Source organism: Corynebacterium striatum (assembly GCF_016728105.1).
In the GTDB taxonomy this organism is placed as follows: domain Bacteria; phylum Actinomycetota; class Actinomycetes; order Mycobacteriales; family Mycobacteriaceae; genus Corynebacterium; species Corynebacterium striatum.
The window spans coordinates 2,577,144-2,633,927 of sequence record NZ_CP068158.1; the positions used below are offsets into that span (position 1 = coordinate 2,577,144).

The 56,784-nt window shown below is 59.5% G+C and carries 54 protein-coding genes and 1 riboswitch (2 of these 55 running past the window's edge); of the genes, 38 read left to right on the plus strand and 16 right to left on the minus strand.

The window, feature by feature from the left end; all coding sequences use genetic code 11:
* The 8 genes from I6I72_RS12020 to I6I72_RS12055 form a co-directional block, all read left to right on the plus strand.
* Positions 1 to 198: the 3' end of a monovalent cation/H+ antiporter subunit E gene (locus tag I6I72_RS12020; RefSeq protein ID WP_005528845.1), read on the plus strand. The gene continues 333 nt to the left of window position 1, outside the view; only the last 198 of its 531 coding nucleotides appear in the window; the start codon falls outside the window, past its left edge; its stop codon occupies positions 196 to 198.
* Positions 198 to 488, plus strand: a complete 291-nt coding sequence (locus tag I6I72_RS12025) for a hypothetical protein (protein WP_005528847.1) — start codon at positions 198 to 200, stop codon at positions 486 to 488. The genes I6I72_RS12020 and I6I72_RS12025 overlap by 1 nt, the downstream gene beginning before the upstream one ends.
* Before the next feature lie 2 nt (positions 489 to 490).
* Positions 491 to 859, plus strand: coding sequence for a Na+/H+ antiporter subunit G (locus I6I72_RS12030; RefSeq protein ID WP_049062769.1), 369 nt, complete (start codon positions 491 to 493; stop codon positions 857 to 859).
* A gap of 77 nt (positions 860 to 936) precedes the next feature.
* Positions 937 to 2,349, plus strand: a complete 1,413-nt coding sequence (locus I6I72_RS12035; RefSeq protein ID WP_201806968.1) for an ammonium transporter — start codon at positions 937 to 939, stop codon at positions 2,347 to 2,349.
* A gap of 3 nt (positions 2,350 to 2,352) precedes the next feature.
* The gene (locus I6I72_RS12040) at positions 2,353 to 2,691 is read left to right on the plus strand and encodes a P-II family nitrogen regulator (protein WP_201806971.1); all 339 of its coding nucleotides are present in this window, start codon (positions 2,353 to 2,355) and stop codon (positions 2,689 to 2,691) included.
* A 1-nt stretch (position 2,692) separates the two neighbouring features.
* Positions 2,693 to 4,804 carry a [protein-PII] uridylyltransferase gene (locus tag I6I72_RS12045; RefSeq protein ID WP_201806973.1) on the plus strand — a complete coding sequence of 704 codons (2,112 nt, stop codon included), beginning with the start codon at positions 2,693 to 2,695 and terminating at the stop codon, positions 4,802 to 4,804.
* A gap of 47 nt (positions 4,805 to 4,851) precedes the next feature.
* Entirely contained in the window at positions 4,852 to 6,477 is a 1,626-nt protein-coding gene (ffh, locus tag I6I72_RS12050) for a signal recognition particle protein (RefSeq protein WP_201806975.1), read from the plus strand.
* Between the two features lie 137 nt (positions 6,478 to 6,614).
* The gene (locus I6I72_RS12055) at positions 6,615 to 7,799 is read left to right on the plus strand and encodes a TIGR04053 family radical SAM/SPASM domain-containing protein (protein ID WP_201806977.1); all 1,185 of its coding nucleotides are present in this window, start codon (positions 6,615 to 6,617) and stop codon (positions 7,797 to 7,799) included.
* A gap of 1 nt (position 7,800) precedes the next feature.
* Here the strand turns inward: I6I72_RS12055 and I6I72_RS12060 are convergent, their stop codons facing one another.
* On the minus strand, positions 7,801 to 10,071 hold the full coding sequence (locus I6I72_RS12060) for an acyltransferase family protein (protein WP_005528861.1): 2,271 nt from the start codon (positions 10,069 to 10,071) through the stop codon (positions 7,801 to 7,803).
* A gap of 442 nt (positions 10,072 to 10,513) precedes the next feature.
* On the opposite strand from I6I72_RS12060, the gene rpsP reads away from it, so the two are divergent.
* The gene (gene rpsP, locus I6I72_RS12065) at positions 10,514 to 11,011 is read left to right on the plus strand and encodes a 30S ribosomal protein S16 (RefSeq protein ID WP_201806986.1); all 498 of its coding nucleotides are present in this window, start codon (positions 10,514 to 10,516) and stop codon (positions 11,009 to 11,011) included.
* Positions 11,012 to 11,106: 95 nt separating this feature from the next.
* Here rpsP and I6I72_RS12070 read toward each other — a convergent pair whose 3' ends face one another.
* Entirely contained in the window at positions 11,107 to 11,517 is a 411-nt protein-coding gene (locus I6I72_RS12070; RefSeq protein ID WP_201806988.1) for a cupin domain-containing protein, read from the minus strand.
* 131 nt (positions 11,518 to 11,648) lie between these two features.
* Here I6I72_RS12070 and rimM point away from each other — a divergent pair, with 131 nt between their 5' ends.
* The 6 genes from rimM to I6I72_RS12100 all read left to right on the plus strand — a co-directional run bounded on the left by rimM (position 11,649) and on the right by I6I72_RS12100 (position 18,808).
* Positions 11,649 to 12,149: a ribosome maturation factor RimM gene (rimM, locus tag I6I72_RS12075; RefSeq protein ID WP_049192545.1), complete on the plus strand. Its 501-nt coding sequence runs from the start codon at positions 11,649 to 11,651 to the stop codon at positions 12,147 to 12,149.
* Positions 12,146 to 13,012 (plus strand): tRNA (guanosine(37)-N1)-methyltransferase TrmD, encoded by an 867-nt coding sequence (trmD, locus tag I6I72_RS12080; protein WP_201806999.1) that lies wholly within the window; start codon positions 12,146 to 12,148, stop codon positions 13,010 to 13,012. Before rimM ends, trmD begins: the two co-directional genes overlap by 4 nt.
* Positions 13,002 to 13,364, plus strand: a complete 363-nt coding sequence (locus I6I72_RS12085; protein WP_049192548.1) for a hypothetical protein — start codon at positions 13,002 to 13,004, stop codon at positions 13,362 to 13,364. The genes trmD and I6I72_RS12085 overlap by 11 nt, the downstream gene beginning before the upstream one ends.
* Before the next feature lie 151 nt (positions 13,365 to 13,515).
* Positions 13,516 to 14,094: a hypothetical protein gene (locus tag I6I72_RS12090; RefSeq protein ID WP_049192550.1), complete on the plus strand. Its 579-nt coding sequence runs from the start codon at positions 13,516 to 13,518 to the stop codon at positions 14,092 to 14,094.
* A gap of 182 nt (positions 14,095 to 14,276) precedes the next feature.
* Positions 14,277 to 16,583, plus strand: coding sequence for a Tex family protein (locus I6I72_RS12095; RefSeq protein WP_201807003.1), 2,307 nt, complete (start codon positions 14,277 to 14,279; stop codon positions 16,581 to 16,583).
* A 101-nt stretch (positions 16,584 to 16,684) separates the two neighbouring features.
* Positions 16,685 to 18,808 (plus strand): YhgE/Pip family protein, encoded by a 2,124-nt coding sequence (locus I6I72_RS12100; protein ID WP_129720825.1) that lies wholly within the window; start codon positions 16,685 to 16,687, stop codon positions 18,806 to 18,808.
* Between the two features lie 14 nt (positions 18,809 to 18,822).
* On the opposite strand, the gene I6I72_RS12105 is transcribed toward I6I72_RS12100, so the two are convergent.
* From I6I72_RS12105 to thiC, 6 genes are all read right to left on the minus strand, one after another.
* On the minus strand, positions 18,823 to 19,977 hold the full coding sequence (locus tag I6I72_RS12105; RefSeq protein ID WP_201807017.1) for a ThiF family adenylyltransferase: 1,155 nt from the start codon (positions 19,975 to 19,977) through the stop codon (positions 18,823 to 18,825).
* Positions 19,977 to 20,756, minus strand: coding sequence for a thiazole synthase (locus I6I72_RS12110; protein WP_049063504.1), 780 nt, complete (start codon positions 20,754 to 20,756; stop codon positions 19,977 to 19,979). The genes I6I72_RS12105 and I6I72_RS12110 overlap by 1 nt, the downstream gene beginning before the upstream one ends.
* A gap of 4 nt (positions 20,757 to 20,760) precedes the next feature.
* Positions 20,761 to 20,958, minus strand: coding sequence for a sulfur carrier protein ThiS (gene thiS / locus I6I72_RS12115; protein WP_005528881.1), 198 nt, complete (start codon positions 20,956 to 20,958; stop codon positions 20,761 to 20,763).
* 47 nt (positions 20,959 to 21,005) lie between these two features.
* On the minus strand, positions 21,006 to 22,121 hold the full coding sequence (gene thiO / locus I6I72_RS12120) for a glycine oxidase ThiO (protein ID WP_201807032.1): 1,116 nt from the start codon (positions 22,119 to 22,121) through the stop codon (positions 21,006 to 21,008).
* Positions 22,118 to 22,720, minus strand: coding sequence for a thiamine phosphate synthase (locus I6I72_RS12125; protein ID WP_236592702.1), 603 nt, complete (start codon positions 22,718 to 22,720; stop codon positions 22,118 to 22,120). Before I6I72_RS12125 ends, thiO begins: the two co-directional genes overlap by 4 nt.
* 31 nt (positions 22,721 to 22,751) lie before the next feature.
* Positions 22,752 to 24,509: a phosphomethylpyrimidine synthase ThiC gene (gene thiC, locus I6I72_RS12130; protein WP_046645279.1), complete on the minus strand. Its 1,758-nt coding sequence runs from the start codon at positions 24,507 to 24,509 to the stop codon at positions 22,752 to 22,754.
* A riboswitch (TPP riboswitch) is annotated at positions 24,506 to 24,621 on the minus strand. (Overlaps the previous gene by 4 nt.)
* 175 nt (positions 24,622 to 24,796) lie before the next feature.
* Between thiC and rplS the strand changes: the two genes are divergently transcribed.
* From rplS to I6I72_RS12175, 9 genes are all read left to right on the plus strand, one after another.
* On the plus strand, positions 24,797 to 25,141 hold the full coding sequence (gene rplS / locus I6I72_RS12135) for a 50S ribosomal protein L19 (protein ID WP_062038443.1): 345 nt from the start codon (positions 24,797 to 24,799) through the stop codon (positions 25,139 to 25,141).
* A 321-nt stretch (positions 25,142 to 25,462) separates the two neighbouring features.
* Positions 25,463 to 26,158, plus strand: a complete 696-nt coding sequence (gene lepB / locus I6I72_RS12140; RefSeq protein ID WP_046645404.1) for a signal peptidase I — start codon at positions 25,463 to 25,465, stop codon at positions 26,156 to 26,158.
* Between the two features lie 70 nt (positions 26,159 to 26,228).
* Positions 26,229 to 26,921 (plus strand): signal peptidase I, encoded by a 693-nt coding sequence (lepB, locus tag I6I72_RS12145; protein ID WP_100621956.1) that lies wholly within the window; start codon positions 26,229 to 26,231, stop codon positions 26,919 to 26,921.
* Positions 26,908 to 27,549: a ribonuclease HII gene (locus I6I72_RS12150; RefSeq protein ID WP_049063497.1), complete on the plus strand. Its 642-nt coding sequence runs from the start codon at positions 26,908 to 26,910 to the stop codon at positions 27,547 to 27,549. The genes lepB (I6I72_RS12145) and I6I72_RS12150 overlap by 14 nt, the downstream gene beginning before the upstream one ends.
* A 63-nt stretch (positions 27,550 to 27,612) precedes the next feature.
* Positions 27,613 to 27,918, plus strand: a complete 306-nt coding sequence (locus I6I72_RS12155) for a DUF2469 domain-containing protein (protein ID WP_005528899.1) — start codon at positions 27,613 to 27,615, stop codon at positions 27,916 to 27,918.
* Between the two features lie 197 nt (positions 27,919 to 28,115).
* On the plus strand, positions 28,116 to 28,484 hold the full coding sequence (locus I6I72_RS12160; protein WP_049151819.1) for a YraN family protein: 369 nt from the start codon (positions 28,116 to 28,118) through the stop codon (positions 28,482 to 28,484).
* Positions 28,471 to 29,991 carry a YifB family Mg chelatase-like AAA ATPase gene (locus I6I72_RS12165; protein ID WP_049151820.1) on the plus strand — a complete coding sequence of 507 codons (1,521 nt, stop codon included), beginning with the start codon at positions 28,471 to 28,473 and terminating at the stop codon, positions 29,989 to 29,991. Before I6I72_RS12160 ends, I6I72_RS12165 begins: the two co-directional genes overlap by 14 nt.
* Positions 29,988 to 31,166, plus strand: a complete 1,179-nt coding sequence (dprA, locus tag I6I72_RS12170; protein ID WP_201807042.1) for a DNA-processing protein DprA — start codon at positions 29,988 to 29,990, stop codon at positions 31,164 to 31,166. The genes I6I72_RS12165 and dprA overlap by 4 nt, the downstream gene beginning before the upstream one ends.
* A 22-nt stretch (positions 31,167 to 31,188) precedes the next feature.
* Entirely contained in the window at positions 31,189 to 32,088 is a 900-nt protein-coding gene (locus I6I72_RS12175) for a tyrosine recombinase XerC (RefSeq protein WP_201807045.1), read from the plus strand.
* On the opposite strand, the gene I6I72_RS12180 is transcribed toward I6I72_RS12175, so the two are convergent.
* The gene (locus tag I6I72_RS12180; RefSeq protein ID WP_201807050.1) at positions 32,051 to 32,578 is read right to left on the minus strand and encodes a M23 family metallopeptidase; all 528 of its coding nucleotides are present in this window, start codon (positions 32,576 to 32,578) and stop codon (positions 32,051 to 32,053) included. The two genes, I6I72_RS12175 and I6I72_RS12180, sit on opposite strands and share 38 nt — an antisense overlap.
* A gap of 382 nt (positions 32,579 to 32,960) precedes the next feature.
* Here I6I72_RS12180 and rpsB point away from each other — a divergent pair, with 382 nt between their 5' ends.
* The 5 genes from rpsB (at position 32,961) to I6I72_RS12205 (ending at position 37,238) form a co-directional block, all read left to right on the plus strand.
* Positions 32,961 to 33,767: a 30S ribosomal protein S2 gene (rpsB, locus tag I6I72_RS12185; RefSeq protein ID WP_049063486.1), complete on the plus strand. Its 807-nt coding sequence runs from the start codon at positions 32,961 to 32,963 to the stop codon at positions 33,765 to 33,767.
* A 152-nt stretch (positions 33,768 to 33,919) separates the two neighbouring features.
* Positions 33,920 to 34,732 (plus strand): translation elongation factor Ts, encoded by an 813-nt coding sequence (gene tsf / locus I6I72_RS12190; protein WP_201807053.1) that lies wholly within the window; start codon positions 33,920 to 33,922, stop codon positions 34,730 to 34,732.
* A gap of 140 nt (positions 34,733 to 34,872) precedes the next feature.
* On the plus strand, positions 34,873 to 35,613 hold the full coding sequence (gene pyrH, locus I6I72_RS12195) for a UMP kinase (protein WP_049063482.1): 741 nt from the start codon (positions 34,873 to 34,875) through the stop codon (positions 35,611 to 35,613).
* Between the two features lie 102 nt (positions 35,614 to 35,715).
* The gene (frr, locus tag I6I72_RS12200; RefSeq protein WP_005528913.1) at positions 35,716 to 36,273 is read left to right on the plus strand and encodes a ribosome recycling factor; all 558 of its coding nucleotides are present in this window, start codon (positions 35,716 to 35,718) and stop codon (positions 36,271 to 36,273) included.
* Between the two features lie 83 nt (positions 36,274 to 36,356).
* Positions 36,357 to 37,238: a phosphatidate cytidylyltransferase gene (locus I6I72_RS12205; RefSeq protein WP_172453512.1), complete on the plus strand. Its 882-nt coding sequence runs from the start codon at positions 36,357 to 36,359 to the stop codon at positions 37,236 to 37,238.
* 79 nt (positions 37,239 to 37,317) lie between these two features.
* Here I6I72_RS12205 and I6I72_RS12210 read toward each other — a convergent pair whose 3' ends face one another.
* Positions 37,318 to 37,701 carry a LapA family protein gene (locus I6I72_RS12210; protein WP_005528917.1) on the minus strand — a complete coding sequence of 128 codons (384 nt, stop codon included), beginning with the start codon at positions 37,699 to 37,701 and terminating at the stop codon, positions 37,318 to 37,320.
* 94 nt (positions 37,702 to 37,795) lie between these two features.
* On the opposite strand from I6I72_RS12210, the gene rlmN reads away from it, so the two are divergent.
* Positions 37,796 to 38,902 (plus strand): 23S rRNA (adenine(2503)-C(2))-methyltransferase RlmN, encoded by a 1,107-nt coding sequence (gene rlmN / locus I6I72_RS12215; RefSeq protein WP_034656963.1) that lies wholly within the window; start codon positions 37,796 to 37,798, stop codon positions 38,900 to 38,902.
* A gap of 111 nt (positions 38,903 to 39,013) precedes the next feature.
* Here rlmN and I6I72_RS12220 read toward each other — a convergent pair whose 3' ends face one another.
* Positions 39,014 to 39,454: a DUF2631 domain-containing protein gene (locus tag I6I72_RS12220; RefSeq protein ID WP_236592633.1), complete on the minus strand. Its 441-nt coding sequence runs from the start codon at positions 39,452 to 39,454 to the stop codon at positions 39,014 to 39,016.
* 157 nt (positions 39,455 to 39,611) lie between these two features.
* Between I6I72_RS12220 and dxr the strand changes: the two genes are divergently transcribed.
* From dxr to map, 5 genes are all read left to right on the plus strand, one after another.
* Positions 39,612 to 40,778 carry a 1-deoxy-D-xylulose-5-phosphate reductoisomerase gene (gene dxr / locus I6I72_RS12225; protein ID WP_201807059.1) on the plus strand — a complete coding sequence of 389 codons (1,167 nt, stop codon included), beginning with the start codon at positions 39,612 to 39,614 and terminating at the stop codon, positions 40,776 to 40,778.
* Positions 40,779 to 40,793: 15 nt separating this feature from the next.
* Positions 40,794 to 42,002: a M50 family metallopeptidase gene (locus tag I6I72_RS12230; protein WP_201807063.1), complete on the plus strand. Its 1,209-nt coding sequence runs from the start codon at positions 40,794 to 40,796 to the stop codon at positions 42,000 to 42,002.
* A gap of 87 nt (positions 42,003 to 42,089) precedes the next feature.
* The gene (gene ispG / locus I6I72_RS12235) at positions 42,090 to 43,253 is read left to right on the plus strand and encodes a flavodoxin-dependent (E)-4-hydroxy-3-methylbut-2-enyl-diphosphate synthase (protein ID WP_034656826.1); all 1,164 of its coding nucleotides are present in this window, start codon (positions 42,090 to 42,092) and stop codon (positions 43,251 to 43,253) included.
* 90 nt (positions 43,254 to 43,343) lie between these two features.
* A complete protein-coding gene (locus tag I6I72_RS12240; protein WP_201807066.1) occupies positions 43,344 to 45,194 on the plus strand; it encodes a penicillin-binding transpeptidase domain-containing protein in 1,851 nt (616 codons plus the stop codon).
* A gap of 59 nt (positions 45,195 to 45,253) precedes the next feature.
* A complete protein-coding gene (map, locus tag I6I72_RS12245) occupies positions 45,254 to 46,123 on the plus strand; it encodes a type I methionyl aminopeptidase (protein ID WP_005528933.1) in 870 nt (289 codons plus the stop codon).
* Positions 46,124 to 46,422: 299 nt separating this feature from the next.
* Here the strand turns inward: map and mtr are convergent, their stop codons facing one another.
* On the minus strand, positions 46,423 to 47,814 hold the full coding sequence (mtr, locus tag I6I72_RS12250) for a mycothione reductase (RefSeq protein WP_201807068.1): 1,392 nt from the start codon (positions 47,812 to 47,814) through the stop codon (positions 46,423 to 46,425).
* Between the two features lie 54 nt (positions 47,815 to 47,868).
* Positions 47,869 to 48,855 carry an alpha/beta hydrolase gene (locus I6I72_RS12255; protein WP_236592634.1) on the minus strand — a complete coding sequence of 329 codons (987 nt, stop codon included), beginning with the start codon at positions 48,853 to 48,855 and terminating at the stop codon, positions 47,869 to 47,871.
* A 359-nt stretch (positions 48,856 to 49,214) separates the two neighbouring features.
* Between I6I72_RS12255 and mqo the strand changes: the two genes are divergently transcribed.
* The gene (gene mqo / locus I6I72_RS12260; protein WP_049145698.1) at positions 49,215 to 50,717 is read left to right on the plus strand and encodes a malate dehydrogenase (quinone); all 1,503 of its coding nucleotides are present in this window, start codon (positions 49,215 to 49,217) and stop codon (positions 50,715 to 50,717) included.
* Between the two features lie 82 nt (positions 50,718 to 50,799).
* Here the strand turns inward: mqo and I6I72_RS12265 are convergent, their stop codons facing one another.
* Both I6I72_RS12265 and I6I72_RS12270 read right to left on the minus strand, forming a co-directional pair.
* Entirely contained in the window at positions 50,800 to 52,119 is a 1,320-nt protein-coding gene (locus I6I72_RS12265; RefSeq protein WP_201807072.1) for a protein adenylyltransferase SelO family protein, read from the minus strand.
* Positions 52,120 to 52,172: 53 nt separating this feature from the next.
* Positions 52,173 to 52,988, minus strand: a complete 816-nt coding sequence (locus tag I6I72_RS12270; RefSeq protein ID WP_201807074.1) for a PhzF family phenazine biosynthesis protein — start codon at positions 52,986 to 52,988, stop codon at positions 52,173 to 52,175.
* A 38-nt stretch (positions 52,989 to 53,026) separates the two neighbouring features.
* Here I6I72_RS12270 and I6I72_RS12275 point away from each other — a divergent pair, with 38 nt between their 5' ends.
* Positions 53,027 to 54,346 carry a DUF4921 family protein gene (locus I6I72_RS12275; RefSeq protein WP_193391037.1) on the plus strand — a complete coding sequence of 440 codons (1,320 nt, stop codon included), beginning with the start codon at positions 53,027 to 53,029 and terminating at the stop codon, positions 54,344 to 54,346.
* 15 nt (positions 54,347 to 54,361) lie between these two features.
* Here I6I72_RS12275 and yaaA read toward each other — a convergent pair whose 3' ends face one another.
* The gene (gene yaaA / locus I6I72_RS12280) at positions 54,362 to 55,108 is read right to left on the minus strand and encodes a peroxide stress protein YaaA (RefSeq protein ID WP_005528947.1); all 747 of its coding nucleotides are present in this window, start codon (positions 55,106 to 55,108) and stop codon (positions 54,362 to 54,364) included.
* A 31-nt stretch (positions 55,109 to 55,139) separates the two neighbouring features.
* On the opposite strand from yaaA, the gene I6I72_RS12285 reads away from it, so the two are divergent.
* Positions 55,140 to 56,784 carry the 5' portion of a proline--tRNA ligase gene (locus I6I72_RS12285; RefSeq protein WP_046645296.1) on the plus strand. It continues 131 nt past the right edge of the window, so the window shows 1,645 of its 1,776 coding nt (coding positions 1–1,645); it begins with the start codon at positions 55,140 to 55,142; its stop codon lies off the right edge, out of view.

Genomic DNA, 56,784 nt, shown 5'->3' on the forward strand with positions numbered 1-56,784 from the left:
AAAGAGCTGGACTACGGCGTTCCCGGCCAGAGTGACACCAAGGTACTCGACCCGGCTTTCTACGAGTACCCACTCGAGACGCTCGGTCGCCACATGCGCGCGCCGGACATTGCGCAGGTTGAGGACACTCCGCTTCCTGCCGACGAGACTGAGAAGTATTCCGTGTGGCCATTGCGCCCTGAAAGGAAAGGCGAATAATGCTGGATTTCGCGCATTTTAGTGCTTTCGAATGGGTCATTTTCGTCTGCATCTTCATCATGGGCGGCGCCCTTGCTTCCGCGTTGCTTCTAGCTCTGCGCTCCCGCGACGAGCTGACCCGCACGGTCATGTCAGACATGGCCTTCTACGGCATGCTTTGCATGTACATCACGTGGACGTTCACGAACCACGCGTCGATTCTCTACGACATCGCCATGCTGGCGGCAATCGCGGCCGGCGTGCTCCCGACGCTGTCGATGGCGCGCATCATCTCGAAGGGACGTCGATAAGCATGGCGATTTATGAGATTGTCGCATCCATCCTGCTCATCGTGGCCACCATCCTCGTGGTCGCCACCGCAATTGCACTCTGGCGCGCTCCTGACGCCTTGACCCGAGTCAATCTGCTTGGGCCCACCGTCGGTCTGGCTGTGCCGCTTTTGCTCGTGGCGAAACTCATCGTGGACTTCTCGGAAAACGGCTTTTCGCTGTGGTCGCTGGTGCGCGTGCTCATCGCGTGCTTCGGTGTCTGGATTATCGGCTCCGTGGGCTCGTTCTACATGGGCCGTTCGATTTATGGAGTCACCGTCACGGACGTGAAGTACGCTCGCCGTGTCCATAAAGAACTGCGCACTGTCGAGGCCGACGAAGACGAGTTCTAACTGACCTCTTGCCTTTTCTATAGATCGATAGGTAACCTCATTTGGGTAACTATCGATCTATAGAAAAGGTGTGGAAGATGACGACAGATCAAGTAATTGCCGCTTCCGGCAACTCCTCGTGGATGCTGGTCAGTGCCTCCCTGGTTCTCCTTATGACCCCAGGCTTGGCGCTCTTCTACGGCGGAATGTCGGGGCGTCGCCAAGTGCTCAACATGATGATGATGTCTTTCGGAGTCATGGCCGTGGTCCCCGTCATCTACGTCTTGTGGGGCTGGTCCATGTCCTACGGCTCCCAGTCCGTCGCTGGACTCTTCGGCAGCCCTTTCCAATTCTTCGGTCTCAGCGGCCAAATCGTAGACGACGCGGGCAACTACGTCGAGGGCGCCTCTGGCTACCCGAACGTCATCGACATTGCCTTCCAAGTCACCTTCGCCATCATCTCCACCGCTCTCATCTCTGGCGCGCTGGCTGGCCGTGTGAAGTTCTCCGCGTGGCTCTTGTTTGCTGGCCTGTGGACCACCATCGTCTACTTCCCGCTGGCACACATGGTCTGGGGCGGCGGCATCCTGTCCCACGCCGAGGCTTCCGTTTCCTCGTGGATCTTCGGCACCACCGACGGTCGAGCCACCGTTGCGCCGATTGACTTCGCAGGCGGCACCGTGGTCCATATCTCCGCTGGCACGGCTGCATTGGTCCTAGCGCTGGTCGTCGGCAAGCGTGCGGGCTTCCCAGGCAAGCTCGCGCGTCCGCACAGCCTGCCCATGGTGATGCTCGGCGCCGCGCTCCTGTGGTTCGGATGGTTCGGCTTCAACGGTGGATCCGCCTTCGCCGCTGACGGTGTGGCGGGCCTGGCGTGGCTCAACACCACCGTGGCCGCCGCGGCCGCGATGCTCGGTTGGATGGCTACGGAAGCAGTTCGCTACAAAGCCGCCACCTCTCTCGGTGCGGCGTCGGGCGTCGTCGCCGGGCTCGTGGCCATCACTCCGGCCGCTGGAGCGCTGACCCCATTGACCTCGATTTTCCTCGGTGCTGTCGGCGGAGTCCTAGCGTGCCTCGGCGTGAGCCTGAAATACAAGTTTGGCTACGACGACTCCCTCGACGTTGTCGGCGTGCACCTCATTGCTGGCCTGTGGGGAACCGTAGGCTTGGCGCTGGTTGCTGACGGATCTGGCGTCTTTACCGGCGACGTCGTCTACGGCCTCAAGTTGTTGGCTGTCCAGGCTGTCATCGCGGTGGTAGCCATGGCTGTCTCTGCTATTGGCACCTATCTCATTGCCTTGCTTATCAAGACGACCATTGGTTGGCGAATTGATGCAGAAGACGAGTCTGGCGGAATCGATGTTGCGCAGCACCGTGAGTCCGCTTATGACCTAAGCAGTGGTGCTGACTCCTCCCGTGGGCGCATGGGCGCTACTATTAACGGGCAGGGAAACACTTCCACGTTGGGCACTGCGCCCGTTATCCCGCCGCGTACCGAAGTCAAGGAGTAAGACATGAAACTCATTACCGCTGTTGTTAAGCCTTTTACGCTGCCCGATATCCGTGAAGCACTGGAGCAGCTCGAGGTTCATGGCCTTACCGTTACCGAGACCCAGGGCTTTGGCCAGCAGCGCGGCCACAGCGAGGTCTACCGCGGCGCCGAATACGCTACCGACTTCGTTCCGAAGGTCAAGCTGGAGATCGTGGTCTCCGATGAGTCCGTCGACGAGATTATTAACGCCGTCGTGGAGGCCGCCTACACCGGCAAGATTGGGGACGGCAAGATCTGGGTAACCCCAGTCGAGGACGTCATCCGAGTCCGTACCGGCGAGCGCAACGAAGCTGCTGTTTAAGATGCACAAGGCCGCCCAGCTTCGCGCACAAGCGTACGAAGCGGCGCTCGCATTAACCAAGACCCTGGAGTTGCCAGAGGGGACCGCCCTCGCAGCTACAGGGTCTTTTGCGCGCCGCGAGATGACGCCGTATTCCGACCTCGACTTCCTCCTCATTCACGCGGATGGCACGGAGGTTGATGAGGACGCGGTGGCAGATATTTGGTACCCCATTTGGGAGGCCAAATACCACTTGGATTATGCCCTGCGCACCCCCACCGAGTGTGCGGAAATCGCTGGGGCCGATCCCGCGGCAGGTTTCGCGCAACTGGATCTGTCCTACGTGGCGGGGAACAAGGCGCTTGTCGACGAAGCGCGCGCCAAGATTATTTCCCAGTGGCGGATTTTGCTGCAGAAGCACTTTGACTCTTTTCTCAACACTGCCATCGCGAGGTGGCGGCGGTCCGGAACGCTGGCAACGATGACCAACCCGGATATCAAGAACGGCCGCGGTGGCTTGCGCGATATTCAGTTCATCAGGGCCTTGGCATTGGGCAACTTGGCAGATACCCCGCGTTTGGAATCTGAGCGCGACCTGCTGCTGGATGTTCGCGCTCTGCTGCATGTTCACGCCCACCGGCACCGCGACCTGCTCGACCCTGAGTTTGCGGCCGAAATTGCGGAGGAGCTGGGCTTTGTAGATCGCTACGAGCTTTCGGCTGCGGTGGTCAAGGCGGCGTCGACAGTGGATAAGGCCATGGAGAGGGCATTGGCCACTGCACGGGGCGTCGTGCGCAGGCGCCAGCGCCTCGGTAGCCGCAAACCACTCGATGTCGGTGTTGTGGATAGTGGCGGTTACGTCACATTGGCCCGTAATGCAGATCTCGATGATCCGGGCCTCGGGCTGCGCGTGGCCGCGGCATCAGCGCGGACCAACCGCCCTATCGAACCAGGTGTATGGAAGTTGTTGCCTGCATCGCCTGAGCTACCGCAGAGGTGGAAAGCTGCCACTACCGACGCCTTTTTTACCATCTTGTCTTCCCCCACAGACACACCTCGTCTGATTCAGGAATTAGATCGGGTAGGGATGTGGGAGAAGCTCGTTCCCGAATGGGCTCATATTCGTGGCATGCTGCCCCGCGAGCGTAGCCACGCACACACGGTGGACTACCACACGATGCTGACGGTGGCGCGGTGCGCCGAGGTGCGTACCACTGTCGCCCGCCCAGACCTTCTCCTGCTCGCGGCGCTCTACCACGACATTGGCAAGGGCTACGACCGCCCCCATGCCGCCGTCGGAGCGGAGATGGTGGCCAAAGCTGCCGCTAAGATGCGATTAAACTTGGCGGATCGCTCTCGAGTGCAAACCCTAGTAGCTGAGCACACGACGCTAGCCAAACTGGTTTCTCGAATGGATCCTTGCTCAGATGAGGCGCGCGATAAGCTGCTCGCGGCAGTCCATTATGACTACCTCACGCTGTCCCTGCTCCTCGTCTTGACCAAAGCCGATGCCGAATCTACAGGGCCTAATGTATGGAACCCGCGTTTAGAGTCCGGAATAAAGGTCTTGAGCGAGCGTGCTTTTGACCAGTTGGAAGCGCTCACACCCACTAAACCGGTGGTTTACGCCGACGAGGAAATAGCTTTGAGCACTGACTATGAAGAGCGCACGCTCACCGTGACGTGGCGGGGCAAATACCAGCGCGAAGTCGTTCGTCCTTTGGCGCTCATCGCGGCGCTGGGCTGGACCATTGTGTCTTCGCGGATGGCGCGCGTTTCGGATGCGCAAGGGGAGGGGTTTGCCGCGGAGTTCGATGTGCGCACCGTGGCGGAGAGCTTCGATGCCGCGGCGGACGAGGCGCGGTTTATCCAGTCTTATAAATCAGGCGTATTCACGGTACTACCGGAGATTGACGGGGCGCCGACCACTGCGATGTGGACCGGCGGGGTGTTCGAGGTTCGCACAGTGGAGCGCACCGGTGTGCTGGGACACGTGCTGGCGAAGCTACCGGACTGTGAGTGGATCACCAGCTATGTTCCGGGCGCCACGATGGTCCTGCACGCGAAGCCGCTTGGCGACGTCCCCCGCGCGACATTGGTCAGGAATGTGACCCAAGCGCTTGTGAGCGGCTAAGCTGGGGGAGTTAAAAATTACCCGAGATTCTGAGGGAGCACTCACTCGTGTTTGAGTCACTGTCCGATCGCTTGCAAACAGCCTTGTCAGGTCTGCGTGGCAAGGGCAAGCTGACCGAGGCCGACATCAATGCCACCGCCCGCGAGATTCGTCTCGCGCTGCTGGAGGCCGACGTCTCGCTCACCGTCGTCCGTGCCTTCATCAAGCGCATCAAGGAGCGCGCCGCTGGCGCAGAGGTCTCCGAGGCGCTGAACCCGGCGCAGCAGGTCATCAAGATCGTCAACGAGGAGCTCGTTGACATCCTCGGTGGCGAGACCCGCCGCTTGCAGTTTGCCAAGAACCCACCTACGGTCATCATGCTGGCCGGTCTGCAGGGTGCTGGTAAGACCACCCTCGCCGGCAAGCTGGCCAAGCACCTGTCCAAGCAGGGGCACACCCCAATGCTGGTGGCTTGTGACTTGCAGCGTCCAGGCGCGGTCCAGCAGCTGCAGATCGTCGGCGAGCGCGCGGAGGTCGCAGTCTTTGCTCCGGACCCGGGTACCTCCATCGATTCCCATGAGCACGAGATGGGCACCTCCCACGGTGACCCAGTCGCCGTCGCCCAGGCGGGTATTGAGGAAGCCAAGCGCTCCCAGCACGACATCGTGATCATCGATACCGCGGGCCGCCTCGGTATTGATGAGACCCTGATGACTCAGGCACGCAACATTCGCGACGCTGTGAACCCAGATGAAGTCCTCTTCGTCATCGACTCCATGATTGGTCAGGACGCAGTCCAGACCGCCGAGGCCTTCCGCGACGAAGTCGACTTCACCGGCGTGGTCCTGACCAAGCTCGACGGTGACGCCCGCGGTGGTGCGGCGCTGTCTATCCGTGAGGTCACGGGTAAGCCCATCATGTTCGCCTCCACGGGCGAGAAACTCCAGGACTTTGACATCTTCCACCCTGAGCGCATGGCTTCGCGCATCCTGGGTATGGGTGACTTGCTCTCGCTCATCGAGCAGGCTGAGGCCACCCTCGACCACCAGAAGGCCGAAGAAGCTGCCGCCAAGCTTGGCACCGGTGAGCTTACCCTGAATGACTTCCTGGATCAGATGCTGATGATCCGCCGCATGGGCCCAATCGGCAACCTGTTGAAGATGATGCCGGGCGGCAAGCAGATGAACCAGATGGCAGAGATGGTCGATGAGAAGCAACTCGACCGCATCCAGGCCATCATTCGCGGTATGACCCCGCAAGAGCGTGAGAATCCGAAGATCCTCAACGCCTCCCGCCGCAAGCGTATTGCGAACGGTTCCGGCGTTTCGGTCTCTGAGGTCAACCAGCTCATCGAGCGCTTCAACGAAGCCAAGAAGATGATGTCCAAGATGGCTGGCCAGTTCGGTATGGGCCCAGGCATGGGCCGTTCTGCGACCAAGAAGAAGGCCAAGGGCCGCAAGGGCAAGAACGGCAAGCGCAAGCCTGCCAAGAATCGTCCACGCGGCGGCATGCCGGGCATGCCAGGAGGTATGCCGGGAATGCCTGGTGGAATGCCGTCCATGGAGGAACTGCAGAAGCTGCAGAGCCAGATGGGCGGCGGTGGAATGCCAGGAATGCCGGGCATGCCGAAGATGCCCAAGGGAATGGAAAACATCGATCTCAACAACCTCGACTTTGGGCAGGGCAAGAAGTAAATAGATTCCCACCACGAGGGGGCGGATGCGCGTTGCGTGTCCGCCCCTTTTTTGTCTTCGCCGGTTTGGCTCCCTAGATTTTCTACGGCTAAAGTTGGATTTAAGAACTTCCGAGTCCAAAGGTCACCGAACGCGCCATGAAGCCCACCCCAGTTTTCCGCCAAGTCCACCATGACATCAACGCGAAGCCCTTCATCGCCATTTGGGAGGTAACACGCGCCTGCCAGCTGGTATGTCAGCACTGCCGCGCCGATGCGCAGCACGAGCCAACGCCTGGACAGCTGACCACGGAACAGGGCAAGGCGCTACTGGACTCCATCGCGAGCTATGACAAACCGCGCCCCATCGTGGTGCTCACCGGCGGCGACCCTTTTGAACGCGGCGACCTCGAAGAGCTCACCGAATACGGCACCTCCCTCGGACTGAACGTGTCGCTGTCGCCGTCGGTGACACCGCGTCTCACGCGTGAGCGCCTGGAAGGGCTGCGCGCCGCTGGCGGTTGCGCATTGTCTCTTTCCCTTGATGGTGCTACCGCGGACACCCACGACTATTTTCGCGGATTTTCGGGCATTTTCGACCAAACTATCAAGATGGCTGAAGTAGTCACGGACGTAGGCTATCGTCTGCAGATTAACTCCACCATCACCAAGAACAACGTCAGGGAAGCACCTCAGCTGCTCAAGCGCGTTATCGCAATGGGCGCGAAGCTGTGGAGCGTGTTCTTCCTCGTTCCCACCGGCCGTGGCACTGGTTTGGAAGCGCTGACGCCGCTCGAGCGCGAGGACGCCATGCATTGGCTTCACGACGTCTCCAATCGCGTCGCCATCAAGACCACCGAAGGCCCGCAGTATCGACGCATCGTCATCGAAGCCCAGCGGGGGAGCGAATACGAGGGCGGCGAGCTCTATAAGTACCTCACCGAGGAAACCGAGCGAGTTCTCAGGCCCGCGGATGCCTCACATACGCGCCGCCCCCGCCCGCCGATGGCCATCAACGCTGGCTCCGGGTTCGTCTTCATTGATCACCTGGGCGACGTCTACCCAAACGGCTTCTTGCCCATGCATTGCGGCAACGTCAAGGAGCAAACTCTGCCGGATATCTATGCCAATTCGCCGGTGTTTAAGAAACTGCGCGATCCTGCCCAGTGGTCGGGCAAGTGCGCGGTGTGTGAGTATGCAAGCGTCTGTGGCGGCTCGCGCTCGACCGCATTCGCGATGACGGGCGATCCTTTGGCCTCCGATCCCACGTGTGCTTATGCTCCGCTTGCATGGGAAAGGCAGAAGGACAAGCTTGACGCCGCCACCCACGTTAAAAGCAGCTAACTTAGACGGCGTCGTTGTCGAAGTAATAAGGGTAGGGAACCGGCTGAGGCGCTTCCGAAGTAGGGGACACAGTTTTCGGCGTCGAAGACTGCGGCGTGGGCTTCGGAGTTGATGATGGGGATTCAGGCGGGTCCTGCTTTTGCTTCTTGCCTTCGAGGAAGGGAGCGATAGCCTTGCGCAGCATGGGGGCTGCGGACTCGGCAAAAGCATTGCTGATGTGGTGCATATCGCGGTACACCATGGTATTTCCGATGACAACGGGGCAAGCGCCGTCCTTGTCACAGAACCAAGAAGAGGTGTCCAGGGAAATCATGTTGTCATACTCAGACAAGATCTCGGCGCCTGGATCAACAGGGGCATAAACCTCGTCAAAAGTCATGCCGCAACCTTCAATGTCTTCGGTAGCTACGTAGCATTCATCAAACTCGCGGCCTTTACCGGCGTCATCGAAGCCCCAGGGGTTATCACGCAGACCGAGGAAAGGTATCTTCTCCTCAGCCAAGCGGTTCCAGAATTCGATGTATCCGGCTGGGACGTAGTCCGGACCTTGACCAAGCGGGCCCGAAGGGCGGGTGGTGTTGGAAATGACCAGGGCCGGCTTGGCGTCGACGATGCGGTCAGTGACCATCTCGCCCCACTTATTGCACTCAGGGGTGACTGTAAGGTCGTCGCCAAGCTCAATCGGACAGTCCTGTCGCAGCATCGGGACAATCTTGAAGTGCATTTCGCGGCCTAGGCGGTCAAGGCCAGCTATCCACTGCTCTGCGTGAGAACCGCCAACCACATAGACTTCAGTCTTTGCTTCACGGTCACCAAATGTGCAAGGTGTGCCGTCGAGGCGTGCGCTAGGCAAGTAATCGGCAGGCATGTCTTGGCCGATGAAACAGAAGGCCACAGCAGTTGGAGGCATAATGCCGCCGACCAAAATAGGGTCTGGCTTAAACTCCACGCCCTTCGGGGTGTCAGCGTTCATGGCAAATGCGGCTGCGCCTGGGTACAGCTTTGGATCGAGGTTTTCCGCATTCTCTGAGTAAATGGTGCTCATCCACATTGGTTGGATTAATAGCAGGCCAGCTACACAGGCGCTGATAAGCACACCACCAACAGCGCGCAAGGAACCAGGGGTGTGCTTCATCGATGCAATAGCGCTGTTGACTGGAAGATCATCCTTGGTCGGGCGCTTGCGAGCCTGGCGCAGAGGCTTTTCCAGGAAGCGGTGCGTGAGGTCTGCGAGGACCAAGGAAATTGCGATGATAATAATGCCCAGCCACCACGGCGGGGTCTCTAAATCCAATGCCTTTGTAGACAGGATCAACAGTGGCCAGTGCCAGAGGTAGAGCGGGTACGCGACGTCGCCAAGCCAGCGTGCCTTTGGGGAAGCCATGTGGCGGGAAATAGATCCGCCGCCACCCAAGATAATTAGGACAGCGCCGCCGAGCGGAAGCAAGGAAAGCGGTCCCGGGTAAGCGGTGGTCTCTGCGATAACGGCGCCGGTAAAAACCAAGCATACGAGGCCGAGCCCGGTGAAGAAATTGGAGAATCGAGTTGGGATATTCCACTTCGAGCCGTAAATCGCGAGAACGGCGCCGAGCGTTAACTCCCATGTGCGGGACCACGTGGAGTAGTAGTTAGCGGGCGAACCGTACAGCCCCTCGCGAGATGCATAAGCAAAGGATGCGATAGTAGCGACGATAAGAATGGGGCCAGCGATTTGATTGACAGTGGGGAAGCGCACCTGCTTGAGACGCTTAGGGTCCTCAGCTGGGCGCAGTTTCATGATGGCCGCGAGAATCAGCGCGAAAACGATGCCCATGATGTAGAACTGGCCCTGCACAGCCATTGACCACATGTGCTGCAGTGGCGAGGTGCTTGCAGAGGCGGCCGTGTAATCCGCGTTTTGCCTCGCTAGTTCCCAGTTCTGGAAGTAGAGCATCGTGGCTGTAATTTGCTGAGCCAGCTCGGTGCGCATGAGTTCCGGCGTGAAAGTGCGTACCAAGAAATAGGTGGCGCCGATAACTAGAACGAGGCTTGGTACGAGGCGCCTGAGCGTGCGCCAAATCGGCCACCATGGATTCAGGGATGCATTTGGCTTGGCGGCATAGCGAAGCTGCGAGCCCAAAAAGAAGTAGCCAGAAAGCAGCAAGAAGACATCGACGCCGCCGGACACTCGCCCGACGAATACGTGATAAATAACCACGAGTGCGATAGCGATGCCGCGAAGACCGTCTAGGTCGTAGCGGTAGCGGAAGCTGCGTGGCGAATCTTCAGTCATATTTTCTCTCAGCAGGCCGGGCAACTGCAAAAATATTTTGAATACTCTTGTGTGGGACCGCCCTAGAGGAGGGCGCAGTGCTCAATCGCTTAAGGTAAGGCCTGAAAGGGTCATTGGTTAGCGTCAAACAGATTACTCTGTTGTGCGCCCAAGGGCATAACGGCGCGGCTACTAGGTGGCAGAAGTTGCTTGGACCGTTGCGCAGATTTCATTTTTCATTCGCGTGACGCTAAAATTGTTTAGGTTGTCTGTCGAGTGCTTCTTTTGGAGAAAAGTATGCACACGTGCGGACTGCACCTCAAACTTAAAATTCTGCGTAACGCCGGTACCGCCTACGGACGGCCGGCATGTCACGCGCAGGGTAAATCCAAGGGCTGAACCGGCGCACCGCTATCAGGTTGTGCGTGTCTGAACTGCCCGGTGACTAGAAAAGGAGCCAATCATGGCTGTCAAGATCAAGCTGCAGCGTATCGGTAAGATCCGCAACGCTGAGTACCGCGTCATCATCGCTGATGCACGCACCCGCCGCTCCGGCAAGGCTATCGAGAACATCGGCATCTATCAGCCGAAGCAGGAGCCTTCCCTCATCCAGATCGATTCCGAGCGCGCACAGTACTGGCTGGGCGTTGGCGCACAGCCGACCGAGCCGGTTCTCGCGCTGCTGAAGGTCACCGGTGACTGGCAGAAGTTCAAGGGCCTGCCAGGTGCTGAGGGCACCCTGAAGGTTGCTGAGCCGAAGCCTTCCAAGCTGGAGCTGTTCAACGCTGCACTGGCTGAGGCTAACAACGGCCCATCCATCGAGGCCATCACCGAAAAGAAGAAGAAGGCCAAGGAAGGGGCAGAGGCTAAGGCTGCTGCTGAGAAGGCTGCAGAAGAAGCTGCTGCTGCTGAGGCTGCTGCTGCAGAGTCCGCTGAGGCTTCTGAGGAGTCCGCAGAGTAATCTCGCTGCGCTTTTGCGTAACTAGATCTTCTAAAGGGCGCCTGTTACCTCCCGTAAAGGGGAACGGTAACAGGCGCCCCTTTGCTATCACCGTTTTAAGCGCTGGCTATTGTTTCTCCTGTCAACATTGTGAGCAGCATAATTGCCGGTGAATCGCCATCCGATTCCACCGCGTCAACCCGGTGTGGAACATAGGCTGGCAGGTGGATGATCTGGCCTGGCCGGAGGGGGACTTCTTTGCCTCCACACGTAAACAAGACTTCTCCGCGCAACGTTTGCACGGTAATCGGATGTGCGGCCTTATGGTCCGGCAAACTTTGGCCCGCGTTAAAGGTGAATAGGATGAGGTTGCCGCCATCGGCGCTCAACACGCGTTTGACGGCCGGGCGCGGGCGCTGCGCGTTTGGTTCTGGCGCCTCCGCCAGGAGGTCCAGATTGAGCATTTCCTCGCCGCGATGGCTGGCATTACCGAAGGTGGTTACGTCATTGATTGGAAGCTCTGCCATGGGCTTCTCCTTTATCTAAAAGCGGTGGTTTCATTCTCAACGTTACCCAAAAATATCGGATTTAATAAGTCTAAAATCGTATAAAATATCGTAGTTCGTGCCGTCAGTTGGAAGCGATTAAAGTTGAGCAAATGGAACTAATGATCGGCCGTGTCATCAAATCGCACGGAATCAAAGGCGAGCTGAGCGTCGAAGCCACCACCGACGAGCCCGAAATCCGCTTCGCGGTGGACGAGGTGCTCCATGGCCGCCAAGGAAAGAAGGAACACGAACTCACCATCAAGGCAGTTCGCGTGCACAAGGGGCGCCTGCTCATTACCTTCGAGGAAGTAAAAGACCGCACCGCAGCCGATAGCCTGCGCGGCACACAATTCTTCGCCCCGCCGCTCGATGACCCTGACGATGACGGTTTCTACGACCATGAGTTGGAAGGCTTGCGCGTCATCCATGATGGCAACGACATCGGCGAGGTCACCGGGCTTACCCATGGGCCAACCCAGTCCTTACTGGAGGTGCGATTGGAATCTGGCAAGGAAGCCTTGATTCCCTTCGTTGAAGAAATCGTTCCCGAGGTCGATCTCGACGAAGGCACCTGCACCATCACTCCACCGGAAGGATTGTTGGACCTGTGAGGCTCGATGTCATTACGATTTTCCCCGCGTACTTGGACCCGCTGCGACATGCTCTGCTGGGCAAGGCCATCGAGCAGGGCAAGCTATCTGTAGGCGTCCACGATCTGCGTGCCTGGGCTACGGATGTCCACAAATCTGTGGACGATTCCCCCTTTGGTGGCGGCCCAGGCATGGTCATGAAACCGGAAGTCTGGGGCCCTGCGCTTGACGACGTCGCTAGTGGTGCCGCGCGCACCACGGACCTGGAATCCTCCCTCCCGCACCTCAATAAGCCGCGCCACGACGACGTCGAGGGCGTGGAGGCCATCGGCTACGAGCGGTCGGTAGGGGAAGACGGCGTTGCCGAGGATCCTTCCTTGCCGCTGCTGATCGTGCCGACCCCCGCGGGTAAACCTTTTAGCCAAGCAGACGCGCGCGAGTGGTCCAACGAGGAACACATCGTCTTTGCCTGTGGCCGCTACGAGGGCATCGACCAGCGTGTCATTGACGATGCAGCGCAGCGCTACCGCGTGCGAGAAGTCTCCATCGGGGACTACGTGTTGATCGGCGGGGAGGTGGCGGTGCTGGTTATTGCTGAGGCCATCGTGCGCCTCATCCCAGGCGTGCTGGGCAATAAGCGCTCTCATGAGGAAGATTCATTCTCCGATGGTTTGCTCGAGGGCCCGAGCTACACCAAACCACGCGAGTGGCGTGGGCTGGCCGTGCCTGAGGTGCTGACCTCTGGAAACCACGCACGGGTGGATGAATGGCGCCGGCAACAGTCGCTAAAACGTACGCTGGAACGCCGTCCGGAACTGCTCGAAGTAGTTGAGCTGGATAAGAAAGACAAGAAGTTCCTGGAGAGTCTTCGCAATGGAAGTTAGTACTGACCTGTCAGTTTTGATGACGGAAAAAGAGTGGAACGAGATTCTCGACGGCATGCCAGAACAGCTGGCTGCAAACGGTTTTGAACCGGCGAATATTAGCGCTGAGGTCGTCTCTTTCACGTGTGAGCCGGATAATGTGCTCGTCAACGAGTACATGGACAAGCATGGCTCCGCGCCGGTTAGTGAGAATGTCTGGCGCGTCATCGTCAATGGAACCTCAACGTTGCCGCTGACCAAGGTGACCGCGGCAGTGGTGGACTGCCTGCCGCCACACATTCTGTGGTACGGAACCTCCGAGATCGGTCACACTGAGTTCGGATTGGGCACCGCCTGCGCGTGGCAACCATAAATCTTTAGGCCGAGCCATCTTGTGAGCTGCGGAAAGGGGAATGTTCCCCGAAATCAATCGTCGCTGGTAGTACCTGTCTTATTGTGAAGTCATCAAAAGGAAGTTTCCTTACTTCCTTCTCTCTTTACTCGATACAAGGCAGGTGCACCGCATGTCCATCCCCAACAATTTCCCTCAGGCCAACAACGGCGCTGGTTTCACCTATCCGGCAGATAACTACCTGGCACCCACAGAGCAGCGCGGCGGGATTTCAGCCGGCTTGGCAGTGGCTATTACGGCCATCGTTGGTCTTTGCCTAGCTGCAATCGTGGCGGGCGTCATGGCGTTCATGGGCAAAAGCGGCGGCTCTGATGCTGCTGCTGGTGCGGCCTCCCCAGTACCTGTCTCCTCTGCACAGGACGTCGCCCCAGTAACTGTCACTGAGCAGCGCCCGGCTACCGTGACCGTGCAGGCGCCAGAACCCGTCGTACCCGCTCAGCGCGTTGCACAAGCTCCGTCCTACTCCTCTGGATACACCAGCTATCGAGCGCTCACCGGCAACACCTCGCAAAGCTTTGCAGCAAATGTTTATTCATCCTTTGTAAGCAACTACGCCGCGACCGGCTCCCCGAACGCAACGCTGAAGGTTTATTCTCCGGTTACCGGCGGCAACTACTACATGTACTGCTCCGGCACGTCCTCCTCTGTCCGCTGTTCTGGAGGCGACAACGCAGCAGTTCTCATCTACTAGCACCCCGCGAGCACATCAAAGCGTTGCGCTTCCTGAACGAGTCGCCCCGACACGAATGTGTTGGGGCGTTACTGCATGAGGGGAAAGTAATTGAGGAGTTGGAGCGCTCATCGCTGGGATGAAAGGGCAGTGCGGTACCTTTGTTGAGTCCAGAAAATCAGCCACAAAGGTGAGGATTTCTTTTGAAGATTGCAGCTACCATTGCCGCAGAGATTGGTGTAAAGGAGTCTCAGGTTGAGACTGCTTTGACGCTTCTGGCGGAGGGAAACACCGTCCCATTCATCGCACGTTACCGCAAAGAAGCCACTGGTGGTTTGGATGATTCGCAGTTGCGCACCATTGAGGAGCGCGCGACGTACCTGCGCGAATTGGAAGAGCGCAAAGAGGCAATTTTGGCGGCTATCGATGAGCAAGGAAAGCTCACTGACGAGCTGCGTGCACAGATTCTCGCGTGCGAGACCAAGGCGCGTTTGGAAGACCTGTACCTGCCATACAAGAAGCGCCGCAAGACCAAGGCCGACATCGCTCGCGAGGCCGGCCTGGAAGAGTTGACGGACAAGCTCATTGAGAACCCCACGGCCAATCCAGAAGAGATGGCGGGGCAGTTCCTGACTGAAGGATTTGAAGACACCAAGAAAGCTCTAGAGGGCGCGCGTTCCATCATCATCGATCGCTTTGCACTCGACGCCGACCTTGTGGGTGACGTGCGCGAGCGCATGTTTAGCCAGGGCACCATGGGGGCCAGTGTGGTGGCCGGAAAAGAAGCTGAGGGCGCAAAGTTTAAGGACTACTTCGAGTTCTCTGAGCCTTTTGATCAGCTGCCTTCGCACCGGATTTTGGCCTTGCTGCGTGGTGAAAACGAGGGCGTTCTCCAGCTCAACTTGGATGCCGGTGAAGACGAAGTCTATGAGGGCATGATTGCCGAGCGTTTTGATCTTGCGGTTAAGGATTCCAAGTGGCTTTCCGACGCCGTGCATTGGGGCTGGCGCACCAAGCTCTACATCTCTTCTGGCCTTGATGTGCGCATGCGCCTGAAGGAGATCGCCGAAGAGGGCGCCTTGAAGGTCTTTGCCACCAACCTGCGGGACGTTCTCCTTGCCGCGCCGGCTGGCCAGCGCGCCACCATTGGCTTGGATCCGGGCTACCGCAATGGCGTGAAGTGCGCTGTAGTTGATTCCACCGGCAAGGTGCTCGACACTGCGATTGTCTATCCGCACCAGCCACAGAACCAGTGGTCCCAAGCTGTTAGCACCTTGGCAACGTTGTGCGCGAAGCACTCTGTGGACCTCATGGCCATCGGCAACGGCACCGCTTCCCGTGAGACGGAGAAGCTGGCCAACGAGATCGCTGACATGCTCAAGCAAGCCGGCGGTCAGCGTCCAACTCCGGTCGTTGTCTCCGAGTCCGGCGCTTCGGTGTACTCGGCCTCCCAGTTGGCGGCGGAGGAGTTCCCAGACATGGACGTCTCCCTGCGTGGTGCGGTCTCCATCGCTCGCCGTCTCCAGGATCCCCTGGCTGAACTGGTAAAGATCGATCCGAAGGCCATCGGCGTTGGCCAGTATCAGCATGATGTTAACCAGACCGCACTCGCTCGCACCCTCGATGGCGTGGTTGAGGACGCCGTGAACGGTGTGGGCGTGGACCTGAATACTGCTTCCGTGCCGCTGCTAGAGCGCGTCGCAGGTGTAAACGCCACCATCGCCACCAACATCGTGGCCTACCGTGATGAGAACGGTTCCTTCGCATCCCGCAAGGAACTCAAGAAGGTTCCGCGCTTGGGGCCAAAGGCCTTCGAGCAGGCAGCAGGCTTCTTGCGCATCAATGGCGGAACCGATCCGCTCGATAGCTCGGCAGTTCACCCTGAGGCCTACCCGGTGGTGGCGCGTATCGCGGAGTCCACGGGGCTCGGTGTGGCTGAAATTATCGGTAACTCCAGAGTGCTGCAGAAACTGCAGCCGGCAGACTTCGCTGACGATACTTTCGGTGTCCCCACCGTCACGGACATCATCGCTGAGCTGGATAAGCCAGGCCGCGATCCGCGCCCTGAGTTCAAGACCGCTACTTTCAAGGAAGGAGTGGACAAAGTCTCAGACCTGGTACCGGGCATGATTTTGGAGGGGACCGTCACCAACGTTGCGGCCTTCGGCGCCTTCGTGGACGTCGGAGTGCACCAGGATGGTCTGGTACACGTCTCCGCGATGAGCAATAAGTTCATCTCCGATCCGCACGAGGTCGTGCGCTCCGGGCAGGTAGTAAAGGTTAAGGTCATGGAGGTTGACGTGCAGCGTCAGCGCATCGGCCTTTCGCTCCGCTTGGATGACGAGCCCGGCCAGCCTGCACAACGCCAGGGTGGCGGCAAGCGTGGTGGCAACACTGGCAAAGGCGCCAAAGGTGGCCGTGGAGCGCGTGGCGGCCGCGGCAATTCCGGTGGACGTCCCGCCGGCGGCTCCATGGCGGATGCACTGAAGAAGGCCGGCTTCGGCAAATAAAATCTATTAAATGTTGCTTCGTGGCGCGTTAGTGCAGTGCGGCGAGTTAATGATAAGTTTGGCGAAACAAACAAAAGGGTGGCTGCAGTCACCATGCCTTCATGAGGGAGATTTTCGCCTTGCATCAGAAACAAACACCGTTCCACGCCACGCAGCCGGCTGCCCATGCCGTGCAAGAAACGGAAGCGGAAGGGTGGCATCGCATCCTGGACTGGCGCCCGCGGAGCACACTCTCGCGGGTGCTGATTGTTTTCCTGCTGGTAGCGCCAGTCATCCTCGCAGCCACGATGATGTGGGCGATGTGGGACCCTTCCAAGTACATGCGGCAGATTGACCTGGCGGTGGTCAACGAGGACGCAGGCGTGGAAAAGCAGGGCAAATACGTCAACTACGGCGATCAAGTAGTAGAAGGCCTCCTGGAAACTGACTACCTGAACTTCTCCGAGATGAACGCCCAGGAGGCAAACGATGGGTTGTTAAAGGGCAAGTACCTGATGGTGGTGACCATCCCAAAGGATTTCTCGGAGCAAGCGGTCACCATCATCAGCGATAAGCCGGTCAAACCGCAGATCCACTTCGCCAGCAACGACTATTACGGAACGAATGGCTCGGTGATTTCTTCGAGCCTGGTTCCGCAGGTGCAGACCAGCGTTGAGAACGCGATTTCCAAAAAGTATGCGGATCAAGTCATCGAGGGCATGGTCAAGCTCAGCGATGGCATCGGTGCCGCAGCCGCAGGTGCAAGCCGTCTTGACGAGGGCGTGGGCAAGCTGCAGGCTGGCGGCGAGAAGGCTGTGACCGGCATCGACAAGCTGGATGCCGGAGCGGGCGAGCTCAACAACGGTGCGGGGCAGCTGCACGATGGCACTGGCCGGCTAGTCCAGGGCGTAAGCGAGCTTTCCACGGGCGCGGGCCGGCTTGACGACGGCGCGAATAAGCTGGCGACGGGCTCCGATAAGTTGCTGGAGGGCACGGGCAAGCTTGGCGAAGGCGCCAGCCAAATTGAAGGCGGCGTCGGCCAGCTGACCGGCATGCTCATCCCACTCCTGCAGCAAGCACAGTCAGTGGTGCCGAGCCTCATCGGCTTGGTGGACATGCTGCGCGGAATGGGAATGACGGACCAGGCAGACCAGCTTTCCGCTTTGCTGACGAAGCTGGATCCGGCAAATAGCAGCAACATGGTCTCCCAGCTGGAGAAGCTGCGTGATGGTACGAAGCAGTTGAATTACAACTTGTCCGACCCGAATTCCGAGTACCTAGGTGGCATGCTCAAGCTCAACCAGGGCACGCATCAGCTGGCGGAGGGAACCGGCCAGCTGAAAAGTGGCGTGGGCAAGCTATCGACCGGTGCCGTGCAGCTGAATGAAGGCGCGGGACGCCTGGCAGAGGGCACCACGAGCCTCAAGGATGGTACCGGTCAGTTGAAGAGCGGCGGTGCCCAATTGAAAGACGGCATCGATAGGCTCAAGGATGGTTCGGGTCAGCTCGCCACGAAGCTGGGCGAGGGCGCTGAGAAGGCCCCGCGTATTACCCAGCCGGACGTGACCGCACAGAATATGGCGGTGCCGATCAACTTCACTGAATCCAACGTCCATCCGGTGCAGACCGGCGTTAGTGCCGTCGACCCAACCAAGAAGGAAATCACGGGCGGCGTCTCGATGCTTCTGGTGCTCGTCTTTGGCTTCCTAGCCATGCTGCTGCTCGCTATGACCCTGCCTTATTATCTGCGTGGCATTTTGCCCGCATTCGCGCTGGTTAGCGGCATCAACTTCTTGTTGTTGCTGGGTATGGCGCTGATGTCCACGCTTATGGGCTGGCACCCGGCAAGCTGGCCGATGATGCTGGGAGTGCTCGCAGCAATCGCGATGGTGGGCGCTGCCACCTACCAGCTGCTGCTGGTGACCTTCGGGCGCAGGATTGGCGCCATCTTCGCGGTCGGCGTTTTTGCTATGGGCGTCATGGTCTTCGGCGGCGTGTGGCCCACGGCGGCCATCCCGGCACCGCTGCGTTTGCTGCATCCATTGCACCCGATGACCTATGCCAAGAATGCTTTCACCCGCGCCACCGATGGCATTCATGACGGCACCTTCGCCGGCGGCATCGTAGTCTTGCTCAGCGTCACCGTCTTGGCAGTAGCCGCCAGCTACCTCATCTTCCGCGCACGCCACCACGGTACCGCGCGCCTATTGGACGAGCACAAGGTCATGACAGCGGCCACGGCTTAAGCGGCGTGCGCGAGCTAACCAAGCTCCCGGTGTAGGCGCTCCGCGCCGCCGGGGTAGTTGCGCAGCCGCAGTCCAAGCCCTGCGGCGAGCTCGCCATAGCGCAGCGCGAACCCGGCGCTGCGGCTGCCAGAATTACAAATTACCCAGACGGTGCCGCCAGCCGGAGCATCTAAAGAGCCCAGCGCCTCGCGCACCATCTCATCGCCAGCGGTGCCTGCAGCAATCGTGTGAAAAGGCAAAGCGCGCTGGCGCAAGTTCGCCGGCAGCGAGCTATAAAGCAGTGCGGACGGGTCGCGGATGTCGAGGAAGCACTCCGCAGCTTCGCCAGCGCTAGCAGCAACGCCAGCGCTAGCAGCAACGCTGGCGCTAGCAGCAACGCTGGCGTTGGAATTGAGCTCGGCATGAGCTCCCAGTGAGGTGCATAGTGCGCGCCCGGGATCGGCGCTGACGCGGAAGCTGCGCAGACTAGCTGGGTACGCGGTGTAGCTGGATACCTGGCCCACGGTGGTGTCGATTCCGGTGAACCAGCCAATCGCGGCGGTGGCCATCAGCCCGCCGATGACGGAGGTGGTAGCTCCCAGAACACCGGCGCTGGCGCAATCGGGAAGGGTATCGGCAGTGGGAGCGGCAGGGAAGAGGTCGCGCAAACCGCAGCCGCGGCCATCCGGGGTCTCAGTGCCTGAATGCCATAGTGCTACGTCGCCGCGAAAACCCAAGACGGTGCCCCAGACCAGCGGAGTCGAGGTTGCCTCGCAGGCGTCGGCGATGAGGTACTTCGTGTCGAAGGTATCTGTGCCGTCGATGATGAGGTCTGTGTCCTGACACAGATGCAGTGCATTGTCTGCGCTAAATCGGGCGACTTTCGCCTCGATGTGTATCTCTGGCTGTAGCTCGCGGGCGCGCCGGGCGGCGACCGCGGCCTTGGGCTGGCCCACGTCATCCACGCCGAAGAGCACCTGGCGGTGGATATTGCTCAGCGCTACCTCGTCATCGTCGATGAGCGTAATGTGCCCGATACCCGCGGCGGCCAGCTGCTGCAGGACCGGGCAGCCCAATCCGCCCGCGCCCACGATGAGCACGTGCGTGCGGTTAAGCGCAACCTGCGCATCCTGTCCGATTAGCACCTGTTGGCGTGCGGTGCGGGCAGACTCGAGTTCGCTAAGGCCCACTAGAGCACCTCATCGGCCCAGCTGGCAAGGCCTTCAAAGGTTGAGGAGGCTTGGGCATGCTCGCGGCGCGGGATGCGTCCTGCTTGGCGGGCATAGTGCCCGGCGGCCACCGCATGACGCATAGCGTGGGCCATGGCCACGGGGTCTTGGCAGCGGTTGATAGCGCTGGCCAGCAGAACCCCGTCACAGCCTAGCTCCATCGCGAGGGCGGCGTCGGAGGCGGTGCCGATGCCGGCGTCGACAAGCACGGGCACACTGGCGCGCGCGGCGATGAGCTCGATGTTGTGGGGATTTAAGATACCCAGCCCCGTGCCGATCGGCGCGCCCAGCGGCATCACGGCGGAAGCGCCCGCATCCTCCAAGCGCAGCGCCGCCACTGGGTCATCGCTGGTATAGGCCAAGACCGTAAACCCCTCTGCCACGAGGAGCTCGGTGGCGTCGATGGTTTCTACGACATCGGGAAGCAGCGTGTGTTCATCCGCGATGACTTCTACCTTGACCCAATTGGTGCCTAGCGCCTCGAGTGCCAGCTGCGCCGTGAGCACGGCATCGCGCGCGGTGCGGCAGCCCGCGGTATTCGGCAGCGGCTCGATGTTAAGCCGGCGCAGCAAGTCAAAGACGCTCTCGCCACCTGCCTGCGCGCTGTGGCGGCGCATCGCCACGGTGGTCAGCTGCGTGCCGGAGGCTACCAGCGCTTTTTCCAGCGCGTCCTGGCTGCTTGCGCCTCCTGTGCCCATGATGAGCCGGGATTCAAAGCTCTTATCCGCGATTGTCAGCACTTTACTAGCCTCCCTGGATTGCAGTAAGAACATCGATGACCGCGCTTTCTTCGAGGCGGGTGTCTTCCCACGCCGAGCGCGGAACCACCGCGCCATTTATGGCCACCGCAGTGCCCGCCTCTGGTGCATTGACCTCGGCAATCAGTGCCGCCACTGTTGCTGCGGTGGTATCCATCTTCTGCCCGTTGTAAGTGATTGTCATCGTGTTCCTTATATATCTGTCTTAATATCGCTGTCTGTACTTCGGCTCTAGCGCGCAAAGCGCAGCGGGTCACAGGCCGAAAGGTCGATGCTGGGGTCCTCGCCGAGGACGAGCTCGCGCGTACACCGTGCGCCGAAGGCGGCCAGCAGGATGCCATGGCGGAAATACCCAGTGGAGACAATGAGCCTGTCACTCACGCGCCCCAAGTAGGGAAGATCATCAGGCGTGCCCGGGCGGGCGCCGGTGGTGGCTTCTAGGAACTCGCAATCCTCGATGCCCGGCAGCACCCGGATGGCATCGCGCAGCAAGTCATAGACACCGCCGGCCAGCGGGGCATGGAGGCTATCCTCGCGGCTGGTCGCGCCCACGGCGATGGTTCCGTCGCCGCGTGGAATCAGATAGATAGGGCGGTCTTCCACGAATCCGCGCACCACGCGGTTTAGTAGCGGGCGGCGTTGCTCTGGCACACGTAGGCGCAGGATGTCGCCATAGACTGGGCGCAGCGGTTGCGACCATCCGCTAAGACCATTCGCCCCCAGTCCGGCGGCCAGCACCACCTGGTCTGCGGCGAAGGTACCTTCTTCGGTGTGTACCATTCCGCCGTCGACTCCATCGTCGATGCGTGTGACCTTTGTGCGGTGAAAGCGCACGCCTAAGTTTTCCGCGGCGTCATATAGCGCGAGCGCCCATTGCCGGGGGAAGACCTGCGTATCCCCAGGAATTGAGACGGCGCCGGCCAGGCGTGGGCTCAGCCCCGGTTCGAGGGAGCGCGCCTGCCGCACGGTGATGCGCTCGACCTGCATGCCGTGCGCATTCTGGTAGTCCATGAGCTCTGACAAATGCTGGGAATCGGCGCGGTCCGCGGCTACCACGAGCGTGCCTTCGTCGCGGTAGCCGGTATCGAGGTCGCTGTGCTTGGCGACGGCCGCGATAAGCTCCGGATACCACTTGCCTGAGGCCTGCATAAGCGGAAAGAGCGGGTCTTGTTGATAGACCACCTCCGCGGCGGGCGCCAGCATGCCGCCGGCATGGTGCGTGGCGCCGGATGCCGGCGCTGGGTCGAAGACATCGACATTGATCCCTGACTGGGCCAACTCTACTGCGGTGGCAAGGCCAATGACCCCGGCGCCGACGATAGCAACGCTTGAGCTGGCAGTGCTCATGCGCGACCTTTCTCGAATTCGCTCAGGAGACGCTCGCAGTAGGCAGCCGGGTCCGGGGCATTCATGATTCCGCGCACGACGGCCAGGCCGTCGACGCCGGTTGCAGCGAGCTCGGCGGCATCGTCCGCGGTGACGTCGCCGATGGCGACTACGGGCAGCTGCGAGGCGGCGACGATCTCTGGATAGCCCTCGAGCCCCAGCGGGGTGCGCCCGGAATCCTTCGTCGGGGTAGCGCGGAAGGGGCCGCAGCCGACGTAGTCGAGGACGTCCGCGTACTGGTTCGCGTCTCTAATTAACTCAAGTGTTCCCGTGGTCAGGCCAATTATGGCATCGGGGCCGAGCAGCTCACGCGCGGCACGTGGGCAGAGATCGTCCTGGCCGATGTGCACGCCGTGTACGGGCGCGCCCGCGCAACGCAGAGCTAGGGCGACGTCGACGCGGTCGTCGATAAGCACGTGTGCGCGCGGATTTACCTCGTGCACCGTCTCGGCCACGCGGGCGCCCAAATCATAGAGCGCGCGGGCAGAAATAGGCTTTGAGCGCACCTGGACCACGCCCGCGCCGCCACGCACGGCGGCCGCGGCAATCTCCGGTGTCATATTGGTGCCGGTGACGAAGTAACAACGCAGATCAAGCACGGCCGGCTGGCTCCTTGTCTGCCGTTTGATAGAGCTGGGAGCCTTGCGCCTTGAACTCTGCCGACATCATTGCCTCGCCCGCCTTGGCATCGACAGGGAAGCTCGGCATGCCCAGGGAATCTGAGAAAGTATCGCGAATATCCTGGCTAATCCGCATGGAGCAGAACTTCGGGCCGCACATCGAGCAGAAGTGCGCGGTCTTAGCAGGCTCGGCGGGCAGAGTCTCGTCGTGGTATTCCTGCGCGGTTTCCGGGTCGAGCGAAAGCGCGAACTGATCGTGCCACCGGAACTCAAAGCGGGCCTTGCTCATCGCGTCATCCCACGCCCGCGCGCCGGGGTGGCCCTTTGCCACGTCGGCGGCATGCGCGGCGAGCTTGTAGGTGATGACACCGGTCTTGACGTCGTCGCGGTTGGGAAGGCCCAGGTGCTCCTTCGGGGTGACGTAGCACAGCATCGCGGTGCCGCCCATGGCGATGTGTGCGGCGCCGATGGCGGAGGTGATGTGGTCGTAACCAGGCGCGATGTCGGTGACCAAGGGGCCGAGCGTGTAGAACGGGGCGTCGGAAGCCCAGTCCTGCTCCAACTCGTTGTTCTCCTGGATCATGTTCAGCGGAACGTGGCCGGGGCCCTCCACCATGACCTGCACGTCGTACTCCCAGGCACGGCGGGTGAGCTCGCCGATGGTCTTAAGCTCGGCGAACTGCGCGGTGTCGTTGGCATCGGCCAGGCTGCCAGGGCGCAGGCCATCGCCCAAGGAGAAAGCGACGTCGTATTGCGCAAAAATCTCGCATAGCTCGTCGAAGTTCTCGTAGAGGAAGGACTCCTTGTGGTGAGCCAAGCACCAGCCCGCCATGATGGAACCGCCGCGGGAGACAATTCCGGTGACGCGCTTGGTGGTCAACGGGATAAATGGGAGCAGAACGCCGGCGTGGATGGTCATGTAGTCCACGCCCTGCTCACACTGCTCGATGACGGTATCGCGGAAGATCTCCCAGGTAAGGTCCTCGGCCACGCCGTTTACCTTCTCCAGCGCCTGGTAGATGGGCACGGTGCCAATTGGCACAGGGGAGTTGCGCAGAATCCACTCGCGAGTGGTGTGGATGTCATCGCCGGTGGAAAGATCCATCACGGTATCGGCTCCCCAGCGGGTGGCCCAGCGCAGTTTGGACACTTCTTCTGCGATAGAGGAAGTCACGGCGGAGTTGCCGATGTTGGCGTTGATCTTGGTCAAGAACTTACGGCCGATGATCATCGGCTCGGACTCAGGGTGGTTGATGTTATTCGGGATAATCGCACGTCCGCGGGCGACCTCGGCGCGCACGAACTCGGGATCGCAGTGCTCGCGCAGCGCCACGAACTCCATTTCCTTGGTGATGATTCCCTGGCGTGCATAGTGCATCTGGGTGACTCGCTTGCCCGGCTTGGCGCGCAAAGGAGTGCGCTTTTGCCCGCGCCATTCCTGGGAGGCAGCGCCGCGGCGCTGCGCGGACTTGCCGTCGTCGGCCAGATTGCGCTCGCGGCCGGCGTACTCCTCGACGTCGTCGCGCTGCGCGATCCATTCGCTGCGCAGACCTGGCAGGCCCACCTCCGGCTCACACTCGGGGCCGCGGGTGCGGTAGACACGGAAAGGTTCGTTGGGTCCAGTGGGCGAGTCATCGAGCTCGATCTGGGTTTCCGGTACCTCCAGGCCATCACGGATGATGGGGGAGTAAGAATGCTTGGGGTGGATCTCATTAGGGGTAGCCGTCATGGCGCCTTCCTCTCTTCCTTCGCTGGTGCTAACCAGACAGGTTCAAACGGTCTAGATGCGGTATCTGCACCTATCTCAGCCCACTTCTTCATGGGCACCCGTGGGGTACTTGCATTACACACCATAAGCCCTGTGATGCGCGTCTGTCTTGGAATTGCAAGAATTTGCTGTTCGCGCGGTGGGTATGGAAGAATCCTCTTGTTCTATGTAACAGGCACGAACCGGTCAGCTTCTTCAAGGTTGAAGGGGCGCTAGGGTCCTCTGTCTTAAACTGAAAAGGAAAAACAATGGCTAACCTCATTGATAAGGTAGATGCAGCACAGCTGCGCGACGATGTCCCAGACTTCCGCCCAGGCGATACCCTCGACGTAAATGTCAAGGTCATCGAGGGTAAGACCCAGCGTGTTCAGCTCTTCAAGGGCGTTTGCATCCGCCGCCAGGGCGCTGGCATCCGCGAGACTTTCACCGTCCGTAAGGTCTCCTTCGGTATCGGCGTTGAGCGTACCTTCCCGGTTCACTCCCCGAACCTCGAGTCCATCCAGGTTGTACGCCGCGGCCGCGTCCGCCGTGCAAAGCTGTACTACCTGCGCGACCTGCGCGGCAAGAAGGCTCGCATCAAGGAGCGCCGCTAATTTTAGGCGTTCAGGCCTCCTCCTTCGCTTCGGCGAAAGGGGAGGCCTTATTTTTATATCCTCTCGCTGCGATTGCAAGGAATCCGCTGATAAGAGTTGGATGGGAACAGCAGCTTGGTGCTCGGTGTGGTGCGGGAGTTGAGAGGTTTTGTTGCTAGGATTTAGCGCGTGAATAACGAGAAGGAATTCGAAAATCAAAACAGTGATAATTCTGCTGTGCCAGGTAACTCCGGTGCAAACGAAGAAGTCACTGGCCGCCGGGTCGCTGCCGAGAAGGTCACGCCGGTAGAGAAAGACTCTGACAAGGGCGAGAAGAAAGAGATGCCCTGGATTCTGGAAACACTCCTCGTTATCGTGTGTGTGCTTGCGGTCGTCGGTTTGGTACAGACCTTCATTGGCCGCCAATATGTCATTCCTTCTGGTTCGATGGAACCAACCCTCCACGGCTGCGATGGCTGCACCAATGACCGCATCTTCACCGAGAAGATTTCTTACTACGGCGACAAGGGCCCAGAGCCTGGCGACGTCGTGGTCTTTGAGGGCACCGAAGACTGGAACCGTAACTACGTGTCGCCGCGCTCGAACAATAGCGTGATCCACGCAATCCAGGACGCACTAAGCTATGTGTCTTTGACCCCGCCAGATGAGAACACTCTGGTCAAGCGTGTCATTGCTACTGGTGGCCAGACCGTTTCCTGCCAGGAAGGTGATCCAGCAGTCATGGTTGACGGTAAGCCCATCAAGCAGGACTATGTCATGGATCCGCCAACGTACCCTGTGGATAAAACCACCGGTTCCGAGGCATGCGGTGGCGCATACTTTGGCCCAATCACCGTTCCAGAAGGCAACATTTGGGTCATGGGTGACAACCGCACTGCCTCCGCGGATTCCCGCTACCACATGCAAGATCGGTACCATGGCACGATTCCCGTAGAAAACGTTCGCGGCAAGGTCATGTTTGTGCTGTTCCCGTTTAGCCGCATCGGTGGGATCGATGACCCAGACATCCAAGCCTAGGGGGTCTGGGGCTAACAGTCCCCGCATTCGTGCTGCAAAGCCGCGGCGGGCGGAGGAAGAGCGCGTCCGTATGCGCGATTTGCTGCCCACGGTCGTGGCCGTGTTTGTGTTCTTGGCTCTAATGCAGACTTTCGTGGGCCGGATGTATCTCATTCCTTCGGCCTCCATGGAGCCCACGTTGCATGGCTGTGCGGGGTGTAAGAATGACCGCATTGTGGTCCAAAAGCTCAGCTACTACTTCTCCGATCCACGCCCTGGCGATGTCGTGGTCTTTGCCGGTGAGGATTCCTGGAACGCCTCTTTCCAGGTTCAGCGCTCCGACAACGTGTTGGTACGCGGACTGGAAAATGCAGGTGCCGCAATCGGCTTGCTGCCCAACGGTGAGAACATTTTGGTCAAACGCGTCATAGCCACAGAAGGCCAGACGGTGTCCTGCGAAGCAGGGGATCCCGCCGTCATGGTCGATGGTTTACCCATCGACCAGTCCTACGTGAAAACACCCGCCGAAATACCCGTCGATGAAGCCGTAGGCTCGGATGCTTGCGGCGGTGCTTACTTTGGTCCCGTGACCGTCCCGGAAGGCAACATCTGGGTCATGGGAGACAATCGCACTAACTCGCTCGACTCGCGTGCGCACTTGGGCGATCATCTGCAGGGCACCATCCCCGTGGACAACGTCCGTGGCAAGGTAGAGGCCGTTGTTCTTCCTATTCCGCGTGCTCACCTGGTCGATGACCCTGACATTCAAAATGCGGCGTCTTAAACAACAACGCACCTACGAGGTGGCGCTGAGCAAGGCAGGTTTGGGTCCTGTCGCCGGCGTTGATGAGGCAGGGCGCGGAGCCTGCTGCGGGCCGATTACTATTGCCGCCTGCATCCTCCCGGACAAAATCATCCCGGAGCTCGACAAGCTGACGGACTCCAAAAAGCTCAGCCCGGCCACGCGCGAAAGACTCTTTCCCATTATCAAGGACAAGGCTGTGGCCTGGTCCGTGGTGCATATTGACGCCCGGGACATCGACAAGCGCGGCATCCAGCACGCCAACGTTTCAGGGATGCGGCGGGCGGTAGCGCGGCTTGATGTTCGCCCGCATTACGTGCTTAGCGACGCCCTGAAAGTTCCCGGCATGCCTGCACCCCAGCTGCCGATTATTGGTGGTGATGCGGCAGCGCGCTGCATTGCCGCGGCGAGCGTGCTGGCCAAAGTCTCCCGTGACCACATCATGGATGTACTCGACGTGGCCTACCCAGGCTATGGATTGGCGGGGCACAAGGGATACGGCACCGCGGCGCATCAGGCTGCGATTGTGAAATTAGGCGCAACCCCAGAGCACCGGATGGGTTATGCCAACGTGGCGAACGCTCATGCGGAATTTCTCGCGCGCGCCTGAATCTGATTACGAAGTTTCCGCGTTAAGCTGATTCACGTTGACCCTGACATTGGAGGAAAGCTAGTGAGCGCAGAGGAACTCGACAACTACGAGGCAGAAGTAGAACTCTCCCTCTACCGTGAATATCGGGACGTCGTCAGCCAGTTCTCCTACGTGGTGGAGACCGAGCGTCGTTTCTACCTCGCCAATGCAGTGGAGCTTATTCCGCATACTTCGGGCCCTGACGTCTACTACGAAGTACGCATGTCCGATGCCTGGGTATGGGACATGTACCGTTCCGCGCGATTCGTGCGCTACGTTCGCGTGATCACCTACAAAGACGTCAACATCGAAGAGCTGGACAAGCCAGACTTCGTCCTGCCGGAGTAGAAGCCTCCGCGGAGCGGCCACACCTCCGCCAGAAATTCGCCCTAAAGTCGCGCCCCATGCGGGATTTCTTCATCCATCGCGATGAGTTATCCACAAAAGGGGCGCTGTGCGCGTTTTGGGGCTAGCGCGTCCTGTCCTCTCTCGGCTGAACTGGCGTGTGCAGGTGTGCTGCATGGACCGGATTCGGGGGAGAGAAAATGTACGGAAAAATGAATAAACGGCACTCGCTGGGCAAGCGGGGCGAGGCTTATGCGGCTTTGTTCTATCGCCAGCGCGGTGCGGAGATTATCGCAGCGAACGTCAACTACGCCGTGGGGGAAATCGACCTCATCGTGCGGGAGGGTGACACGTACGTCTTTGTCGAGGTCAAGACCCGGGCGTCGGATGCTTACGGGGTGGCCGAGGCGGTGACTGCGCGCAAGTTGGCGCGCATGCGCAAGGCGGCGTTGCGGTGGCTTGAGGGAAAGCCGCGGTGTTATGTGCGCTTCGACGTGCTGGCACTGGTGGATCAGGGCGCTGAGTTCGAGGTCACGCACTATGAGGGGGTCGAAGATGGCGCTTGGTAGATGCATGACCACGGCTTTGGAGGGCGTGATTGCGCACGTGGTCACGGTGGAGGCCAACGTGGGGGCCGGGCTGCCCGGCGTGCACGTGGTGGGCCTGGCGGATACGGCCATTTCGGAGTCGCGTGACCGCATTCGCACCGCGGTGGTTAACTCGCGGCTGCCGTGGGCAAAAACGCGCGTGGTGGTTTCGATGTCGCCTGCAGCGTTACCGAAGTCGGGTGCGCACTTCGATTTGCCCATGGCCTTGGCGATTCTGGCGGCGCAGATGCCGCCCTCGGAGCGCCTGGAGCGTGCGTTGGTGTTGGGGGAGTTGGGGCTGGACGGCAGCGTGCGCCCAGTCTCTGGAATCATCCCAGCCTTGTTGGCGGCGCGCTCACAAGGTTTCGAGACGCTGGTGATCCCGCCAGGTAACGCGGCTGAAGCTACGCTGGTGCCCGATATGGATGTGGTGGTCGCGGCCACGCTGACCGATGCTTTTGCATGGGCCTGTGGTGGGCGCGATCTGCCGAGTGCTCGAGCGGTAGATGCCCCTGCGCATACGCTTGGTGACGGCCCGGACTACCGCGACATCGCCGGGCAACGGGAGGCCAAGTGGGCAGCCGAAGTCGCTGCGGCCGGTGGCCATCACCTGATGTTGGTGGGCCCACCTGGCTCGGGCAAGTCGATGATTGCGGCGCGGCTGCCGTCTATCTTGCCGGCGTTGAGCGCTGATCAGTGCGTGGAGGCGACAGCCATCCATTCGCTCGCGGGAACACCCGGCGCGGTCATCATGCGCGCGCCGTTTATCGCGCCGCACTCCTCGGTAACGCGTGCGGCCTTGCTGGGTGGAGGTTCGGGCAATCCCCGTCCTGGTGCCGTGAGCCTGGCGCATCACGGAGTGTTGTTCCTCGACGAGGCGAGTGAGGTCTCTGCACGAGTGCTCGATGGCCTGCGTGCGCCGCTGGAAGAGGGGCACGTCCGGATTTCTCGTGCGCGCAGGGAGATTACGTTCCCGGCGCGCTTCCAGCTAGTGCTGGCGGCGAACCCCTGCAGGTGTGCTGCGGAGGATGCTTCGAAGTGCACGTGCCGGTCGTCGGACAGACGCAACTATCTGAGCAATCTCTCTGGGCCATTGCGGGATCGCCTCGATATGGTGGTTAACGTTTCGGGCCAAGCCGCAACCCTGAGCGCGGAAGGTGAAGAAGACTCCGCCACGATTGCGCAGCGGGTGGCGCAGGCGCGCCAGCGGGCAGCTGCCCGCTGGCGTGAAGACGAGCTGCCGGTGTTCAATAACGGTGCTGTTCCAGCCTCCTATCTGCGGCGACACCGCCCAGCTACGGAAACTGCCATGGCGATGCTTGCAGCGTATCTGGCAGACGGGGAGTTGAGCCAGCGCGGTGTGGACCGCGTGCTGCGCTTGGCGTGGACCCTGGCGGATCTGGACGCAAGCCCGCAACCGGACATCGACCACGTGGGCAGAGCGCTCGAGCTGCGCGGCGTCGGTGTGTTGGAAAGGCTGGCGGCATGAGCGAGCTGAACTTATCGACGCCCCTGCACACCTGGGTTTATCTCAACCGTGTGGTGGAGGGTCCATCCCGCACGTTGCACGGATTGCTTTCGCAGTACCCAGCAGAGGAGATTGCGCACGGAATCTACAACGCAGCCGACTGGATTGGACCGTTGAAGACTGAAACCGCCGGGAGGCGGGATTGGCTGCGGCAAGACGAGGACATTGCCACGGCAGAAGTCGTAGGAGCACGCCTTATCACCCCGGAGGACGCGGAGTGGCCGGAGGAGGAATTCACCCGGGCCTTTGGCTTCTACCATCAGGGGCTCTCCGATGCGCCGTCTACATTCGATAGCCAGGCTTTCCCACCTCATGCGTTGTGGGTGCGCGGCGCCAATGTGCGCCAGACGGTGGCTCAGTCCGTTGCACTGGTGGGAACGCGGGCTATAAGCCGCTACGGCTGGGAAGTCTCACGCATGCTGGCAACGGGATTGGCGCGCCATCAGTGGACCACGGTGTCGGGCGGCGCGCTGGGAGTAGACACGGCCATCCACGAGGCGACGCTGGAGCACAACGGGCTCACCGTGGCCGTGGCGCCATGTGGAATCGACCGGGCCTATCCCGCACGTAACGGCAGACTCTTTGATCAGATAACGCGTAGCGGTTGCCTCATTTCTGAATTCGCGCTGGGCACTACACCGCAGCGGCACCGTTTCTTGACGCGCAACCGCTTGGTTGCGGCGCTTTCTGCAGGCACTGTGGTGGTAGAGGCGGCCTTCCGTTCTGGGGCCTTGAACACGTTGAACTGGGCGGAGTCGATGGGTCGTGTGGCCATGGCTGTCCCCGGCCCGGTTACGACTTCGGGGTCATTGGGTTGCCACATGCGGATTCAGGAGCAGCGTGCGCAACTGGTCACCTCGGTCGATGAAATCCGCGGATTACTTGGAACTGTGGGAGGCGTGGACGCTGCTGGGCAGTATGAGCTCGACTTCGCTCCCGACAAAGTGCAGCAGCTTTCCCGGAATGAGCTCAAGGTTTATGACTCGACTCCGCCTTTGGGCGAGGAAGGCGTGAGCGCAGAGGATATCGCGGCGGAGGCAGGAATGCGGGTGGCGCTGACGGTGCACCTGTTGGTGGCTTTGCAGAAGCTTGGCCTCGTGGTGCGCGAGGGAAAGCGGTGGAGACGCAGCGAGTGATGCTGGAGTACACTGCTGTGACATGAGTAAACGAGTGGAGGAGCCCACGGGGCAACTGGCCGAGGCAATCGAGGATTTTGCCGAACATCAGTTGTTAGTCCGTGGGCGCTCTGCTGCAACGGTCAAGGGCTACCGCTCGGACCTGCGCGATCTCGCGCGTAGCGTACCGGACTTCGCAAGCTTTGACCTGAATGCTCTGCGCGCCTGGCTAGGCGAAGCGGTTGCACAGGGCAAGTCGCGAGCTACCCTCGCGCGCCGAACTGCTGCCGCCCGAGCGTTCTCCACCTGGGCGGTGCGCGAAGGCCATCTGCAGGCTGATGTGGCAGCGCAACTCGTTAGCCCGAAGGTGGGCAAACATCTTCCCAAGGTTCTTGCTGCAACCGAGGCTGGTGAGCTTGTAGGCAACGCTGCCTCGCACGACGAGGTTCATTTCCTACGTGACAGCGCTATGCTCGAGCTCCTCTATGCCACCGGCATGCGTGTTGCGGAACTGGTGGGCCTTGATGTCGGTGACCTTGATCTGCACCGCCGGACCGCACTGGTCACGGGTAAGGGAAACAAGCAGCGCGTCGTACCCTTTGGCGACGCGGCGTCTGATGCGCTTGCGACCTGGATTGAAAAGGGGCGTCTACAACTAGCCGGCGACACTGATGCGGTGTTCGTCGGGACTCGCGGCGGGCGTATCGACCAGCGGCAGGTCCGCCGCGTGGTAGAAAAGGCTGCGCAGATCACCGGCGCTACTGGCCTTACCCCGCACGGGCTGCGCCATACTGCCGCAACGCATCTGCTTGAAGGTGGTGCGGATTTGAGGGTGGTCCAGGAGCTGCTGGGGCATTCCTCTCTGCAGACCACACAGGTCTACACCCACGTATCAGCGAAGCGGCTCAAGGACGTCTACTCCCGCGCCCATCCACGGGCTTGAGCCGGATGACTGGGGCGTCGAGAAGCGAAAGCGGATCGATGTAGGTCTTTTCCACGCCGTCGATAAGCGCGCCCCAATGCAAACCCGGCTTACCGTCAACAGGCGGGGCTAGCCTCCCAATGACTTGGCCCTCGAGTACGTGATCGTCCTTGTTGACGTGCGCGAATACCGGTTGATACGTCGTCCGTACACCATCCGCATGGGAGATTGAGACCACCGGTTTGCCGGCCACCTTGCCCACGAAATAGACCGTGCCTTCGCCTGCGGCCAGTACCTCGCCGCCGATGGGTAGATCCAAATCCACACCTCGGTGACCGGCGCTCCATTTCTCCTTCGGTGGATTAAACCCCTCCAGAACCCGGCTGGGGGTTGGACTGCCAGTAGTGGGGTCGACGTAGGCGAAGGCTATTGGCATGGCGGATAGGACAACGCACCAGAGCGTGAGAATGACAGCAATGAGCGGGACTTTGGGCAAGCGAAACATTTTCATGATGGCAGTATGGAGGCGCCGCTTGCAGTGTTGGAAGAACGAGAAATCTCGCTGTGAATAAAGTGCGACGCGAGATAATAGTGATGAAGATGTGGCGGTTGTAGGGGAGAAGTCACGCTAAAACTGTGGAATTCGCACGTCGTTTTGGATTTCTTCCCTGGGTGTGGCTAGAATTTGGCCCAGCAGTGTGTCCGGCTTGCCAGGCGCATTGACTACGCGCGGCGAAGTCGTCGCTTCCTGGGTTAAGGAAAAGACAGCGTCGTGTCGACGTGGTCCCCAAGAAATTGGGGTGTTGACCGGTGCCTTCGTTGCTAGGGTGCGGAATAAAACACCGCACATTTTTCATGCAAAACCTAAATCAGCTATAGAAAGCGAGCGAATCATGGCAGTTGTAACCATGCGCGAGCTCCTCGACGCTGGTGTGCACTTCGGCCACCAGACCCGTCGTTGGAACCCGAAGATGAAGCGTTTCATCTTCACCGACCGTAACGGCATCTACATCATCGACCTGCAGCAGACCCTGACCTACATCGATGAGGCTTTCGAGTTCGTCAAGGAGACCGTTGCACACGGCGGCAGCATCCTCTTCGTCGGCACCAAGAAGCAGGCTCAGGAAGCAGTTGCTGAGGAAGCAACTCGCGTTGGAATGCCTTACGTCAACCACCGTTGGCTGGGCGGCATGCTCACCAACTTCCAGACCGTTTCCAAGCGTCTGAAGCGCATGAAGGAGCTTCAGGCAATGGACGCAGCTGAGGACGGCTACAAGGGCCGCACCAAGAAGGAAATCCTCATGCTCACCCGCGAGCGCATCAAGCTCGAGCGCGTCCTCGGCGGCATCTCTGAGATGTCCAAGGCTCCGTCCGCACTGTGGATCGTTGACACCAACAAGGAGCACATCGCAGTCAAGGAAGCTCACAAGCTGAACATCCCGGTTGTCGCAATCCTCGACACCAACTGCGATCCGGATGAGGTCGACTTCCCGATCCCGGGCAACGACGACGCAATCCGTGCTACCAAGCTGCTCTCCGGCATCATTGCCACCGCAGTTGAGGAAGGTAAGAAGGCTCGCGAGGAGCGTCAGCTGGCTGCAGCTAAGGAAGCTGCCGGCGACTCCGCTGAGAAGGATGCACGCGATGCAGCTGAGGCTGCTGCTGCTTCCGACCCAGCATCTGCTGAGTCCGCAGAGTAAAAATTCTAGAGTCCGCCCCCGCTACCGTTGGATCACGGCCGCGGGGGTTTACTCTTCTGCACAAACTCACCCCCAAGGGCGGCGCAAAATTACTGCGTCGAGTACTCTGTTCCATCGAATACTGTTTGAAACCAAGGAGGATCGCCCCAACTATGGCGAACTACACTGCTGCAGACGTTAAGGCACTGCGCGAGGCAACCGGCTCCGGCATGCTTGATTGCAAGAAGGCACTCGACGAGTCCAACGGTGACTACGGCAAGGCCGTAGAGTTCCTGCGCATCAAGGGCGCAAAGAACGTTTCCAAGCGCGCTGAGCGCGAGGCTACCGAGGGCCTGGTTGCTGTTTCCGGCAACACCATGGTCGAAATCAACTGCGAGACCGACTTCGTTGCAAAGAACGAGGCATTCAAGGCTTTCGCTACCAAGATCGCTGAGGCTGCTGGCGAGGCTAAGATCAACTCCGGTGAGGAGCTGAACAACCTCGAGATCGACGGCAAGAAGGTCTCCGAGATCGTCGACGAAGAGTCCGCAAAGACCGGCGAGAAGCTGCAGGCACGCCGTGCAGTCACCCTCGAGGGCGACAACGTCGCTGTCTACCTGCACCAGCGTTCCGCTGACCTGCCGCCGGCAGTTGGCGTTCTCGTTTCCTACGAGGGTGATGCAGAGGGCGCACACGCTGTTGCTCTGCAGATCGCAGCTATGAACGCTGAGTACCTCACCCGCGAGGACGTTCCTGCTGAGGTCGTTGAGAAGGAGCGCGAGATCGCTGAAGCTACCACCCGCGAGGAGGGCAAGCCGGAGGCTGCTCTGCCGAAGATCGTCGAAGGTCGCCTGAACGGCTTCTTCAAGTCCGTCGTTCTTCTCGAGCAGGCTGCTCTGTCTGACTCCAAGAAGACCGTTGAGCAGGTTGCCAAGGAAGCTGGCACCACCATCAAGGGCTTCGTCCGTTATGAGGTTGGCGCCTAAGCTTTAATCGGCTTTCACGCTTGAGCCCTGCTGCACTTGTTTGCAGCAGGGCTTTTTGCTTGCTTGAGCAAGGAATATGAGCCAGCGAACATGTGTGGGTAAGATGGAACGGACTTAAAAACAGCCGCATTAAGGAGACGATGAAGGCCGTGACTAACCCTGACACCAAGCGAACCGGATACAAGCGTGTGATGCTGAAGCTGGGCGGTGAAATGTTCGGAGGTGGCAAGGTCGGTATCGACCCTGACGTCGTGGAAAACGTTGCTCAGCAGATCGCAGACATTGCCAAGCAGGGCACTGAGGTTGCCGTGGTTATCGGTGGCGGAAACTTCTTCCGTGGTGCAGAACTGTCCCAGCGTGGCATGGACCGCGCACGTTCGGACTACATGGGCATGCTTGGCACGGTTATGAACTCCCTTGCGCTACAGGACTTCCTCAAGCAGCAGGGCGTCGACTGCCGCGTCCAGACCTCCATCAACATGGCGCAAATTGCGGAGCCGTACCTGCCGCTGCGTGCAGACCGCCACCTGGAGAAGGGCCGCGTGGTCATCTTTGGCGCAGGCATGGGTATGCCTTACTTCTCCACGGACACCACGGCGGCACAGCGTGCCCTCGAGATCGGGGCAGAGGTGCTCTTCCTTGCCAAGGCTGTCGACGGCGTCTACTCCGACGACCCACGCACCAACCCAGATGCGGAGCTTTACTCCGAGATCACCCCACGAGAGGTTATCGAAAAGGGCCTTAAGGTCGCAGACGCTACCGCGTTCAGCCTGTGCATGGACAACGATATGCCGATTTTGGTGTTCAACCTTCTGACCGAAGGTAATATCAAGCGCGCCGTCAACGGTGAGCAGATCGGCACCCTCGTAAAATCGCAATAGGAATTCCAATAGGAATTAAGGTCACGTCCTCCCACGGAGGGCGCCTTTACCTGCTAGATTCTTTTCCAGTTACTTTATATTCGAAAAGGGAGTTATAGCCCAATGATCGACGAGATCCAGCTCGAAGCAGAAGAGCACATGACCGCTTCGGTGGAGCACACCCGCGAGCAGCTGATCACCATCCGTACCGGTCGCGCAAACCCGGCAATGTTCAATGGCCTTGTTGCCGAGTACTACGGTGCGCCAACCCCGATTACGCAGATGGCAACCATCTCGGTTCCAGAACCACGCATGATGCTCATCAAGCCTTACGAGCAGTCCATGATCCACGAGATCGAGAACGCAATCCGTAACTCGGATCTCGGCGTTAACCCGACCAACGACGGTCAGGTTTTGCGCGTCACCATTCCACAGCTGACCGAAGAGCGTCGCCGCGACCTCGTGAAGCAGGCCAAGGGTAAGGGCGAAGACGGAAAGATTGCTATCCGCAACATCCGCCGCAAGGCCATGGACCAGTTGAAGAAGCTGCAGAAGGACGGCGACGCCGGCGAGGACGAAGTCGTTGCAGCCGAAAAGGAAATGGAAAAGACCACCGCTGGTTACATCGACCAGGTGGACAAGCTCGTTGCCAACAAGGAAAACGAGCTGATGGAGGTCTAAGCACCTCGAACCTGGCCGCCGGGCGCTATCAGCTCGGCGGCGCTTTTTTGTGAGTATCCCATCTTCCTGTGGAAGGAGCGCGCGTGACTAGCGAGTCGAATCGTCGTCTGCCCAAGCCCAAGAACGGCGCCGGCCGCAACCTGCCGGCAGCAGTGGGCGTGGGAGTGGGCCTCGGTGCGCTCGTAGTCCTTGCTGTGTGGCTAGGACCCTTCGCGTGGTACCTCGTCGTGGCGGGAGCTGTGGCAGTGGCTATGTGGGAGGTCCTCACGCGCCTGCGTGAGCACTCTTTCTTCATTCCGCGCACCCTGCTTATCATCCTTGGCCAAGCCATGGTATGGATTTCGTGGCCGCTCGGCGCCCCTGGCCTCGTGGCGGTCTACGTCGTGGCTGTGTTGGTTTTGATGTTCGGGAGGCTGTTCCACAACGGACGCCATCGCCCGCCAATCAACTATCTGCGCGACATGTCCGTGGGTCTGTTCGTATTGACCTGGATTCCGCTCTTCGCCACGTTTGCGGCGATGCTGTCTCGCGTGGAGACTCCGTTTGCGTCAGGCGCGGCGTCGATTGTCGCGTTCATGCTGTGCGTGGTGGCTTCCGATACCGGCGGCTATGTGGCAGGTGTGATGTTTGGCGCGCACCCGATGGCGCCTGCAGTCAGCCCCAAGAAGTCCTGGGAGGGCTTCCTCGGCTCCGTCATCTTCGGCGTCATAACAGGCGCACTCAGCGTCAAGCTCCTTCTGCATCATGACGCCTGGGTAGGCGCAATCATGGGCTTGGGCCTTGTCTTCTGCGCAACGCTCGGCGACTTGGTGGAGTCCCAGTTCAAGCGCGAGCTTGGCATCAAAGATATGTCCCAAATTCTGCCCGGTCATGGTGGACTCATGGACCGCTTGGACGGAATGCTTCCCTCAGCCATGGTGACGTGGGTGGCTGTGAACTTCCTTGCAAACTTCCACGGTTTTTAGAATTCACTCCGAAGCCCAAAAACAAATATTCTCCCTACCGCACAAGCGAAGAAGCTTGAGGGCAGGGAGATTCGTTGTTTTAGCGGTGTTGCTTGGCTTGCTTGCGTACCTGGCGGCGCAGCTCGAACATGCGCCACATGCCGACGAGGGCCATGATGAGCGCGCCTGCAATAGCAAAGATGAGGTAGGCAATGCCGGCAGGGAATTCACCGGACCAGTTGAGGAAGTTCATCGGCACCTTCTGCTGATTCTGCAGGATAAACACAATGAGAACGATGAGCAGCAGGAATCCCACGATCAGCGCAACCCAGGTGCTGGCTGCAAAGGAGCCCTTGACCTTGGCGTCTTCACTCGAGGAATACGTAGTCTCAACCTCAGAGTGCGTTGCCGGGGCAGTCTCCGTCACGTAATCACCGGTGTGCTCGGCGGTGGGCTCATTGGCGGGAAATTCTTGATTTGTCATGTAACCATTTAATCCTGTGGGCTGTCGGTTGCGCCACTTTAGACCAGTCTCAATTGGGTAAAAGTACTGAAAACGTGGAAAAATGGGCGGAACCATGGCTGAACCTTTGAAACTTAATTTCTCCGCCCCTCGGCGCGGTTTGCCGCCGAAACATTTTGCGGATCTGACTCAGGACGAGCGCATCGCTGTGCTCGCCGAACTTGGCCTGCCCAAGTTCCGCGCCAACCAATTAGCCAAGCACTATTATGTACACCGCACCGCAGACGTCGAAGAGATGACTGACATCCCGGCGAATAAGCGTGCCGAATTGCAGGAACGGCTTTTCCCAAATCTTATGGAACCCATCCGTCAGACCTCCACTGACGACGGGGAGACTACGAAGTCGCTGTGGCGCCTGCACGACGGCACCATGCTGGAGTCGGTGCTCATGCGGTACCCGGGCCGCGCCACGCTGTGCATTTCCTCCCAGGCCGGCTGCGGTATGGCATGCCCGTTCTGTGCCACCGGCCAGGGTGGCCTTGATCGCAACCTCTCCACAGCTGAGATCGTCGAGCAGTTCCGCCTCGCAGCCAAGCTCATGGAGGACGAGGGCGGCCGCTTGACCAACGTCGTATTCATGGGCATGGGTGAGCCGCTGGCTAACTACAAGCGCGTTGTGCACGCAGTGCGCCAGATTACCGGCCAGGACCTGGAAGGCTTCGGCCTTTCCCAGCGTAACGTCACTGTGTCTACCGTTGGCTTGGCCCCAGCAATTCGCAAGCTTGCCGACGAAGACCTGTCCTGCACCCTGGCAGTATCGCTGCACACCCCGGACGACGAACTCCGTGACTCGCTCGTACCAGTCAACAACCGCTGGCCGGTGGAGGAGGTGCTGGATGCTGCCCGCTACTACGCCGACAAGTCCGGCCGCCGCGTCTCCATTGAGTACGCGCTTATCCGTGACAAGAACGATCAGGACTTCCGCGCAGACATGCTCGGCCAGAAGCTGCACCGCGCGCTTGGCTCCAAGGTCCACGTGAATGTCATTCCACTGAACCCGACGCCGGGTTCCGAGTGGGACGCCGCGCCAAAGGCTCGCCAGGACGAGTTCGTCCGCCGCGTCATTGCTCAAGGCGTGCCATGCACCGTTCGCGACACCAAGGGCGACGAGATCGCCGCCGCCTGTGGCCAGCTGGCTGCCGACGAACGCGAGTCTGCCTAAGCATTCAGGCACTGGCTCGCGCCTAGCCGCCCCAGCTCATGTTCCCCCGCCCCTCAAGCACAACGAAGCCCCCTCGTCCCAAAGGACAAGGGGGCTTCAGGGTCCTAAGACTTAGCGAACAGCCTTACGCCCGGTGCCGCGCTCGACGCGCAGGTGGGAAACGCGGGAAGGCTCGATGTTCAGGGCACGCAGCTCGCCGTCGTTAAGCTCAGCGTAGGCGCCGGAAACCGTCTTCTGGTCGTATACCCAGTCCGGCTCGACGTGGCCAACAGGCTGGTTGCGAGCGGTAACAGTGCGAACCTGGGAGAGATTCGGGCGAAGCGCGAAGAGCACCAAGCCGAGAGCAATGACGATAGCCAGTACAGCGAGCCACACGGTCTCAACGTGGCCCTTGTGGTTACCGAAGTTGTAAGCAACCAGGAAGATCACGGAAATCCAGCCGGCGATCTGAACTCCAGAGCGGCTGATGCGGGACCAACCAAAACCTGCGGACGGGACGTCCTCAGTGGAAACGCCGTCGAAAACCTGCGGTGCCGGCTTGTGGGAAGACACTTGCTCTCCTTTGCGTGTACATGGCGCACTCTGCGCGCGCGCATGAAATGCCATTTATTCTGTGTAGTAGTTTAAATCATCCTCGCCGCGTTAGCGAAGAAACACCCCCGGCAATTTCGTTCACGCAATTACTGACCCACCCGCTAGGGTTGGAGAGGTGAGTACACAGCGCATTCTTATTCTCGGATCCACGGGCTCCATCGGCACCCAGGCACTGGAAGTTATCGCCGATAACCCGGATAAATTTACCGTCGTAGGCATTGCTGCCGGCGGTTCTAATCCGCAGCTGGTCATCGAGCAAGCGCAGCGCCTCAACCTTTCGTTTGACCACGTTGCCGTGGCGAATGAGCAGGCCGCGCACCAGGTCTCGGAAGCCCTTGGCGGACAGGTTCGCTCCGGTGCAGATGCCGCAGAACAGCTTGTGCGCTCCATCGAAGCAGACAAGGTGCTCAATGCACTAGTTGGCTCGATGGGCTTGCGCTCCACGATTGCGACGCTAGAAAAGGGGGAGTACCTCGCATTAGCGAATAAGGAATCCCTCGTCGCGGGCGGTCACATCGTGACTCAGCTGGCTAAGCCGGGGCAGATTATCCCCGTCGATTCCGAGCACTCCGCCATGGCGCAATGCCTGCGCGCGGGTGAGGACGTAGAGCTCGGCAAGCTCGTCCTCACCGCATCCGGCGGTCCTTTCCGTGGCTGGTCCCGCGAAGAGATGTGGGACGTTACTCCGCAGCAGGCCGCGCAGCACCCCACCTGGTCTATGGGGCAGATGAACACGCTTAACTCCGCCACCCTCATTAATAAGGGCCTAGAACTCATCGAGGCGACGCTGCTCTTCGATATCGAGCCCGAGCGCATCGACGTCACAGTACATCCGCAGTCCATCGTTCACTCGATGGCCACCTTCACCGATGGTTGCACGATTGCGCAGGCATCGCCGCCCTCGATGAAGCTGCCGATTTCGTTGGCGCTGGATTGGCCACATCGCGTCCCCGGTGCGCAGCCATCACTGGACTTCTCCCAGGCTCATGACTGGCGCTTTGAGCCGCTTGACGACGTCGCCTTCCCCGCCGTCCAGCTCGCCCGTGAGGCCGCAGCTTCCGGCGGCACGCACCCAGCCGTGTACAACGCCGCCAATGAGGAGGCTGCCGCAGCCTTCTTGTCTGGCCGCATTCATTTCCCAGAAATCGTTGATGTGGTTGGGCAGGTGTTAGGGGAAGCCTCCCAGTTTGCTCGTGTACCCTCAAGCGTCGATGAAGTAATCGCCGTCGAAGGCGAGGCCCGCCGGCGCGCAAATGTGCTGGTGGATTCTTTGGCTCAATAGAAAGCTTTCACCACCATGGCAAATATCCTGGGCATTTTCCTGTTCGCCCTAGGAATCGGCATTACCGTTGCCTTACACGAGGCGGGACACATGTTTAGTGCCCGTGCTTTTGGCATGCGCGTGCGCCGTTTCTACATTGGTTTTGGCCCTAAGATTGCGGCGTTTACCCGCGGTCACACCGAGTATGGTCTGGCCGCGTTTCCCGTGGGTGGATTCTGCGACATCGCTGGAATGACTGCTCAGGATGATTTCCTCACCGAGGAAGAAGAGCCTTATGCGATGTATAAGAAGCCTGCGTGGCAGCGCGTCATCGTGATGGTCGGCGGCATCGCCGTGAACCTTCTTCTGGGCTTTATCATCTTGCTGCTCATTGCCATGACTACCGGCCTTCCTAACCCAGACGCTGACGTGCGCCCGCGCGTGGGCGAAGTTGTGTGCTCCGCTGACCAGAACCTGCAGGGTGAGCTCGAGAAGTGCCAAGGTAAGGGGCCAGCTGGTGAAGCGGGCGTGGAAGTGGGTGACATTGTTCTCGCGATCGATGGCAAGCCACTGGAGAACTTCACCCAGCTGCGCGAGGAAGTCATGGCGCGGCCAGGGGAGACGGTCCAGTTGCGCGTCGAGCGCGATGGTGCTGTGCAGAACTTCGACGTCACACTCGACAAGGTCAAGCGCCTCAACGGTGAGGGCAAGCTTGTCGACGCTGGATCCATCGGCCTGAGCAACCAAGTCATCGATATCGTCGAGAAGCACGACTTCATCGGCGCTTTCCCCGCAACAGCGCGCTACACCACGTACGTTCTGGACGCCACTGTTGGCGGCATCATTCAATTCCCAGCGAAAATTCCTGGGGTGGTGGCGTCCATCTTTGGCCACGAGCGTGACGTCAATGGTCCGATGTCTGTGGTCGGCGCTTCCCGCGTGGGCGGTGAGCTCGTCGCGCGTAGTTTGTGGTCGACCTTCTTCATGATGCTGGCGACGCTGAATTTCTTCCTCGCTTTGTTCAACCTCATCCCGCTGCCTCCTTTTGATGGCGGTCACATTGCGGTGATTTTCTACGAGAAAATCCGAGATGGTATCCGCAGGCTTTTGGGCAAGGAGCCTAAGGGACCGGCCGATTACACTGCGCTAATGCCGGTAACTTATGTCATCGCGGCCCTCTTGATGACTGTTGGTGCGCTCATCATCGTGGCCGACGTGGTCAACCCGATTCGCCTCTTCGGCTAGGAGCCAGGGCAGGGGAATTTTGACGCTCGGTGCTAGAGTGGGGACGTTAAGCCCCCATCTAATTCCATGCTTTAACAAGGAGCGCACATGTCGAACCCCATCGGTCTCGGTATCCCGGACGGCCCACCACCAACCTTGGCTCCGCGTCGCAAAACCCGTCAGCTTTTCGTGGGCCCAGTCGGTGTAGGTTCCGAACACCCGATTTCGGTGCAGTCGATGACCACCACCAAGACCCACGACATTAACGCCACCCTGCAGCAGATTGCACAGCTGACGGCCACCGGCTGCGACATCGTTCGTGTCGCTTGCCCAAAGCCTGTCGATGCCGAGGCACTTCCGGCCATCGCCAAGAAGTCTCCGATCCCGGTTATCGCTGATATCCACTTCCAGCCGAAGTACATCTTCCAGGCTATCGACGCTGGCTGCGCCGCTGTCCGCGTGAACCCAGGCAACATCAAGGAGTTCGACGGCCGCGTCAAGGAGGTTGCTAAGGCAGCCGGCGACGCTGGCATCCCGATCCGTATCGGTGTCAACGGCGGCTCCTTGGATAAGCGACTGCTGGAGAAGTATGGCAAGGCCACCCCTGAAGCTCTCGTTGAGTCCGCTATCTGGGAGGCTGGACTCTTCGAGGAGCACGGCTTCGGCGACATTGCCATCTCCGTAAAGCACTCTGACCCAGTCCTGATGGTTGAGGCTTACCGCCAACTGGCTGCAAAGACTGACTACCCGCTGCACCTCGGTGTGACCGAGGCTGGCCCTAAATTCATGGGCACCATCAAGTCCTCCGTTGCCTTCGGCGCACTTCTGGCCGAGGGCATCGGTGACACCATCCGTGTTTCCCTCTCCGCTGATCCGGTTGAGGAAATCAAGGTCGGTGACCAGATCCTGCAGTCTCTCAACTTGCGTCCGCGCAAGCTGGAGATCGTCTCCTGCCCGTCCTGTGGCCGCGCACAGGTCGACGTGTACAAGCTCGCCGAGGAAGTAACCGCAGGCCTCGAGGGCATGGAGTTCCCGCTCCGTGTCGCCGTCATGGGCTGCGTTGTTAACGGCCCAGGCGAGGCTCGCGACGCCGACCTCGGTGTTGCATCCGGTAATGGTAAGGGCCAGATCTTCGTTAAAGGCGAAGTGGTCAAGACCGTGCCCGAGTCGCAGATCGTGGAGACTCTTATCGAGGAAGCAATGCGTATCGCCGACGAGCAGGGCCTGGAAGCCGTCGAAGGCGCCAAGGCTGAGGTTCGCGTGACTCGCTAGTATCGCTGCCATAAATTCACAGCTTTGTCCGCCCTGCACTCCGGTGTGGGGCGGACTTTTTGTGTCTCTAGGCTGCTACGATGCCCAACCATGAAGAAGATGGTGGCGCTGCTGTGTGCGGCTTCGGTAGGGGCGTCGTCGCTTGTGGCGTGCACGCCCAAGCCCGTCTCGGCGGAGCCGGTTGCGGAAGAATTCATTTCAGAGATGGAGTCCCGCAACAACGAGGCATTGGCTGAACTTGTCGATGACCCCGATGCCACCACATCGACCCTCGACGCTACCTTCTCTGGTCTGCAGGCCGAAGGACTCGACATCGAGCTGGGTGAGGTAACACAGGACGAGACGCATGCCACCGCGAAGTACAAGGTGACGTGGGACCTTCCGAAGGACCGCACGCTCAGTTACGACACTGAGATGACCTTGACCAAAAAGGACAAAGACTGGCAGGTACGTTGGCAGCCGAGCTTGGTGCATCCGAACCTCGGAGCCCACCAGCACTTGGAGCTGCGCGCGATTGCGGCAAAACGTGCGAGCGTGGTGTCCTCCGATGGAGTGGAGTTGATGTCGCCCGGCTTGCAGTATCGCTTGGTGGTCAATACCACTGAGGTGGGAGACGTGCGTCCATTAGCTGCCAAGATATCCAGCGCTCTGGGCGAAGCACATACCCAGGATGACTCAGTGCCGGAGAAAGAAGCCGGCGAGTTGGCGAAAGAGCTGGAGAAAGTTGAAGGCGACTACTCCGTGGTGCTGCTCAATGAAAAGCAGGTAGAAGCAGTGCGTGCCCGCCTTGGTGAGCCGCAAGGGGTTCGCTTCAACGAAGAGCCAGCGTTGATTACACGGGAGACTGGTTTGGCGCCCGACATTTTGGCGCGTGTGCGGTCCCTGGTGTCAGATGAGATTGATGGCAAGTCCGGATGGTCTGTGTCCGTGGTTAACGAAAATGGTGCGGCGCTTAGCGACGTCGAGCTCCACGAGCCGGAGGCATCCCCTTCGATCCGCGTTAGCTTGGATTACAACGTTCAGCGCGCGGCGCAGGAGGCTGTAAACCTGCGCGCCGACTCGGAGGCGATGCTGGTTGCCATTCGCCCCTCTAACGGAGAGATTTTGGCGGTTGCGCAGACCGAGCGCGCCGATGAGAAGGGTGATATCGCGTTGCAGGGCCAGTTCCCGCCGGGCTCGGTATTCAAGATCATCACGGCTTCGGCGGCTGTGGACAAACAGGGTGCGACTGCTGACACTATTGTTCCGTGCCCAGGCACGATGAACCTTTACGGCCGAACCGTAACCAACTACAATGGCTTTTCGCTGGGATCGGTGCCGATGCGTCAGGCGTTCGCGCAGTCGTGTAACACGACCTTCGCTGAAGTTTCTACGAATCTGAAGGAAGGCGAGCTGAAGAATACGGGCAAGGAGTTTGGGCTTGGGCTCGACTACGAAATCCCTGGTTTGACCACCATTACAGGCTCCATCCCGGAGGGCAAGACTCCGTTGGACCGTACTGAGTCCGGCTATGGACAGGGCACCGACCTTGTCAGCCCCTTTGGAATGGCGCTGGTTTCGGCTACTGTCGCTGCGGGTAAGACCCCGCTTCCTACACTGATCTCAACGCATAAGACGAAGGCCTCAGAAGAGGTGCAGCCGCCTTCCCCGCATGTCCTCGACAATGTTCGAGAGATGATGCGCGCAGTTGTTACGGGCGGTACCGCAGCCGGAATGCAGGCTGGCGGCACGGTTTACGGCAAGACCGGTGAGGCGGAGATCAATGGTGGTTCGCACGCATGGTTTACCGGCTACCGTGACGACGACATCGCCTTCGCAACTCTGGTGGTATTGGGCGGAGGCTCTGAGACCTCAGTGCAAGTGACAGATAGCTTCTTGCAGAAGCTCGATAGCTATCGAGCACAGGGACATCCCGCTGCGCCTACAGGACAAGAAGGCTAGCTCACAACTGAGAGGTCTGGTTAGCGGCCACGTGGGGGAGGGGACTACCATGGTCAACCATGAGTAATCGCGCAAAACTAACCCCCCAAAAGCCCACCCCAATCCGCACCGTTCCGGACTCTATCGAGCGCCCGGAGTACGTGTGGAAGGACTCCGTCCAGGAAGCAATGGGTGAGCCTTTTGTCCAGACCCCTGAGGTCATTGAGGCCATGCGCGAGGCATCCAAGATTGCGGCTAACGCGCTGCAGGAGGCCGGTAAGGCTGTGGCACCCGGCGTGACCACAGATGAGATTGACCGCATCGCGCACGAGTACATGCTGGACCATGGTGCATACCCATCCACGCTGGGCTACATGGGTTTTCCGAAGTCCTGCTGTATTTCTTTGAATGAAATCATCTGCCACGGTATTCCGGACACCACCGTGATTGAGGACGGAGACATCGTCAACATCGACGTCACTGCGTTCAAGAATGGTGTACACGGCGATACTAATGCGACCTTCCTGGCCGGGAATGTCTCTGAGGAGCACAAGCTGCTGGTTGAGCGTACCCACGAGGCAATGATGCGCGGCATTAAGGCGGCAAAGCCAGGCCGTGAGGTTAATGTCATCGGCCGTGTTATTGAGTCTTACGCCAACCGCTTCGGCTACAACGTTGTGCGCGACTTCACCGGCCATGGTGTTGGCCCCACCTTCCACAACGGCTTGGTTGTCTTGCACTACGATTCCACGACCTACCGTGACATCCTAGAACCAGGAATGACCTTGACCATTGAGCCGATGATCAACCTGGGCTCGTTGGACTACGAGATCTGGGACAACGATTGGACCGTTCAGAACGTTGATGGCAAGTTCACGGCTCAGTTCGAGCACACCCTTGTGATAACTAACGATGGTGCCGAGATCCTAACTTTGCCGGACGAAGCCTAAGGCGACAGGCCTAAGCAAAAGAATAGGGCGCGCCTCTGTGTAAGGAGGAGCGCCCTATTACTCATTGTGGCATTGGTCGATGGGCTTACTGCCATCAATATGAAAAAGCTCTAGAAACTTCTACCGAGAACTAGGGGAGGAACCGGAGAAAGAGGACTCAGCAGAAGCCACAGCGGTACGGCCGAATGCTACGTCAATTGCAGTTGGTCGGGGATAAACCATCTCTCAAGTAGTGAAACTATTAACCGGAAAGTTTCCTGGCAAGACGAATGTGGATTTGGCCGCGGTCAATGTTTGCTTTACCAGTCCAGTCCCAAGAGAGCATTTTCAGTCACTTCAGGGAGCGCGGGGTGAATCCAGTACTGCTTACGCGTGAAATCGCGCATGTCAAGGCCGTATACCATTGCTGTGATGAGCTGCTGGATGAGCGTCGAAGCCTGCGGGCCCATGTAATGGGCTCCTAGGAGGCGTCCAGTTTTCCTGTCGGCCACCAGCTTACAAATCCCCGTGGAGTCTTCCATAGCCCAACCGTATGCAACGTCGCCGTAGTTTTGGACCTTGACAGTAACGTCGAAGCCTTGCTCGCGTGCGTCTGCTTCAGTGAGACCTACAGAGGCGATTTGCGGATGGGTGAAGACTGCGGCTGGAACGAAATCATGTGGCATCTTCTGCAGATCCTCAGGATGTAGGAGATTGTGCTGCACTGCACGGGTTTCGGCGTTGGCCACATGCTTGAGCATGTAGGGGGAGGAGACGTCGCCAAGCGCCCAAACGCCCGCGACCGAAGTACGGCCGTACTCGTCGACCTTGATACGTCCGTCTTCGCGCAGCTCAATGCCTGCCGAGTCCAAGCCTAGGAGGTCTGCATTTGGTTTGCGGCCAGTCGCCACGAGGATAGCTTCAGCCTCTACGGTAGATCCGTCGTCGAGAGACAAGGACACGCCACTGTCGTTTTGGGTCAGCTGTGTACCGTTCGCGATACGCACGTCGAAGCGTTCGCGTGCAATCTCGTTGAACCGAGAAACGATGTCCTCATCCAAATGACGAAGCAGCTTCTCCGAGCGGTTGACCACCGTAACCTTGGTGCCCAGTCCGTCAAACACGTGCGCAAACTCCATCGCAATGTAACCGCCGCCCACGATAATGAGGCTCTTTGGCTGCTTAGGCATCCGCATGATGTCTTCATTGGTGTAGTACTTAACACCGGATTCTGCATATACCTCAGGAATGGTGGGGCGGGAACCCGCGGCGATGACGATTTGATCGCCCGTGATGACGTCATCCCCAACCGCAATGGTCTTCGGGCCAACGAAAGTTGCGTGCTTGTCGAACACCGTAATGTTGGGGGTCTCGTCGCCACGGCGATAAGCCTCGCCGCCCTCCGCGATCTTGTCGATGCGATTGACAAAGACTCGCTCGATGATGGACTGCCAGTCGACGTTGTTTACCTGGGCGTCAATTCCGAGGCGCTGACCTTCCTTGGCGGCGTATGCAAGGTCTGCTGCGTAGACGTACATCTTAGTGGGGATACAGCCTACGTTAAGACACGTTCCGCCAAAGGTGCCTTCCTCAACGATGGCTATCTTTTTGTTCTCGAAATCCTCGGATGGAATCGAGTTTCCTGAACCAGTTCCGATGATGATCAGATCGAAATGTTCTGCTTGTGCGTTCTGCGGCGTTGTCGTAGACATAGTTCTCCTTATTTATAGGGGGTTGGATTAGGTGTTGTGGTGGGCGGGATAGTTTTAGAGCACCGTGGGTAGCCATTCGTCGACTACTCGAAATGCTTCGTTCCGGATCGGCTCGCGAGATAGGAAAACATCATGACGAGCTCCTTTAAGCGGGCGAAGGGTGTAATGAGAGCCAAGCTCTTTGGCCCATTTTTGTGATTGTTTGACGTCAATGACCGCATCGGCGTAATTGAGCTCTTCCGAATATGGAGCTGAGAACATCGACTTTGTTGAGGTGAGTGTGAGGATCGGTACGCCGACATCAACACGGCCAGAATGAATAATGTCGAATCCCTTGAATACTGCGCGTGCCCAGCCGATGTATTTCTTATGACCGCCCAACGGCTTCTTTTCAAGGTCGTAGTCCCATTCGCCGTAGCGGCTGGCATGGATCGAATCGCCAAAGGCGGTGAGATTGCCGCCGTGGAGCGCAATATGTGGGGTGACCTTGCCGAAGAAATAGAACAAAGGCTTCGCGGCCTTGAAGGCGAGGGGTGGAATGCCCATCATGTCCAGCCATGGGCTGTTGAGTACTAGCGCTGCGATTCGTTCGTGTCGAGCGGGGTCGGTGCGACGCAAGGCATCGAGCCACAGCGGCACGATTATGCCTGCTGTTGAATGCGCAACCATGATGACCTTTTGCTGCGGCAGGGCATCGAGAGCGGCATTGAGGTCCTTCTCGTAGAAGTGCATGTCGGAGATGTAGTGCCACTTTTGGTGGGGTTCGTGAGAGCGTCCGCACTTACGCAAATCTAGTCCATAAAATGCATAGCCTTTGTTGTGAAAATGCTCCGCTACGTGTTTATGGAAGAAGTAGTCGGTCATGCCGTGCACCCAAATCATTGCGACACGGTCGCTGAGATCCTCGTTATCTGGGTTGTAACGGATCAATGTGGCGTGGACGTCGCCTTCGCCGTCAGGATCCGCGCCCAAGGGCAGATCCGCGGCCATAAATCCTGGGCCCAGGATGTCATCAGTCCATTGCAAGGTTGACTCAGTCATACCGACCAGTTTAGGCATACAACGCAAATCCGGTGTTGCGGTGGCGTAGTGATGTGGCTGGGGAGATTTTCACCGAAGGAGACAAGATGCGTAGGGGGCAGCCGCGTGTGAAAACCGGACTTTTTCCCGCATACGGAATCCCCATTTTGATGCTAAAGGCGTAAGGTGGGTAGGTAATGCGTGACGCGTCCCTTGTTATGTGCCGTTGCCAGAGATGCTGTGCTTGTGTTTAAGCCAGCATGTTTAAGACAGCGGAGCGTAAAAGGTAGGCGAAAACGTGCAACGCTAGAAGACTGCGTTCGACGGCTCTGGGCTGTTCGAGCGAGTGATAATTTTCAATCTGAAGAGGTAATAGCAAGGTGTCCTCCGACAAGAAGACAGCACAAGTTGTAGATGAGGTAGATGTAGCCCTCGTTGGCGCAGGTATCATGAGCGCCACCCTGGGTGCCATGCTCCGTGAGCTGGAGCCAAGCTGGACCCAGATGGTTTTCGAGCGTCTCGACGGACCTGCACTTGAGTCCTCCTCCCCATGGAACAACGCTGGTACCGGCCACTCTGCTCTGTGCGAGCTCAACTACACTCCAGAGAAGAACGGTCGCATCGACGTTTCCAAGGCGCTGGGCATTAACGAGAAGTTCCAGGTTTCCCGCCAGTTCTGGGCACACCAGCTCAACAACGGCATCCTGACCGACCCAAAGGCTTTCATTAACCCGGTTCCGCACGTTTCCTTCGCTCAGGGATCCATCCAGGTTGATTACCTCAAGCGTCGTTTTGATGCTTTGAAGGACAACCACATGTTCCCGAACATGCAGTTCTCTGACGATGACGCTACCTTCCAGGAAATGCTGCCACTGATGTCCAAGGGCCGCGACTTTAACTCCCAGAAGGTTGCTATCTCCTGGACTGAAGCAGGTACTGACGTAAACTTCGGCGCCCTGACGAAGCAGTTCTTCACCGCTGCTAAAGCCGCCGGCACCGAGATCCGCTACGGTCATGAGGTCGTCGACATTAAGCGCGATGGCTCTACCTGGAAGGTCTACTCCAAGAACCTGCACACCGGTGACTACACCGTTGTCCGCGCGAAGTTCGTCTTCGTCGGTGCTGGTGGATACGCTCTTGACCTTCTGCGTAAGGCTGGCGTTCGCGAGGTTTCTGGTTTCGCAGGCTTCCCGGTTTCCGGTCTGTGGTTGCGCGCTAAGAACCCTGAGCTGGTTAAGCAGCATCACGCCAAGGTTTACGGCAAGGCTGCTGTGGGCGCTCCTCCAATGTCGGTTCCGCACCTTGATACCCGCGTTATCGACGGTGAACAGGGCCTGCTCTTCGGCCCATACGGTGGTTGGTCCCCGAAGTTCTTGAAGAAGGGTTCTTACCTCGACCTCTTCAAGTCCATTCGCTTGGACAACATTCCTTCCTACTTGGGCGTTGCAGCTCAAGAGTTTGGTTTGACCAAGTACCTGGTTTCTGAGGTCCTCAAGGACTTCGACAAGCGCGTCGAGACCCTGAAGGAATACGTTCCTTCCGCAGACCCAGCAGACTGGGAGACCGTCATTGCTGGCCAGCGCGTTCAGGTCATCAAGCCAGCAGCTGCACCGCACTTCGGCTCCCTCGAGTTCGGCACCACCCTGATCAACAACCCAGAGGGTAACATCGCCGGTCTGCTCGGTGCTTCCCCAGGCGCTTCCATCACCCCGGCCGTCATGGTCGAGTTGCTGGAGCGTTGCTTCGGTGAGCACATGATTCAGTGGGGCGACAAGATCCAGGAAATGATTCCTTCCTACGGCATCAAGCTGTCCAAGGACAAGAAGCTCTACAACGAGATGTGGGACTACACCCAGAAGACCCTGAAGCTCGACCAAAAGTAAGCCATTCCGGCTGCTTCACAAGCGCACCCCACCACATTACAAACGTAATTGGTGGGGTGCGCGGCGTTCCGCCCCAGCTGCCTTAAGTGCCGCAATAAGTCAGGTAGCCCTCGGTATCACCGGGAGTTTCAAATTTTTCGTTCGGCTGCCTTGGATGCGTGACTGCGTGGAGGAACTCTTGGAACAAATCCAAGTCCAGCAGGGCCGCCTCAACATTGTGTGGACGCGGAATGACGCGCGGCAGCGGAGGCACCGCAGCCGCCGCGGCGCCTGAGACGCGTTTGCGGTAGTCCTTGAGGAAAGAAGTGTCGGGCGCATCTGTGCAATCACGAAGCAGGTGGTCCAGCGCATCAGGCTCACCATGCAAAGCCTTGGCCAGGCCCTGATTAGCAAGAGTGAAGTCAGCACCCGATTGCGCCAGCGCCGCGAAGTACTCGCCACCCTCTTCGAAGCCAAAGCGCTGCTGGAAGTCACGCTTGCGTTGGTCCTCGAAGCGCTTGTAGAAGCCATTGATGGTTTCTTGGGCATAGGCGATAGCGGCGTCGGGGGAGGCGTCGAAAAGCGGCAGCATGCTCTCCGCCAGCCGGGCGAAGTTCCACCCGAGAATTTCTGGCTGATTGCGAAAGCGGTAGCGTCCCTGCGCATCGATCGAGCTAAACCACGTGTCAGGGTCGTAGGACTCCATGAAGGCACACGGCCCGTAATCGATGGTCTGGCCCGAAAGCGTGGTGTTGTCGGTGTTCATCACGCCGTGAATAAAGCCCACGTGCTGCCACGCGGCAACGGTAGCGATTTGTGCGTCCATCGCACGCGAGTACAGCTCTTTGTAGTCGCTGCCGGGATAATGCCGCGCGATGGTGTAGTTGGCAAGGTCCTCCAGCTGGCCGGTTTGCGCAGCGTAGTGGAATGAACCGATACGAATGTGGCTGGCAGCCACGCGCACTAAAACGCCTGCTTCCTCCACCATCTGGCGCTGGATCTTGCGGCCGGTAGAAATAACCGCCAGAGAGCGCGTCGTAGGAATTCCCAGCGCATGCATGGCTTCCGAAAAGAGGTATTCGCGCAGCATCGAGCGTAAGGTGCCGCGTCCATCAGAACCAAGGCGCGAGTACGGGGTGGGGCCAGTGCCCTTGGTATGGAGGTCCCAGCGGCCAGATTCGTTTTCTATCTCGCCGAGCAACAGCGCGCGGCCGTCCCCCATCGTGGGGTTGAACTGCCCGAATTGGTAGCCCGCATATGCCATGGCGTGGGGTTGCTCATCGGTGCTGCGGCCCAGCAAGAACTCAATGCCCGCTGGGGAACGCAGCCAGTCGACGTCCAGCCCAAGCTCGGCGGCCAATGCCTCGTTCACGATGACTACCTGCGGCTGGGGCTGTTCCTCGCCGCGGCTTGGGCGGACCATCCCCGGCAGGCTGCGAGCGAAAGTATGGGAAAGCTCGAAAGGAATCTTCACTCCTATGACTCCAGTTCGCCGCGCACTCGAATGTGGATGGATCCGCCCACCCAGATGTTCGCGCCGTCGTCAGCAATGTGCACCAGGCCATCGCGTCCTAACTGGCTGCCCTGGCGCGCGGTGTAGCGAGCAGGAACGAGCTCGCGCTCACGCATGAATTGCGCGGCACCGCCGTTGAAAGAACCGGTGACTGGGTCCTCAAATTTACGGGTGAAGGCACGAACTTCGTAAAGGGGCTGGCCTTCGGTGGGATTGGCCGCAAGGCCCACCACGCCGACTTTGATATCGCGGGAGTAAGAGGGACGCAACGCGCGCACGGTGTCCGCATCGGCGAGCTGCACGAGGCGCCATCCCGGGCCGTTGTCCACCCATGCGGCATCAACGATGTCGTCGCTGCTCACCCCCAGTGCATCTGCTGTCTCCGCGAGTTCTGATTCGCCGAGCGCACCCGAGCGCTGGAGCTCCGGCGTGGCGAAGGAGAAGACGCGATCCTCTTGCTTGATACGCACTAAACCAACACCGCACTCTTGGACCAAGTCGCCTTCCTTGCCAGTGAGCTCAGCGAAGACGCAGGCTGTGCCAAGCGTTGGGTGCCCAGCAAAAGGAAACTCCTCGTGCGGCGTGAAAATCCTGACGCGGTAGTCCGCATCGGGGGTTGTGGGGCGCAGCAGAAAGGTCGTTTCAGAGAAGTTGGTCCAGTTGGCTATGTGCTGCATCTGTTCGCTGCTGAGCTCATCAGCACCGGCAATGACGGCTAGCGGATTGCCAGAAAAGGCAGTGGTGGCAAAGACATCTACTTCGAAGTACTCGTGACGCATGGCCACCAGCATACGGGTCTGGGGCTATCCTAAAAGGCATGAGCGAAGCACTCTTTAGCCGCATCGAACCGATCCAAGTGATGGCTGACGGAACCGTCAAACAGGTCAACCCTTTTTCCGGCACTGAAGTGTGGACCGTACCCGGCAGGGGAAACCGTCCGTTCTCCCACGCCCCGGAGAGTCCCGAGCCCCTAGCAGTAGGGGCGCATACCTCCACGTGTGCGTTTTGCTCCGACCGCAAACTTGATACCCCGCCTGAAAAGTCACGCATCCTAGGCTCCGGCGAGGTGCTCCGTGGCGTGGGCGCAGCGGACCTGGACCATACTGAGCCTGCGTTTCGTCGAGTGCCCAATCTCTTCGAGATCGTCTCCTATGACTACTGGACCGCGAACTACCAGTACAAGATGGATGACGAGTCGGCCGAGCGAATGCACGCCTATATCGCCGACCCCGCAGGCCGCGAACACGTTCTCAAGACCGTACGCACCAAGCTGAAAGCCGCGGGCAAGGACGCTGAGGTGAGGGAGGAGGAACTGCTCGCGCAGGCCGGCTGCTTCTTCGGCGGTGGGCACGACGTCATCATTGGCTCCCGCCACTTTGTCGACGGCGCTACGGATGACTCGCAGCTGGCGTCCTCAGGCACGCTGAGCCCAGACGAGCACTTCTTGCTGACTTCCTTTACCGCGGACTCCATGCGGGATCTCTACGCCCGTAACCGCTATGCCGATTACGTAGTGGCCTTTCAGAACTGGCTGGCACCCGCCGGAGCGTCCTTCGAGCACCTGCACAAGCAGCTCGTCGCCATCGATGACCTCAGTATGTCTGCCATGCGGGAAAATGACATCCTGCGCTCGCATCCCAATATGTACAACGATTGGGCCGTGGGGTACGCCGCACAGCACAACCTGGTTATCGCTGAGAATGACTACGCGGTGCTCTTCGCAGGCTTTGGTCACCGCTATCCCACGCTGGAGCTCTTCTCCAAGTCGAGGCACTGCGCCCCCTGGGAGCAAACCCCGGGTGAGATCCGCGGAATGTCAGACCTCATGCACGCCGCACACGCGGCCGTGGGCCCAGATGTTGCGTGCAATGAGGAATGGCACCACAAGGCGCCTTCGGTTGATGTGGCGCAACCGTGGCGCGTCATGATTAAGCTGCGCGTGTCGACGCTCGCCGGTTTCGAGGGCGGTACCAAGGTCTACATCAACACCATTTCTCCGTGGGACCTGCGCGACCGCATCGTTGACTCAATGTACAGCTTGCGCGAGCGCGGGAAGCTGGCTTCGGGCATCGCGATTGCCACCGAGTGCCGGCTGGAGCGCAACAGCCTGCGCTATCTCTCATCTCGCCAAAGCTAGACCGCTTGTCAAAAGCTAGACCACGAGAGTGAGTTCGAGCTTGCCCGGCTGCGGGCCCTCGACCGTGAGGCCTGCCGCCGAGGCGATTGCTGCGACGTCGTCAACGGCGTAGGCATCAGCGGGGGAGAGCGCCAAGATTCGTGCCAGCTGGCCCTTGTAATGCTTATTGAAGTGCGAGACGACCTTGCGCGAGCCATCCTCCTGGACCGACTCCACGCGAATGGTGACCGCCTGTTTAAACTTGCCCAGCTGTTGGTAAGTGCCCGAGCGCATGTCCACGACGAGCTCACCTGATTGCGCAACCTCAGCGAGTTGCTCCGTGATGGCCTTCCCCCAGCGCGATTTCAACGTCGGCGTTTCGCCGTCCTTGGTCGGCAGCTTCGTTCCTCCGGAGAGGCGGTAATGCGGAATCATGTCGCTGGCGCGGGTAATGCCAAATAATGCGTCGCCAATGGCGAGCCGAGCGCGTGCGGCAGGCGGCAACGTGGCGGCATCGAGCGCGTCGTAAAGCACGCCCGTAAAACGCTCAATCGCGGGCATCGTGGGAGAGGCGAAAAGCTCGGTGTTGGATTCTGCTTCCGGCCGCAACTTCTCAGAGATACCGAGCACCTCGAGCGCCTTGTCGACGTCGAGTTGTGCCAGGTCCGCGGCTATGTCCTGGCGGACAGGATTGAGCGCGGGGAAAGAAAGCTCGTCCCAATTCAGTGGGGCGCCGGTGCCGCCATGGGCCTTTGTTTCAGAAGGTGGGAGGAGAATGAGCATAGGTAAATACTAGCGATGTAGAGTGCTAAGCATGATTACTCGCCTTTCAAATCTCTTCCTTCGTACTCTGCGCGAAGATCCGGCAGATGCCGAAGTCCTCAGCCACAAGCTTCTCGTTCGTGCAGGATACGTGCGCCGCGCCGCGCCGGGCGTGTACACCTGGCTGCCGCTGGGTCTGCGCACCCTGACCAAGATTGAAAACATCGTGCGCGAGGAGATGAACGCCATTGGCGGCCAGGAGATGCTCTTCCCGGCACTTCTGCCGCGCGAGCCTTACGAGCTGACGGATCGCTGGACCGAGTACGGCGACAACCTCTTCCGCCTTAAGGACCGCAAGGGCGCTGACATGCTCCTCGGCCCAACCCACGAGGAGATGTTCGCGGGTGCCGTGAAGGACATGTACTCCTCCTACAAGGACTTCCCAGTTACCCTGTACCAAATCCAGACCAAGTACCGCGACGAGGAGCGCCCGCGTGCGGGCATCCTGCGCGGCCGCGAGTTCGTGATGAAGGATTCTTACTCCTTTGACATGACGGACGAGGGCTTGGACGAGTCCTACATGCGCCACCGAAAGGCTTACCAGAACATCTTTAACCGTCTGGAGATTGACTACGCCATCTGTAAGGCAACGTCTGGTGCCATGGGCGGCTCTGCTTCCGAAGAGTTCCTGGCTGTTTCCCCGGCAGGCGAGGACACCTTCGTGCGCGCCACCGAGGGCGATTATGCGGCCAACGTTGAGGCAGTGGTGACCCCAGCTCCGGAGGAGACCCCGCTGGAGGGCCTTGCTGAGGCTAAGGTTTACGAGACCCCGGATTCTGAGACCATTGACACCCTGGTGGAGTGGGCGAACTCCGAGGGCATTCAGGTTAATGGCCGCGCTGTGACCGGTGCGGACACCCTGAAGTGCATGGTCATCAAGGTTGCTCACCCTACGGTCAACGACGGCGAGACCGAGAAGGGGTGGGAGCTGGCTGCAGTTCTCATCCCGGGTGACCGTGCGCTTGATGAGAAGCGTTTGGAAGCTTCCCTGGAGCCTGCCGAGTTTGAGCTGGCTACGGATGAGGACTTCAAGGCAAACCCATTCCTGGTCCGCGGTTACGTAGGCCCGCGTGCTCTCAACGCCAATGGCGTCAAGGTTTATGCGGATCCGCGCGTGGTGAAGGGCTCCTCCTGGATCACCGGTGCGGATGAGAAGAACCACCACGTGGTGAACTGCGTGGCTGGCCGCGACTTTGAGGTCGACGAGTTCATTGAGGCAGCTGAGATCAAGGAAGGCGATCCAGCACCAGGTGGCATGGGTACCTTGACCCTGGAGCGCGGCATTGAGCTCGGCCACATCTTCCAGCTGGGCCGCAAGTACACCAAGGCTTTCGACGTCCAGATTCTGGACGAGAACGGCAAGCGCGCCGTTCCGACCATGGGCTCCTACGGCATTGGTGTTTCCCGCATGATGGCTGTTCTGGCTGAGCAGCAGGCGGATGAGAAGGGCCTGCGCTGGCCTGTCGACGTCGCGCCGTTCCAGGTACACGTCGCCGTTGCGAACAAGGACGCCGCTGCACTTGAGGCAGGTCAGAAGCTGGTGGAGGATCTGGATGCTGCGGGCATTGAGGTGCTTTTCGACGACCGCCCCAAGGTTTCCCCAGGCGTGAAGTTCAAGGATGCTGAGCTCCTCGGTA

Bases quoted from the DNA above. Each gene is read 5' to 3' on its own strand.
- I6I72_RS12030 (WP_049062769.1), top strand. From the start codon at position 491: ATGGCGATTTATGAGATTGTCGCATCCATCCTGCTCATCGTGGCCACC.
- I6I72_RS12040 (WP_201806971.1), top strand. From the start codon at position 2,353: ATGAAACTCATTACCGCTGTTGTTAAGCCTTTTACGCTGCCCGATATC.
- I6I72_RS12060 (WP_005528861.1), bottom strand. From the start codon at position 10,071: ATGACTGAAGATTCGCCACGCAGCTTCCGCTACCGCTACGACCTAGAC.
- mtr (WP_201807068.1), bottom strand. From the start codon at position 47,814: ATGTCTACGACAACGCCGCAGAACGCACAAGCAGAACATTTCGATCTG.
- lepB (WP_100621956.1), top strand. From the start codon at position 26,229: ATGCGCGATTTGCTGCCCACGGTCGTGGCCGTGTTTGTGTTCTTGGCT.
- ispG (WP_034656826.1), top strand. From the start codon at position 42,090: ATGTCGAACCCCATCGGTCTCGGTATCCCGGACGGCCCACCACCAACC.
- frr (WP_005528913.1), top strand. From the start codon at position 35,716: ATGATCGACGAGATCCAGCTCGAAGCAGAAGAGCACATGACCGCTTCG.
- yaaA (WP_005528947.1), bottom strand. From the start codon at position 55,108: ATGCTCATTCTCCTCCCACCTTCTGAAACAAAGGCCCATGGCGGCACC.
- I6I72_RS12090 (WP_049192550.1), top strand. From the start codon at position 13,516: ATGTCCATCCCCAACAATTTCCCTCAGGCCAACAACGGCGCTGGTTTC.
- I6I72_RS12160 (WP_049151819.1), top strand. From the start codon at position 28,116: ATGTACGGAAAAATGAATAAACGGCACTCGCTGGGCAAGCGGGGCGAG.
- rplS (WP_062038443.1), top strand. From the start codon at position 24,797: ATGGCTAACCTCATTGATAAGGTAGATGCAGCACAGCTGCGCGACGAT.
- lepB (WP_046645404.1), top strand. From the start codon at position 25,463: ATGCCCTGGATTCTGGAAACACTCCTCGTTATCGTGTGTGTGCTTGCG.
- I6I72_RS12165 (WP_049151820.1), top strand. From the start codon at position 28,471: ATGGCGCTTGGTAGATGCATGACCACGGCTTTGGAGGGCGTGATTGCG.
- I6I72_RS12230 (WP_201807063.1), top strand. From the start codon at position 40,794: ATGGCAAATATCCTGGGCATTTTCCTGTTCGCCCTAGGAATCGGCATT.
- I6I72_RS12125 (WP_236592702.1), bottom strand. From the start codon at position 22,720: ATGACACCGGAGATTGCCGCGGCCGCCGTGCGTGGCGGCGCGGGCGTG.
- rpsB (WP_049063486.1), top strand. From the start codon at position 32,961: ATGGCAGTTGTAACCATGCGCGAGCTCCTCGACGCTGGTGTGCACTTC.
- I6I72_RS12085 (WP_049192548.1), top strand. From the start codon at position 13,002: ATGGAAGTTAGTACTGACCTGTCAGTTTTGATGACGGAAAAAGAGTGG.
- I6I72_RS12275 (WP_193391037.1), top strand. From the start codon at position 53,027: ATGAGCGAAGCACTCTTTAGCCGCATCGAACCGATCCAAGTGATGGCT.
- thiS (WP_005528881.1), bottom strand. From the start codon at position 20,958: ATGACAATCACTTACAACGGGCAGAAGATGGATACCACCGCAGCAACA.
- rimM (WP_049192545.1), top strand. From the start codon at position 11,649: ATGGAACTAATGATCGGCCGTGTCATCAAATCGCACGGAATCAAAGGC.
- I6I72_RS12175 (WP_201807045.1), top strand. From the start codon at position 31,189: ATGAGTAAACGAGTGGAGGAGCCCACGGGGCAACTGGCCGAGGCAATC.
- tsf (WP_201807053.1), top strand. From the start codon at position 33,920: ATGGCGAACTACACTGCTGCAGACGTTAAGGCACTGCGCGAGGCAACC.
- I6I72_RS12055 (WP_201806977.1), top strand. From the start codon at position 6,615: ATGAAGCCCACCCCAGTTTTCCGCCAAGTCCACCATGACATCAACGCG.
- pyrH (WP_049063482.1), top strand. From the start codon at position 34,873: ATGAAGGCCGTGACTAACCCTGACACCAAGCGAACCGGATACAAGCGT.
- I6I72_RS12025 (WP_005528847.1), top strand. From the start codon at position 198: ATGCTGGATTTCGCGCATTTTAGTGCTTTCGAATGGGTCATTTTCGTC.
- I6I72_RS12210 (WP_005528917.1), bottom strand. From the start codon at position 37,701: ATGACAAATCAAGAATTTCCCGCCAATGAGCCCACCGCCGAGCACACC.
- I6I72_RS12265 (WP_201807072.1), bottom strand. From the start codon at position 52,119: ATGGTCCGCCCAAGCCGCGGCGAGGAACAGCCCCAGCCGCAGGTAGTC.
- I6I72_RS12240 (WP_201807066.1), top strand. From the start codon at position 43,344: ATGAAGAAGATGGTGGCGCTGCTGTGTGCGGCTTCGGTAGGGGCGTCG.
- thiC (WP_046645279.1), bottom strand. From the start codon at position 24,509: ATGACGGCTACCCCTAATGAGATCCACCCCAAGCATTCTTACTCCCCC.
- I6I72_RS12255 (WP_236592634.1), bottom strand. From the start codon at position 48,855: ATGACTGAGTCAACCTTGCAATGGACTGATGACATCCTGGGCCCAGGA.
- I6I72_RS12035 (WP_201806968.1), top strand. From the start codon at position 937: ATGACGACAGATCAAGTAATTGCCGCTTCCGGCAACTCCTCGTGGATG.
- thiO (WP_201807032.1), bottom strand. From the start codon at position 22,121: ATGAGCACTGCCAGCTCAAGCGTTGCTATCGTCGGCGCCGGGGTCATT.
- I6I72_RS12100 (WP_129720825.1), top strand. From the start codon at position 16,685: ATGAGGGAGATTTTCGCCTTGCATCAGAAACAAACACCGTTCCACGCC.
- map (WP_005528933.1), top strand. From the start codon at position 45,254: ATGAGTAATCGCGCAAAACTAACCCCCCAAAAGCCCACCCCAATCCGC.
- I6I72_RS12150 (WP_049063497.1), top strand. From the start codon at position 26,908: ATGCGGCGTCTTAAACAACAACGCACCTACGAGGTGGCGCTGAGCAAG.
- rlmN (WP_034656963.1), top strand. From the start codon at position 37,796: ATGGCTGAACCTTTGAAACTTAATTTCTCCGCCCCTCGGCGCGGTTTG.
- rpsP (WP_201806986.1), top strand. From the start codon at position 10,514: ATGGCTGTCAAGATCAAGCTGCAGCGTATCGGTAAGATCCGCAACGCT.
- I6I72_RS12045 (WP_201806973.1), top strand. From the start codon at position 2,693: ATGCACAAGGCCGCCCAGCTTCGCGCACAAGCGTACGAAGCGGCGCTC.
- I6I72_RS12180 (WP_201807050.1), bottom strand. From the start codon at position 32,578: ATGAAAATGTTTCGCTTGCCCAAAGTCCCGCTCATTGCTGTCATTCTC.
- dprA (WP_201807042.1), top strand. From the start codon at position 29,988: ATGAGCGAGCTGAACTTATCGACGCCCCTGCACACCTGGGTTTATCTC.
- I6I72_RS12270 (WP_201807074.1), bottom strand. From the start codon at position 52,988: ATGCGTCACGAGTACTTCGAAGTAGATGTCTTTGCCACCACTGCCTTT.
- I6I72_RS12070 (WP_201806988.1), bottom strand. From the start codon at position 11,517: ATGGCAGAGCTTCCAATCAATGACGTAACCACCTTCGGTAATGCCAGC.